At 71.3% G+C, this 55,641-nt stretch carries 49 protein-coding genes, 1 rRNA gene and 1 pseudogene (1 of these 51 only partly in view); 18 read left to right on the top strand and 33 right to left on the bottom strand.

Annotation, left to right across the window (positions count from 1 at the left end; all coding sequences use genetic code 11):
- On the bottom strand, positions 1-1,214 hold the 5' portion of the coding sequence (locus ACH01S_RS27600; protein WP_067897694.1) for an AAA family ATPase. The gene continues 1,387 nt to the left of window position 1, outside the view; only the first 1,214 of its 2,601 coding nucleotides appear in the window; the start codon lies at positions 1,212-1,214; its stop codon lies off the left edge, out of view.
- Between the two features lie 387 nt (positions 1,215-1,601).
- Here ACH01S_RS27600 and rnhB point away from each other — a divergent pair, with 387 nt between their 5' ends.
- Both rnhB and ACH01S_RS27590 read left to right on the top strand, forming a co-directional pair.
- Positions 1,602-2,273 (top strand): ribonuclease HII, encoded by a 672-nt coding sequence (gene rnhB / locus ACH01S_RS27595; protein ID WP_083981216.1) that lies wholly within the window; start codon positions 1,602-1,604, stop codon positions 2,271-2,273.
- Between the two features lie 73 nt (positions 2,274-2,346).
- Entirely contained in the window at positions 2,347-2,979 is a 633-nt protein-coding gene (locus tag ACH01S_RS27590) for an HhH-GDP family DNA glycosylase (protein WP_067897691.1), read from the top strand.
- A 34-nt stretch (positions 2,980-3,013) separates the two neighbouring features.
- Here the strand turns inward: ACH01S_RS27590 and ACH01S_RS27585 are convergent, their stop codons facing one another.
- The 3 genes from ACH01S_RS27585 to lplAB all read right to left on the bottom strand — a co-directional run bounded on the left by ACH01S_RS27585 (position 3,014) and on the right by lplAB (position 6,451).
- Positions 3,014-3,676: a nitroreductase family protein gene (locus ACH01S_RS27585; protein WP_067897689.1), complete on the bottom strand. Its 663-nt coding sequence runs from the start codon at positions 3,674-3,676 to the stop codon at positions 3,014-3,016.
- A 92-nt stretch (positions 3,677-3,768) separates the two neighbouring features.
- A complete protein-coding gene (locus ACH01S_RS27580) occupies positions 3,769-5,274 on the bottom strand; it encodes a TerD family protein (RefSeq protein WP_067897686.1) in 1,506 nt (501 codons plus the stop codon).
- 127 nt (positions 5,275-5,401) lie between these two features.
- Positions 5,402-6,451, bottom strand: a complete 1,050-nt coding sequence (lplAB, locus tag ACH01S_RS27575) for a lipoate-protein ligase LplAB (protein ID WP_067897683.1) — start codon at positions 6,449-6,451, stop codon at positions 5,402-5,404.
- Positions 6,452-6,515: 64 nt separating this feature from the next.
- Between lplAB and ACH01S_RS27570 the strand changes: the two genes are divergently transcribed.
- Entirely contained in the window at positions 6,516-7,481 is a 966-nt protein-coding gene (locus tag ACH01S_RS27570; RefSeq protein ID WP_067897681.1) for a pirin family protein, read from the top strand.
- A gap of 12 nt (positions 7,482-7,493) precedes the next feature.
- Here ACH01S_RS27570 and ACH01S_RS27565 read toward each other — a convergent pair whose 3' ends face one another.
- The 3 genes from ACH01S_RS27565 to ACH01S_RS27555 all read right to left on the bottom strand — a co-directional run bounded on the left by ACH01S_RS27565 (position 7,494) and on the right by ACH01S_RS27555 (position 10,174).
- The gene (locus ACH01S_RS27565; RefSeq protein ID WP_067897858.1) at positions 7,494-8,648 is read right to left on the bottom strand and encodes an alpha/beta hydrolase; all 1,155 of its coding nucleotides are present in this window, start codon (positions 8,646-8,648) and stop codon (positions 7,494-7,496) included.
- 109 nt (positions 8,649-8,757) lie between these two features.
- A complete protein-coding gene (locus ACH01S_RS27560; protein WP_067897678.1) occupies positions 8,758-9,651 on the bottom strand; it encodes a LysR family transcriptional regulator in 894 nt (297 codons plus the stop codon).
- Between the two features lie 64 nt (positions 9,652-9,715).
- A complete protein-coding gene (locus ACH01S_RS27555; protein WP_067897676.1) occupies positions 9,716-10,174 on the bottom strand; it encodes an OsmC family protein in 459 nt (152 codons plus the stop codon).
- A 146-nt stretch (positions 10,175-10,320) separates the two neighbouring features.
- Between ACH01S_RS27555 and ACH01S_RS27550 the strand changes: the two genes are divergently transcribed.
- On the top strand, positions 10,321-10,977 hold the full coding sequence (locus tag ACH01S_RS27550) for a DoxX family protein (RefSeq protein WP_067897674.1): 657 nt from the start codon (positions 10,321-10,323) through the stop codon (positions 10,975-10,977).
- 68 nt (positions 10,978-11,045) lie between these two features.
- Here the strand turns inward: ACH01S_RS27550 and ACH01S_RS27545 are convergent, their stop codons facing one another.
- The 3 genes from ACH01S_RS27545 to ACH01S_RS44615 all read right to left on the bottom strand — a co-directional run bounded on the left by ACH01S_RS27545 (position 11,046) and on the right by ACH01S_RS44615 (position 15,072).
- A complete protein-coding gene (locus ACH01S_RS27545; protein WP_067897854.1) occupies positions 11,046-13,853 on the bottom strand; it encodes a vitamin B12-dependent ribonucleotide reductase in 2,808 nt (935 codons plus the stop codon).
- A gap of 120 nt (positions 13,854-13,973) precedes the next feature.
- Positions 13,974-14,447 (bottom strand): transcriptional regulator NrdR, encoded by a 474-nt coding sequence (gene nrdR / locus ACH01S_RS27540; protein WP_067897671.1) that lies wholly within the window; start codon positions 14,445-14,447, stop codon positions 13,974-13,976.
- A gap of 265 nt (positions 14,448-14,712) precedes the next feature.
- Positions 14,713-15,072: a LysM peptidoglycan-binding domain-containing protein gene (locus tag ACH01S_RS44615; protein WP_067897669.1), complete on the bottom strand. Its 360-nt coding sequence runs from the start codon at positions 15,070-15,072 to the stop codon at positions 14,713-14,715.
- Between the two features lie 175 nt (positions 15,073-15,247).
- On the opposite strand from ACH01S_RS44615, the gene lexA reads away from it, so the two are divergent.
- On the top strand, positions 15,248-15,949 hold the full coding sequence (gene lexA, locus ACH01S_RS27530; protein WP_067897665.1) for a transcriptional repressor LexA: 702 nt from the start codon (positions 15,248-15,250) through the stop codon (positions 15,947-15,949).
- A 105-nt stretch (positions 15,950-16,054) separates the two neighbouring features.
- Here lexA and leuS read toward each other — a convergent pair whose 3' ends face one another.
- Both leuS and ACH01S_RS27520 read right to left on the bottom strand, forming a co-directional pair.
- Positions 16,055-18,523, bottom strand: coding sequence for a leucine--tRNA ligase (gene leuS, locus ACH01S_RS27525; RefSeq protein ID WP_067897662.1), 2,469 nt, complete (start codon positions 18,521-18,523; stop codon positions 16,055-16,057).
- A 210-nt stretch (positions 18,524-18,733) separates the two neighbouring features.
- Complete coding sequence (locus ACH01S_RS27520; protein ID WP_083981203.1) at positions 18,734-19,348, bottom strand: zinc ribbon domain-containing protein; 615 nt, start codon at positions 19,346-19,348, stop codon at positions 18,734-18,736.
- A 296-nt stretch (positions 19,349-19,644) separates the two neighbouring features.
- Between ACH01S_RS27520 and ACH01S_RS27515 the strand changes: the two genes are divergently transcribed.
- Complete coding sequence (locus ACH01S_RS27515; RefSeq protein ID WP_067897660.1) at positions 19,645-20,265, top strand: lytic polysaccharide monooxygenase auxiliary activity family 9 protein; 621 nt, start codon at positions 19,645-19,647, stop codon at positions 20,263-20,265.
- Between the two features lie 271 nt (positions 20,266-20,536).
- Positions 20,537-22,081 carry a long-chain-fatty-acid--CoA ligase gene (locus ACH01S_RS27510; protein ID WP_067897657.1) on the top strand — a complete coding sequence of 515 codons (1,545 nt, stop codon included), beginning with the start codon at positions 20,537-20,539 and terminating at the stop codon, positions 22,079-22,081.
- A 35-nt stretch (positions 22,082-22,116) separates the two neighbouring features.
- On the opposite strand, the gene ACH01S_RS27505 is transcribed toward ACH01S_RS27510, so the two are convergent.
- Entirely contained in the window at positions 22,117-22,959 is an 843-nt protein-coding gene (locus ACH01S_RS27505) for a helix-turn-helix transcriptional regulator (protein WP_067897653.1), read from the bottom strand.
- Positions 22,960-22,968: 9 nt separating this feature from the next.
- The gene (locus ACH01S_RS27500; protein WP_067897651.1) at positions 22,969-23,838 is read right to left on the bottom strand and encodes a helix-turn-helix transcriptional regulator; all 870 of its coding nucleotides are present in this window, start codon (positions 23,836-23,838) and stop codon (positions 22,969-22,971) included.
- Between the two features lie 113 nt (positions 23,839-23,951).
- Here ACH01S_RS27500 and ACH01S_RS27495 point away from each other — a divergent pair, with 113 nt between their 5' ends.
- Entirely contained in the window at positions 23,952-24,695 is a 744-nt protein-coding gene (locus tag ACH01S_RS27495; RefSeq protein ID WP_067897648.1) for an SDR family NAD(P)-dependent oxidoreductase, read from the top strand.
- 16 nt (positions 24,696-24,711) lie between these two features.
- Here ACH01S_RS27495 and ACH01S_RS27490 read toward each other — a convergent pair whose 3' ends face one another.
- Both ACH01S_RS27490 and ACH01S_RS27485 read right to left on the bottom strand, forming a co-directional pair.
- On the bottom strand, positions 24,712-25,959 hold the full coding sequence (locus ACH01S_RS27490) for a cytochrome P450 (protein ID WP_083981202.1): 1,248 nt from the start codon (positions 25,957-25,959) through the stop codon (positions 24,712-24,714).
- A gap of 125 nt (positions 25,960-26,084) precedes the next feature.
- Complete coding sequence (locus ACH01S_RS27485; protein WP_067897642.1) at positions 26,085-27,476, bottom strand: aspartate aminotransferase family protein; 1,392 nt, start codon at positions 27,474-27,476, stop codon at positions 26,085-26,087.
- Between the two features lie 165 nt (positions 27,477-27,641).
- On the opposite strand from ACH01S_RS27485, the gene ACH01S_RS27480 reads away from it, so the two are divergent.
- Positions 27,642-28,595 (top strand): alpha/beta fold hydrolase, encoded by a 954-nt coding sequence (locus tag ACH01S_RS27480; RefSeq protein ID WP_246237228.1) that lies wholly within the window; start codon positions 27,642-27,644, stop codon positions 28,593-28,595.
- Here the strand turns inward: ACH01S_RS27480 and ACH01S_RS27475 are convergent.
- From ACH01S_RS27475 to ACH01S_RS46190, 3 genes are all read right to left on the bottom strand, one after another.
- Positions 28,592-30,172, bottom strand: a complete 1,581-nt coding sequence (locus tag ACH01S_RS27475) for a GMC family oxidoreductase (protein WP_067897639.1) — start codon at positions 30,170-30,172, stop codon at positions 28,592-28,594. The genes ACH01S_RS27480 and ACH01S_RS27475 overlap by 4 nt on opposite strands.
- Before the next feature lie 80 nt (positions 30,173-30,252).
- Positions 30,253-31,254 (bottom strand): ATP-dependent DNA ligase, encoded by a 1,002-nt coding sequence (locus tag ACH01S_RS27470; RefSeq protein ID WP_246237227.1) that lies wholly within the window; start codon positions 31,252-31,254, stop codon positions 30,253-30,255.
- A gap of 102 nt (positions 31,255-31,356) precedes the next feature.
- Positions 31,357-32,169: a TetR/AcrR family transcriptional regulator gene (locus tag ACH01S_RS46190; protein WP_246237226.1), complete on the bottom strand. Its 813-nt coding sequence runs from the start codon at positions 32,167-32,169 to the stop codon at positions 31,357-31,359.
- A gap of 88 nt (positions 32,170-32,257) precedes the next feature.
- On the opposite strand from ACH01S_RS46190, the gene ACH01S_RS27460 reads away from it, so the two are divergent.
- Positions 32,258-32,629, top strand: a complete 372-nt coding sequence (locus tag ACH01S_RS27460) for a DUF4267 domain-containing protein (protein ID WP_067897636.1) — start codon at positions 32,258-32,260, stop codon at positions 32,627-32,629.
- Between the two features lie 737 nt (positions 32,630-33,366).
- Complete coding sequence (locus ACH01S_RS27455; RefSeq protein WP_067897633.1) at positions 33,367-33,861, top strand: cupin domain-containing protein; 495 nt, start codon at positions 33,367-33,369, stop codon at positions 33,859-33,861.
- A gap of 79 nt (positions 33,862-33,940) precedes the next feature.
- Here the strand turns inward: ACH01S_RS27455 and ACH01S_RS27450 are convergent, their stop codons facing one another.
- The 4 genes from ACH01S_RS27450 to ACH01S_RS27435 form a co-directional block, all read right to left on the bottom strand.
- Positions 33,941-35,206 (bottom strand): class I SAM-dependent methyltransferase, encoded by a 1,266-nt coding sequence (locus ACH01S_RS27450; RefSeq protein WP_067897630.1) that lies wholly within the window; start codon positions 35,204-35,206, stop codon positions 33,941-33,943.
- A gap of 76 nt (positions 35,207-35,282) precedes the next feature.
- The gene (locus ACH01S_RS27445) at positions 35,283-36,650 is read right to left on the bottom strand and encodes an FAD-binding oxidoreductase (protein ID WP_067897627.1); all 1,368 of its coding nucleotides are present in this window, start codon (positions 36,648-36,650) and stop codon (positions 35,283-35,285) included.
- A 480-nt stretch (positions 36,651-37,130) separates the two neighbouring features.
- Positions 37,131-37,649, bottom strand: a complete 519-nt coding sequence (locus ACH01S_RS27440) for a DUF1707 and DUF4870 domain-containing protein (RefSeq protein ID WP_067897624.1) — start codon at positions 37,647-37,649, stop codon at positions 37,131-37,133.
- A gap of 35 nt (positions 37,650-37,684) precedes the next feature.
- Positions 37,685-38,497 (bottom strand): polysaccharide deacetylase family protein, encoded by an 813-nt coding sequence (locus ACH01S_RS27435; protein WP_067897621.1) that lies wholly within the window; start codon positions 38,495-38,497, stop codon positions 37,685-37,687.
- Positions 38,498-38,669: 172 nt separating this feature from the next.
- Here ACH01S_RS27435 and ACH01S_RS27430 point away from each other — a divergent pair, with 172 nt between their 5' ends.
- Positions 38,670-39,041, top strand: coding sequence for a hypothetical protein (locus tag ACH01S_RS27430; protein ID WP_067897618.1), 372 nt, complete (start codon positions 38,670-38,672; stop codon positions 39,039-39,041).
- Between the two features lie 71 nt (positions 39,042-39,112).
- Here ACH01S_RS27430 and ACH01S_RS27425 read toward each other — a convergent pair whose 3' ends face one another.
- From ACH01S_RS27425 to ACH01S_RS27415, 3 genes are all read right to left on the bottom strand, one after another.
- Complete coding sequence (locus tag ACH01S_RS27425) at positions 39,113-39,787, bottom strand: O-methyltransferase (protein ID WP_067897615.1); 675 nt, start codon at positions 39,785-39,787, stop codon at positions 39,113-39,115.
- A 1,363-nt stretch (positions 39,788-41,150) separates the two neighbouring features.
- Positions 41,151-41,522, bottom strand: a complete 372-nt coding sequence (locus ACH01S_RS27420) for a VOC family protein (protein ID WP_067897841.1) — start codon at positions 41,520-41,522, stop codon at positions 41,151-41,153.
- Positions 41,523-41,737: 215 nt separating this feature from the next.
- Positions 41,738-42,673 carry a DUF4192 domain-containing protein gene (locus ACH01S_RS27415; protein WP_067897612.1) on the bottom strand — a complete coding sequence of 312 codons (936 nt, stop codon included), beginning with the start codon at positions 42,671-42,673 and terminating at the stop codon, positions 41,738-41,740.
- Between the two features lie 165 nt (positions 42,674-42,838).
- On the opposite strand from ACH01S_RS27415, the gene ACH01S_RS27410 reads away from it, so the two are divergent.
- Positions 42,839-44,899 (top strand): ATP-dependent DNA helicase, encoded by a 2,061-nt coding sequence (locus ACH01S_RS27410; protein ID WP_174564917.1) that lies wholly within the window; start codon positions 42,839-42,841, stop codon positions 44,897-44,899.
- A gap of 11 nt (positions 44,900-44,910) precedes the next feature.
- Here ACH01S_RS27410 and ACH01S_RS27405 read toward each other — a convergent pair whose 3' ends face one another.
- The 3 genes from ACH01S_RS27405 to ACH01S_RS27395 all read right to left on the bottom strand — a co-directional run bounded on the left by ACH01S_RS27405 (position 44,911) and on the right by ACH01S_RS27395 (position 49,492).
- Positions 44,911-46,122 carry a pyridoxal phosphate-dependent aminotransferase gene (locus ACH01S_RS27405; protein WP_067897608.1) on the bottom strand — a complete coding sequence of 404 codons (1,212 nt, stop codon included), beginning with the start codon at positions 46,120-46,122 and terminating at the stop codon, positions 44,911-44,913.
- A 74-nt stretch (positions 46,123-46,196) separates the two neighbouring features.
- Positions 46,197-48,707, bottom strand: a complete 2,511-nt coding sequence (locus ACH01S_RS27400) for an ABC transporter permease (RefSeq protein WP_067897605.1) — start codon at positions 48,705-48,707, stop codon at positions 46,197-46,199.
- Entirely contained in the window at positions 48,704-49,492 is a 789-nt protein-coding gene (locus tag ACH01S_RS27395) for an ABC transporter ATP-binding protein (RefSeq protein WP_083981200.1), read from the bottom strand. Before ACH01S_RS27395 ends, ACH01S_RS27400 begins: the two co-directional genes overlap by 4 nt.
- 214 nt (positions 49,493-49,706) lie before the next feature.
- Here ACH01S_RS27395 and ACH01S_RS27390 point away from each other — a divergent pair, with 214 nt between their 5' ends.
- From ACH01S_RS27390 to ACH01S_RS27380, 3 genes are read left to right on the top strand one after another with little or no spacing between them, the layout of a single operon-like run.
- The gene (locus ACH01S_RS27390) at positions 49,707-50,381 is read left to right on the top strand and encodes a TetR/AcrR family transcriptional regulator (RefSeq protein ID WP_246237225.1); all 675 of its coding nucleotides are present in this window, start codon (positions 49,707-49,709) and stop codon (positions 50,379-50,381) included.
- A gap of 44 nt (positions 50,382-50,425) precedes the next feature.
- Positions 50,426-51,436: an AurF N-oxygenase family protein gene (locus ACH01S_RS27385; RefSeq protein ID WP_067897598.1), complete on the top strand. Its 1,011-nt coding sequence runs from the start codon at positions 50,426-50,428 to the stop codon at positions 51,434-51,436.
- A complete protein-coding gene (locus ACH01S_RS27380; RefSeq protein WP_067897594.1) occupies positions 51,433-52,245 on the top strand; it encodes an SDR family NAD(P)-dependent oxidoreductase in 813 nt (270 codons plus the stop codon). The genes ACH01S_RS27385 and ACH01S_RS27380 overlap by 4 nt, the downstream gene beginning before the upstream one ends.
- On the opposite strand, the pseudogene ACH01S_RS46185 reads toward ACH01S_RS27380, so the two are convergent.
- A pseudogene (locus ACH01S_RS46185) lies at positions 52,225-52,477 on the bottom strand (aa3-type cytochrome oxidase subunit I); the annotation flags it as partial. The gene ACH01S_RS27380 and the pseudogene ACH01S_RS46185 overlap by 21 nt on opposite strands.
- A 162-nt stretch (positions 52,478-52,639) precedes the next feature.
- Between ACH01S_RS46185 and ACH01S_RS27375 the strand changes: the two are divergent.
- Positions 52,640-53,134 carry a 2-thiouracil desulfurase family protein gene (locus tag ACH01S_RS27375; RefSeq protein WP_067897590.1) on the top strand — a complete coding sequence of 165 codons (495 nt, stop codon included), beginning with the start codon at positions 52,640-52,642 and terminating at the stop codon, positions 53,132-53,134.
- Positions 53,135-53,152: 18 nt separating this feature from the next.
- Here the strand turns inward: ACH01S_RS27375 and ACH01S_RS27370 are convergent, their stop codons facing one another.
- Complete coding sequence (locus ACH01S_RS27370; RefSeq protein WP_067897587.1) at positions 53,153-53,791, bottom strand: TetR/AcrR family transcriptional regulator; 639 nt, start codon at positions 53,789-53,791, stop codon at positions 53,153-53,155.
- Between the two features lie 87 nt (positions 53,792-53,878).
- Here ACH01S_RS27370 and ACH01S_RS27365 point away from each other — a divergent pair, with 87 nt between their 5' ends.
- Positions 53,879-54,598 carry an SDR family NAD(P)-dependent oxidoreductase gene (locus ACH01S_RS27365; protein WP_067897584.1) on the top strand — a complete coding sequence of 240 codons (720 nt, stop codon included), beginning with the start codon at positions 53,879-53,881 and terminating at the stop codon, positions 54,596-54,598.
- Between the two features lie 29 nt (positions 54,599-54,627).
- On the opposite strand, the gene ACH01S_RS42655 is transcribed toward ACH01S_RS27365, so the two are convergent.
- A complete protein-coding gene (locus ACH01S_RS42655; protein ID WP_148344823.1) occupies positions 54,628-55,335 on the bottom strand; it encodes a hypothetical protein in 708 nt (235 codons plus the stop codon).
- Between the two features lie 89 nt (positions 55,336-55,424).
- Positions 55,425-55,541, bottom strand: a 5S ribosomal RNA gene (rrf, locus tag ACH01S_RS27360).
- Positions 55,542-55,641: the final 100 nt, after the last annotated feature.

The following is a 55,641-nucleotide window of genomic DNA, read 5'->3' as shown; positions in this document are numbered from 1 at the left end:
ATGAACAGCACCCCGCCCAGTGCGGAGTCGACGAGCCGGTTGGTCTTCAGGGCGGTGGCCCCAAGGAACTCACCGACGAGATCCGCGCGGTGGGCTTCGACCAACGTCGGCTCAGGCAGCAGCCCGAAGGCATAGAAGATTTTGGCGAGCACGCGTGCCACGGTGGTCTTGCCCGTACCGGGCGGACCCACGAACACGAAGTGCCGCATCGGTTTCTCTGTGGGCACCCCGGCGGCGGCCCGCATATGCGCCGCCTCGATGGACGCGGCGATAGAGCGGACCTGGCGCTTGACCGGTTCGAGCCCGATCATCGCCTCCAGTTCGGCGAGCGCCTCCGCCACGGAGATCTCCGGAGTGTTCTCCTTCCGGGTCTCCCCCGGGACGGTGCGCTCCGGAGCGGCGGCGGCCTCGGCCGCCTGCGCGGCGGCGCGCTGCCCATGGCCCGCGGGCACGGCCGCGGCGACGCCCGCGTCGTCCTCGTCGGAGTTCCGCCCGTCGGAGTTCCGCCGGTCGGGCCTGCCGGACCGCCCCGGCCGGTCGGCCTTCTCAGGCCGATCCCGCTTGTCGTTGCCCGACTGATGCTTGCGCGGCCCCACGCCTGCGTCCCCCTTGGGTCCGGCCTGTTCCTGCACCCATCCGGTCTCGTACGCCTCCGCGGGCACCGTGCGGCGCGCCCGGTCCCACCGGTAGACGAGGACCGCGAGGGCCGCCGCCCAGGCCGGTGCCGCGCTCGCCTGCGGCAGCGGATGCGCCAGCGCGGCCGCGGCCGCACCGGCTCCGCCCAGCGCGATGAGTGCGGTTCGCCATGGCGTGTACCCGCGCAACCGGAACGCGATGAACGCCACCGGTAGGGCGAGCAAGGCCAAGAGGAGGTCGGGACGCAGGTACGGCGGTCGGTCCTCGTCCGGGTAGAGCCCGCCCAGCGGGATCGACAGCGTGAGCCAGGCGACCACCACGGTGACGAGTGCCATTCCCGTGGGCGAGCGCAGGGTCAGGTGGACGACGACGAGCAGGACCACCGCGAACGCCGCCGTGGCGAGGATCGGGCCGCCGAGCACGATCGCGCCCGACAGCGCGAGCGCGACGAACAGCACCCCGGCCAGGAAACGGACGCCCGGGGTGATCTGGAAATAGCGCCAACGAAGGCGCTCGAAAAGATCCCGTGCCGCGGCGTCCTTCGCCGGGCGGGAGCGGGACCTGCCGAACAAAGCCATCAGAAGCGAGTAAAGCGCAGGACCGCCCGGAACGGGACTCCCCGCGCCCGGTTCGTTGGTGTCACGCCCGCCGAACTGCTGCGGGACAGGGAAACGCCGGTCCCGAGACCAGGACATTTGGACTGTCCAGAAGTGCCCGTTCAGGACTCGCAGCCGACTCCGGCCGAATTCGTCGCGCCGCCGCCACGCCTTCGGCGCGGACGGCGGCGGGGACCCTACGATTTGGAGGCGCGCCGCGTCCCCGAGGCGCATCCCTTGGACGGCCCCTGAGGAGATCCCTTGACCGACTCCACCCGTGCCCTGCCCGGACTGGCCTCCGGCCCCGCCGATACGGCCAGGACGGTGTCGCGCGTAGCGGGCTACGAGATCGAGGACGAACTCCAGGCCATGTCACAAGCGGGTCGCAAGATCCGCATAGCCGGAGTGGACGAGGTGGGACGCGGCGCCTGGGCTGGCCCCGTCGTGGTGTGCGCGGCGGTCACCGACCTGACTCCCCCGCCCGTCCTCCAGGGGCGCGGCAAGAAGACCATCGGCCTGACCGACTCGAAACTGCTCACCGAAACCCATCGCGAGGCGTTCGCCGAAGTCCTCTCTGGGTGGCTTTCCGGTTACGCCATCGGCGCTTCCGGTCCAGAGGAGATCGACGCCGTGGGAATGACGGAGGCGCTGCGCCGCGCGGCCGTTCGGGCACTGGAGGCGCTGCCCGTCACCCCGGACGTGGTCATCCTGGACGGAAAGCACGATTTCCTGAGCCGCCCCTGGCGGGTGCGCTGCGAGGTGAAGGCCGACCAGCGCTCGGTCAGTGTCGCCGCCGCCTCCGTCTTGGCGAAAGTCCACCGCGACGGTCTCATGGCGGCGCTCGACGGCGAATTCCCCGGATACGGGTTCGCGGACAGTGCGGGATATCCGTCGCCCGTCCACCAGAAGGCCCTTGAGGAGTCCGGGCCGACCCCGCATCACCGGATGTCGTGGTCCTACCTGGACGACCTCCCGCGCTGGAAGCACCTGAAGAAGCACCGCGACCCGCTCGCAGGCGAAGGTCAGCTCAGCCTCCTGTGACCGGGTTCGGCGTCCGCACATGAGTCATCTCCGCCGACCCGGGTAGGGGCGGCCCCAACGGGAGGTGCACGCCATGGACGCCGTTGTGAAGAAACTGCTGAACAAGTCGGGCGAGACGTTCGCCGCGGAGGCGGGCATCACGCTGAAGGACCAGCCGGCCGCGTTGTTCAAGCTGCTCGTCCTGGCCAACCTGCTCAGTGCGCGCATCTCGTCGGACATCGCCATGGCGGCGGCGCGCGAACTGTTCGACGCCGGGGGCGGCACCCCGCGCGGCATGAGCAAGCTGACCTGGCAGGAACGGGTCGACGCCCTCGGACGCGGCCACTACGTCCGGTACGACGAGAGCACCGCGTCCCGGCTGGGCGACGTCGCCGACCTCGTCCAGGACAAGTACAAGGGCGACCTCCGGCGACTCGCCGTCGAGGCCGGGCGCGACCCCGAGAAGGCGGCCGAACTGCTCCAGGAGTTCCCCGGCATCGGCCCCACCGGAGTGGACATCTTCTGCCGCGAGGCGCAGGCCATCTGGCCCTGGCTCCGCCCTTACGTGGACGGCCAGGTGAAGAAGGGCGCCGAGCGGATCGGCCTCCCGACCGAGGCCGACCGGCTCGCGTCCCAGGTGCCCGACAAGGACCTCGCGCGGCTGAGCGCCGCCCTGGTGCGGGTCGCGCGCGACAAGAAGCTGGCCGACGCCGTGAAGGCCGCCTGACGGCGGCCCCGCCGGAATCGGGGCCCTGCCGGGGTCAGAGGCGGACGATGACCTCGTCCACCGGCTTGCGGGTGATGTCGGGGACCATCGCGTCATCGGCGGGGTAGCCGACCGGGATCACGACGTAGGCGCGTTCCTCCTGCGGACGCTCGCACACCTCGTTCAGGAACCTCATGGGGCTCGGGGTGTGCGTGAGGGTCGCCAGACCGGCCTGGTGCAGTCCTGCCAACAGGAACCCGACGGCGATGCCCACCGACTCCTTCACGTAGTAAGGGCGGGGTGTCTCCGGCCCCTTGTGCACCTCGAAGACGATGATGACCGCGGGGGCGTCCTCCAGGAACGGCTTGCGCCAATCGGTGCCCAGCGGGGCCAACGCCTCAAGCCACTCCTCCGACGCGCGCCGCTCGTAGAACTCGCGCTCCTCCCGCTCCGCGGCCTCCCTGAGCAACCGCTTGCGCTCGGGGTCGGTGACGACCACGAAACGCCACGGCTGGAGGTTGGCCCCACTCGGAGCGGTCGCGGCGGCGCGGATCGCATGGTCGATGACGTCCGGCGGCACCGGGTGGGGCGAGAAGTCGCGCACGGTGCGGCGCAGCGTCATCGTGTCGGCGAACGCCCGCGCGCGCTCCGCGGCCTCCCTGGCCGGAACGTCGAAACGGGGTGCGGGGACGACGGGATACTGCCGCTGAGTAGTCATGCGACGTTCCTACCGTCGGCGCCGGGCCCGGGACAATCGGCAGGAACAGCCAATGTTCCGGGCCCGGCCTAGCACGTGCGCGAACCCGACGGTCAGTCCTTACCGCGGGACGCGACCCACTCCAGGTTCCAGTTGTAGGCCTGGTCGACGGTCATCTTCCCCCAGCGCGGACGTCCGGGCGGCGGGAGGATGAACCGGCCCTCCCGGCGGACGACCAGTTCGCCGTTGACGTTCTCGATGAGCGCGAGGACGGCGTCGCGGGAGGCGTCGACGCAGTCGTCCATGCGCATGTCGATGGGCGGCGCGCCCACCGGGAACAGCGTGGCGACCGCGCCGAGGCCGCGGAAGTCGTCGGCGCCCTCGTAGATCTCGGCGAACACCAGGATCCGCTTGAAGTCGCGGGTGTGGTCGAGGTTGATGTGGAGGTTCTCCCCCGCCTCGATCGCTCCCGTGCGGTCGTCCTTGTCGAGCTTGATGTAGGGCGGGCGGTCGAGCGCGCCCATGTCACCGAGCGCGTGGATGATGCCCTTGCGTCCGTCCTGCAGCTCCCACAGGCAGCAGAGGTCGAGGTCGAGGTCGACCCCGCGGCGGCGCTTGCCGAGCAGTCCCTTGGCGACGCCCTCACGCGCGGTCCAGTTCAGGTTGACCCGCATGTGGCCGGACGTCGCGCCGTGCTTGGTGAGCGACACCGACGGCGCGTTCTTCGTCAGCGACACCGCACCGCCCTGCTGCTGCTGCGGCGGCTGCGGCGGCGGTACGGCCCCGGGCTGCGGAGGCGGGGGCGCGTACTGCCCGGGCGGCGGAGGCGGCGTGTACTGCCCACCGGGAGGCGGCGGGGCGTACTGCCCCGGCGGCGGAGGCGGGGGCGGGGCGTACTGGCCCGGCGGAGGCGGGGGCGGCGTGTACTGCCCGGGCGGGGGCGGCGGCGCGTAGCCGCCGCCCGGCGGGGGCGGCGGAGGCGCGTACTGGCCGCCCGGCGGAGGCGGGGGCGGGGCGAACTGCCCGCCGGGCGGCGGGGGCGGCGTCTGAGGCTGCTGAGGGGCGGGCGGGGGCGGCGGAGGGGCCGCCTGGCCCGGGTCGTCGACCGAGATCCCGAAATCGGTGGCCAGGCCGCCGAGGCCCGAGTCGTAGCCCTGGCCGACCGCGCGGAACTTCCACGCGCCCTGCCGCCGGTACAGCTCGCCCAGCACGAACGCGGTCTCGGTGGTGGCGCCCTGGCTGTCGAACCGGGCGACCTCCGTCCCGGCGGCCGCGTCGACGACCCGCACGTACAGCCCCTGGAACTGGCCGAACGTGCCGCCGTCCGAGGACGCCGCGATCACGATCTTGTCGATGCCGGGCTCGACCCGGTCCAGGTCGACGGCGAGGACGTCAAGGACGGTCGGCCCCTGCTGCTTGCCCTCGTGCCGGACCGCGCCCGACTTGTGGGCGGGCTGGTTGTAGAAGACGAAGTCGTCGTCCGAACGCACCCGGCCCGTGTCCGCCAGCAGGAGTGCCGACGCGTCCGCGTCGGGCACGCCCGGGCCGCTCTGCCAGCCGAGCTCGACCCGGACGGAGGGAACCGGCACCGCGGTGTTGGCGCCCTTCTGCATCGACATGAACGCTCCTCATCATCGGCCGATCTGCCCAACCTACGGGGTGGCCGCTCGGCCCCGCGACCTGCATGAGGGGAGGACGCACGGAAACGACCGTGAGTTCCGTCCGGCTATGGCGCTCGGTTCGTCGTCAGGGGACGCGCGCGGTCCACTCGGGGGTGTCGAACTTGTCGCCGACGTATTTGTGGGCGAGGCGGAGTTCGTCTTCGGTCACGTGCCCTTCGGCCAGGCCGTACCGGGCGCGGAAGTGCTTGATCATGCGGTCGATGATGTCCTCGCGGGCGAGCCCGGTCTGGCGGCGGAGCGGGTCGACCCGTTTGACGGCGCTCGCGATGCCCTTGTCGGAGATCTTCTCCCTGCCGATCCGGAGCACCTGCAGCATCTTCTCGGCGTCGATGTCGTAGGCCATGGTCACGTGGTGCAGGACCGCTCCGGCGGCGAGCCGTTTCTGGGCCGCCCCGGCAATCTTGCCTTGGTCGGACGTGATGTCGTTCAACGGCTGGTACCAAGCCCTGATGCCGAGTTCGCCCAGCGCGCCCAGGACCCAGTCGTCAAGGAAGGCGTAGCTCTCCGCGAACGACATCCCGGCCACAAGCGTCTCGGGCGCGTACAGCGAGTACGTGATGGTGTTGCCGGGCTCGATGAACATCGCGCCACCGCCGCTGATGCGACGCACCACGTTCACTCCGTGGCGTTCGGCCGCCTCTGCGTCCACCTCGTTCCGCAGGGATTGGAAGCTCCCGATGACGACGGCGGGGGAAGCCCACTCCCACACCCGCAGCGTCGGCGGTCGGCGTCCCGCGCCCACCTCCTCGGCGAGGACCTGATCGAGCGCCATGTGGAGGGCGGGCTCCTGCGGCGGTTCGTGGATCAGCCGCCAGTCGTGGTCCCGCCAGTCCGAGGCGCGCGTGACCGCCCGGCGGACGGCGATCCCCACGGCCTCGGCGGTGATTCCCAGCATGACCGTGTGGCGCGGCAGGCCCGCCTCCACGCGGGCGCCGATCGCCTTCGCGTCCAGCCCCGCGGGGAGGCCGTCCAGGATGTGGTTCATCCGCTCTAGGGCCTCATCCGGTTCGAGAAAGAAGTCGCCGCTGATCCTGGGATCGCGCAGGAGGCCGTCCACGACATCGACGTCCGCGACGACGAGCTTGCCCCCGGGAACCTTGTATTCACCGTGCATCACGTAGATTCAAACCCCACCGTCCTGGCCCTGATTCCGGGGCCGCTTGGGGGAGGCGACGCTGGTGAGCAATCTTGATGTGCGGCCGAAGCCGGTCCAGTGCGGCGGACGGGACGACGTGCCGGGCGGCCCGGTCCACGAGCTCCTGCCGCCGCGCCGGGTGCCGCTGGGCGAGAGCACGGTCGTCCGCAGGCTCCTGCCCAGCCTGGGGCGGCGCATGGTGGGCGCCTGGTGTTTCGTCGACCACTACGGGCCGGACGACATCGCCGACGAGCCGGGCATGCAGGTACCGCCGCACCCGCACATCGGGCTGCAGACGGTGAGCTGGCTGCACGACGGCGAGGTTCTGCACCGCGACAGCCTCGGCAGCCTGCAGACCGTCCGCCCGAAGGAGCTCGGGCTCATGACGGCCGGGCGTGCCATCGCGCATTCGGAGGAATCGCCCCGCGACCATCCGTCGATCCTGCACGGGGCGCAGTTGTGGGTGGCGTTGCCCGACGGGCACCGCCACACCGATCCCGCGTTCGAGCATCATGGTGACCTGCCCGTCGTGGACGGTCCCGGCTTCAGCGCGACGGTCATTCTCGGTGACCTCGACGGCGCCTCCTCACCCGGCACGGCGTTCACGCCGATCGTGGGGGCCGACCTCGCCCTGGCCGACGGAGCCGACGTGCGCCTCCCGGTCGAGCCGGACTTCGAGTACGCCGCGCTCACCATGTCGGGCGTGACCGAGATCGACGGGATGCGCGTGGAGCCCGGCTCCATGCTGTACCTCGGGTGCGGACGACGCGAACTCCCCTTGCGCGCCGACGGCGACAGCGGCCTGGTCCTGCTGGGCGGGGAACCGTTCGAGGAGAAGCTCGTCATGTGGTGGAACTTCGTCGCCCGGACGGGTGAGGAGATCGCGCGGGCGCGCGAGGACTGGACCACCGGCGACCGCTTCGGCGAGGTGCACGGCTACGACGGCCCGCCCCTCCCCGCGCCCGCGATGCCCGCCACTCCCCTGAAAGCGCGAGGGCGCACGCGCTAGACCGCGCGCGTCCTAGCGGTCGGCGGGGAGGAACTCGTCCAGGGCCTCTGCGACCAGGTCGGGTTGTTCGAGCGTCTGCATGTGCGGCGTCCCGGGAAGCTCCCGGTAGGTCGAGCCGGGAATGCGCTCGGCTATGCCCGACATGATCTCCGGTGTGGTCGAGGCGTCGTGCTCGCCCGCGAGGACCAGGACGGGGAAGTCGGCCCCAGCGAGCCGTCCCTGAACGTGAACGTTCTTGAAGGCGCGCCAAGCGGCGGCCCAGTCGGACGGGTCGAAACGCCGGATGTGCTCACGCGCGTACCGCACACCCCAAGGATTCGTGGCGAGCGCGGCAGGCGTGAACCAGCGCGTCAGCGTCGGGACGATCTGCGCCTCCATCCCGTCCACCTCGCCAGAGCGCGCGCGGCCCTCGAACGCATCAAACGGGTGGTCGGTCGTGGCGAGCAGGGACAACGACGCCACCCGCTCTGGCGCGCTGACGGCGACGGTCTGCGCGATGCCTCCGCCCATGGACAGACCGACAACGTGCGCACGGTCGAGGCTGAAGGCGTCCATTACGCCGAGCATGTCGGCCGCGAGGTCGTCCATGGTGAACGGGCGGGCCATGCCCCTTGCGGCGCCATGGCCCCGGAAGTCGTACGCGAAGACGCGGCGGCCGTGGGCCAGGCGATCCATGACCGGCTCCCACATGCGCCAGTCCACGCCCAGGGAATGCGACAGAATTACCGCCGGTCCGTGGTCTCCACGCTGGGCCACCACCGTCTCGTGGTCGGCGAGCGCGACTCGATGCAGGCGCGGAGGGTCCGGAATCTCCTGCTGCACAAACACGTCGTTCACCACGGCGAGTGTGTCAAGCGCGCGCGGGAAACCCGCGTACACCGAGAGGTGCTCGGAGAGCGCCAGCAACTCGGACGGGGCGACCCCCTGCCGCAACGCTCCCCGCACATGGCTGGCCAGACGGCGGTCGGCTCCGCCCCCGGCGGCGATGACGGCGACCGTCACCAGCTCGCGCTCGCGGCGGCTCAGTTCCGGCCGCGACAGGGGGCCGCCGAACGCCCCGTCCACGACCGTCTCGAACATCTGCGGGGAGGTCCGCAGCACTTCGGCGAGCGCCCCCTCGGGATCGTCGCCCATCAGACCCTGGAATTCGTGCCTACCGCGCTTCATGCCGTGCCCCTTTTTCAGGAATTGCCCGCACCCCGCGGACACGCCAATCTTCGACCGCCGCCGGGCCAGATGTCCAAGGCATGATCGATCTATTGGTGATATTCGATGCTTATGAGGCCAGGTCGGGGTGCCGCGCCATGAAGTCGATGAACGCGGCCAGCGCCGGACCGGGACGGCGTCCGGCGGGCCAGGCCAGCGACGGCGCCCAGGTCGGCTCCGGATCGAGCCGGACGACGCCGACCGGCTGCCCCGGCTCCTCCGCCACCGAGCGCGGCATGACGGCCGCCGCGAGCCCTACCGACACCATGGCCCTGGCCGTGCTGTACTCGCGCGTCTCGAAACGGATGTGCGGCGTAGCGCCCGCGTCCGCCAGCGCCGACAGGACGATCTCCCGTATGACCGACCCCTGCGGGTAGCACACCAGGTCGATCCCGTCCAAGGACGCGACAGGCACCCGGTACTTTCCGCCGAGCGGCCCAGAGGGAGCCGTGACGAGGACCAGTGGTTCTTCACCGAGCGGCAGGAAGGAAAGGCGTCGTCCCTCTTCCTGCGGAGGTAGACGTACGACGGTCGCGGCGTCGAGCCGTCCGCCGTACAGGCCCGCGACCATCTCCTCGGTGTTCATCTCCAGCAGTTCCACGACGATCGCCGGGTACTGGCGGGAGAACTCGGCGAGCAGCCGCGCCAACCGCGCCGTCAGCCCGCGCGCGCCCCCGAGGCGTATCCGCCCGCGGGTGCCCTCCGCCCATCCGCGCATCTCGTCTTCGACCGCGGCCATGTCGGCCAGGATGCGTTCGGCGTGCTCCAGCAGCGCCGCCCCGGCCGGGGTCAGCTCCACCCGGTGGTTGTTCCGCTCGAACAGCGCGACGCCGAGCTGCCGCTCCAGCTTGCGGATCTGCTGGGACAGCGCGGGCTGCGCGATCCGCAGCGCCTCCGCCGCCCGCGTGAAGTGCAGCTCACGCGCGACGGCCCGGAAGTATTCGAGCTGACGAGACCCCATCATGCGTCCAGCATCTCACCAACCCACCAGCTCATCACAATGACTTCTCACCTTACGAAGAACCAGATCAGAACTCCGGCTCGTGCCGGACGGGGAAATTCATCGAGTTGGCGATGAAGCACAGTTCGTGCGCCCGGTCGTGCAGTTCGGCGGCCCGTCCGGCCTGCCCGGCGTCGGCCAGGGTCGCCCGGGGACGCAGGACGACCTCCTCGAACCGCCCGCCCCCGTCCGGAGTCTCGACCATGGTGCCGCGCGGGCTGTCCTCGTACGCGGTCACGACGACCTTCTCCACCGCGCACAAATGCAGGAACCACAGCATGTGGCACTGCGACAGGGACGCGACGAGCAGTTCCTCCGGATTCCAGCGCGCGGCGTCACCGCGGAACGAGGGATCGGAACTGCCCGCGATCGGCGGCTTCCCGTCCGCCCGGATCTCGTGGGCCCGCTCGTAAGCGCGGTAGGAACTCGTCCCCGAACCGGTGTTGCCCGTCCAGGTGACCGACACCTCGTACTGGTGCTTCTTCATACGGCTCGCTCTCGTCCGATCTCGGCGCGGGCAGCGCCACCCCGGCACCACGCTAACGCCCTCTCAACTGCGCGACTCGCGGGATACCGGCCAGGACGTCATACTCTCGGTCGAATCGGCCATCTCCGGCTAAAGGAGCCGACGTTATGCGCACTCGGCCGCTCTACGACGTCGTGGCCGCCCTGGCCCGGCTCGGCGTCGGGATCATCTTCATGGCGCACGGCTGGCAGAAGATCGAAGCGGGCATCACCGCGACGGGCCGCTCGTTCGACTCCCTCGGCGTGCCGCTGCCGACCGCCGCCGCCATCTACTCCGCGTTCGTCGAGGTGCTCGGCGGCGCCGCGCTCATCGCCGGACTGGGCCTGCCGGTCACCGGCGTCCTGCTGTTCATGGACATGGCGGGCGCGTTCCTCTTCGTCCACGCGGAGAACGGCGTCTTCCTGGTGGACGACGGAAGGATCCGGAACGGCTACGAACTCGTCCTCGCCCTCGGCCTCGCGAGCCTGCTCTTCGCCGCGGGCGGCGGCGGCCGCCTCACCGCCGACCGCTGGCTCGTCGCCCGCCGCCTGCAAAATCCGGAAACTGAGGAAGAGGACGACGCGGCAAGCTTCGTCGACTCACTCCGCGGAACCGAAACCCAGCCCGCAGAGCAACCGCCGAAGAAACGGCGCCGCGCGGCGAAGACGCCCCCGGAACCCGCCGAAACCCCCGACCCCGACGGCTCCGAAGAGGACGTCATGGTGGCCGGAGCCCGCAAAGCCGCCCGCAAACAGCGCACCCCCGGCCTCGCCAAGGAGCTCTGACCGAACCCAGCACCAGAACGCGACGAAGGGGGACCGGCCCACGGCCGGTCCCCCTTCGCACACTTCGCTCAGCTGCAGCCGCTGGTGGAGCCGCAGCCTTCGCAGACGTAGCAGCTGCCCGCGGGGCGCATCTTGGTGCCGCAGGTGAGGCAGAGCGGGGCGTCCGCGGTGCGGCCCTGGCGGCTCTCGATGACCTCCATGGACGAGTGGGCCTCGGCCGCCGGGGCGGGCGACGCGGGCGCGGGCCGGGTGATCTCGGCGGTCTGGGCCAGGGACTCGTGGTCGACCTCGTCCTCGGCGTGCAGGGCGGCAGGGTCCTCGCCGTTGGCCTGCATGGCGCGCTCCTCCGCCGTCAGGATGCCGAGGCCCGCGCGCTCCTCGTAGGGCAGGTGGTCGAGCGCCAGGCGGCGGAAGATGTAGTCCATCACCGAGGTGGCCATGCGGATGTCGGGGTCGTCGGTCATCCCGGCGGGCTCGAACCGCATGTTGGTGAACTTCTCCACCCAGGTCTCCAGCGGGACGCCGTACTGGAGGCTGATGGAGATCGCCATGGAGAAGGCGTCCATCACGCCGGCGAGCGTGGAGCCCTGCTTGCCGAGCTTGAGGAAGACCTCGCCGACGCCGTCGTCCGGGTAGGACGAGGCGGTCATGTAGCCCTCGGCGCCCGCGACGGAGAAGCGGGTCACGGTCGCCGGGCGCTGCTTCGGCAGCCGCCGGCGCACCGGACGGGTCTCCACCGGAGCCTCCTTGACCTCCTCCTTCTTGCCCGCGGCCGACAGCGGCTGGCCGACCTTGCAGTTGTCGCGGTAGATCGCGAGGGCCTTCAGGCCGAGTCGCCAGCCCTCGAAGTACACCTTCTCGATGTCCTCGATGGTGGCCTTCTCCGGCATGTTGACCGTCTTGGAGATCGCACCGGACAGGAACGGCTGCACCGCCGCCATCATCCGGACGTGCCCCATCGGGCTGATCGCGCGCTCGCCCATCGCGCAGTCGAACACCTCGTAGTGCTCGGGACGCAGGCCCGGCGCGTCCACCACGTGGCCGTGCTCGGCGATGTACTCGACGATCGCCTCGATCTGCTCCTGCTGGTAGCCGAGCTTCTCCAGGGCGCGCGGCACCGTGTTGTTGACGATCTGCATGGACCCGCCGCCGACGAGCTTCTTGAACTTCATCAGCGCGAGGTCCGGCTCGATGCCGGTGGTGTCGCAGTCCATCATCAGGCCGATCGTCCCGGTCGGGGCGAGCAGGGACGCCTGCGCGTTGCGGTAGCCGTGCTTCTCCCCGGCCTTCAGGCACTCCTGCCACTGCTTCGCCGCGGCGGCGTGGATCGCCTTGTCCATCGAGTCGAGCGTGCGGATGCCCTCGTTCGCGGCGGCGTGCTTGCGCATGACCCGCTTGTGGCCCTCGGCGTTGCGGGCGTAGCCCGCGTACGGGCCGACGACGCCCGCGATCTCGGCGGACCGGCGGTAGGCGACGCCCGTCATCAGCGACGTGATCGCCGCCGCGAGGGAGCGCCCGCCCTCGGAGTCGTAGGCGTGCCCGGTCGCCATCAGCAGCGCGCCGAGGTTGGCGTAGCCGATGCCGAGCTGCCGGTAGTCGCGGGTCGTCTCGGCGATCTTCTCGGTCGGGAAGTCGGCGAAGGTGATCGAGACGTCCATCGCCGTGATGATCAGCTCGGTGAGCTTGACGAACCGCGTGACGTCGAACGTACCGGCGTCGGTGAGGAACTTCAGCAGGTTGATGCTGGCCAGGTTGCAGGACGAGTTGTCGAGGCTCATGTACTCCGAGCACGGGTTGGACGCGGTGATCCGCCCGGTCTCGGGGTTGGTGTGCCAGTCGTTGATCGTGTCGTCGTACTGGATGCCCGGGTCGGCGCACTCCCACGCGGCCTTCGCCATCAGCCGGAACAGGTCCTTGGCCTTGACGGTCTCGACGACCTCGCCGGTCATCCGGGCGCGCAGCGCGAAGTCGCCGTCCGCCTCGACGGCCCGCATGAACTCGTCCGACACGCGGACGGAGTTGTTGGCGTTCTGGTACTGGACGCTGCCGATGTCCTTGCCGCCGAGGTCCATGTCGAACCCGGCGTCGCGGAGCGCGCGGATCTTGTCCTCCTCGCGCGCCTTGGTCTCGATGAACTCCCCGATGTCGGGGTGGTCGACGTCCAGCACGACCATCTTCGCGGCCCGCCGGGTCGCGCCGCCGGACTTGATCGTCCCGGCGGAGGCGTCGGCGCCGCGCATGAACGACACCGGGCCGCTGGCCGTCCCGCCGGACGACAGCAGCTCCTTGCTGGAGCGGATGCGGGAGAGGTTCAGGCCGGCGCCGGAGCCGCCCTTGAAGATGACGCCCTCTTCCTTGTACCAGTCGAGGATCGACTCCATCGTGTCGTCCACCGACAGGATGAAACACGCCGAGACCTGCTGGGGGGACTTGGTGCCGACGTTGAACCAGACCGGCGAGTTGAAGCTGAACATCTGGTGGACCAGCGCGTACTTCAGCTCGTGGTCGAAGATCTCGGCGTCCTGCTCGGACGCGAAATAGCCCTCGGCGAGCGCCGTCTCCACATATCCGCGGACGACGCGGTCGACGAGCTGCTTCAGGCTCCATTCGCGCTGCGGCGTGCCGACCGCCCCGCGGAAGTACTTGGACGTGACGATGTTGACGGCGTTCAGCGACCAGAAGTCGGGGAACTCGACGCCGCGCTGCTCGAAGTTCACCGAGCCGTCGCGCCAGTTGGTCATGACGACGTCACGACGTTCCCAGCGCAGCTCGTCGTACGGATGCACGCCGGGGGTGGTGAAGATCCGCTCGATCTTGAGCCCCTTCCGGCTCCCCTTGCCGCGCCGTGCCGCCGAGCCGCTCACCGTCTCCGTCATGACCATCTCCCCCTCTCGGACCCACCCGCCGGGCCCTGTCCAGGAACAACCCCGCCGCCGCACGGGCCATGCCCGCGCGGAAGCGCTCTCACTTGTGCTGCTGTGTTTTCGGAACCGCCCCTACCGGGACGGGCCGGGCTCCCCCGAGGCACCGGCCTTACGCAATGCTTCGATCTCCTTGGCGAAGTCGTCCAGCGACTCGAAGCTCCGGTAGACCGAGGCGAATCGCAGATAGGCGACCTCGTCGAGTTCGCGTAGCGGACCCAGGATCGCGAGACCCACCTCATGCGAGGGGATCTCCGCGGATCCGGCGGATCTGATCTCCTCTTCGACCCGCTGCCCGAGTTTCGCGAGCGCATCCTCACCGACCGGACGGCCCTGGCAGGCCCTGCGCACCCCGGCGATGATCTTTTCCCGGGAGAACGGCTCGGTGACCCCGCTGCGCTTGGCCACCATCACGAGCACGTTCTCCTGCGTGGTGAAGCGACGCCCGCATTCGGCGCACGAGCGGCGGCGGCGAATGGCGCCCCCGTCGTCGGTCGAACGGCTGTCGATCACTTTGGTGTCAGGGTTGCGGCAGAACGGGCAATGCACGCTCGATCCCTCCCCTGACGATAACGCTTCACACCGCCGAGCACTTCCATATATAGGTGAAGTACAGCGGTGTGACTACTAGATGTTGTGGTCAACGGTACGGCGCGGCGCAGGCGTACGCAACCTGATCGGATGCCTCACGCGTCACATCCGGCGCGTCCGCGCAGGTCATCTCGGTCGTCCCGAATTTCCCTCCGGGCGTGTCGTCACACCGGGTCGCCGGCGAGCACGGAGCGTGCGGTCGGCGCGGCCGCGCCGCGAGGCGTCACCCGGCCGGGAGGCGGAGCTCCTGACCTGGCCGGACGGTCGGATCGCCGCCGAGCCCGTTGAGGTCGATGATGCGCTGGACGACGCGGCGCGGATCGGCGCCGGGGTCGGCGGCGGAGGCGATGCCCCACAGCGTGTCGCCCGGCCCGACGACGACCGTCCGCGCGGGACGGGACGAGCCGGACCCGCCGTCGCCCGCGAACGCGCCCTGCCCGACGTTGCCCCAGAGGGCCACGAGCGTGACCGTGGCCGCGAATCCGATCAGGGCGGCGCGCCCCCGCCGGGTCAGCCGGACCGGGACCCGGTCGCCGCGGCGACGACCCCCATGGCGGCGGTCACCGTGGGGTGAATCCGACATCTCTCCCCTCCTCGCCGTCGAATGCATTTTCGATCGAACGTCTGTACGATGTTCTACCGGAGCCGCCGATAAAAAGCGAGCACATCTTCGAACAATTGTTTGATCATTGGCCCCTGACGCGATAGCGTTCGTTGACAAGGAGTGACGGATCGAGGCGCCCGGGAGGCGACGAGCGATGAGCAAGGTCCGGGAGCTGCCCGACGGCCCCATGGACGAGACGGGGCTGACCCAGCGGCAGCGCATGGTGCTGGAGGTGATCCGCGACTCGGTGCAGCGTCGCGGGTACCCGCCGTCCATGCGCGAGATCGGCGAGGCCGTGGGGCTGACCAGCACCTCCAGCGTGTCGCACCAGCTCCGGGCGCTGCAGCGCAAGGGCTTCCTGCGCCGCGACCCGAACCGGCCGCGCGCGGTCGAGGTGCGGGTGCCCGGCGCGACGCCGGTGCGCACCGACGAGGAGCCCTACGAGGCGGCGGGCGGCCAGCCGGGCTCGGCGCAGCCGGCGCCCGCGTACGTGCCGCTGGTCGGCCGGATCGCCGCCGGTGGCCCGATCCTCGCCGAGGAGGCCGTGGAGGACGTGTTCACCCTGCCCAAGCAGCTCGTCGGCGAGGGCACGCACTTCCTGCTGAAGGTCACCGGCGACTCGATGATCGACGCGGCGATCGCCGACGGCGACTGGGTCGTCGTCCGGCAGCAGCCGGTCGCCGAGCAGGGCGACATCGTGGCCGCCATGATCGACGGCGAGGCGACGGTGAAGACGTTCAAGCGCCGCGACGACGGCCACATCTTCCTGATGCCGCAGAACTCCGCCTACGAGCCGATCCCCGGCGACGAGGCGACGGTGCTCGGCCGGGTCGTGGCGGTGCTGCGCAAGATGTGACCACCCGCCCCGGCACGGGGGCGAGGACGATAGACGACGGGAACGGCCGCCGGAGGACTCTCCGGCGGCCGTTCCGGCGTCCGCGCGCGGCGGCTCAGCGTCCGCTCAGCGCTTCGGCACGATGTTGACGATCTTCGGTGCCCGGACGACGACCTTGGCGATCTCCGCGCCGCCCAGCGCGTCCTGGACCCGGGCGGAGGCCAGCGCCAGCCGCTCCAGCTCGTCGGCGGCGATGCCGGGCGGGACGTCCAGCCGGTCGCGGACCTTGCCCGCCACCTGGACGACGCACGTCACCGACTCCTCCACCAGCAGCGCCGGGTCGGCGGACGGCCAGCCCGCGCGGATCACCGGGGCGGTGCGTCCGAGCAGCTCCCAGATCTCCTCGGCGGTGTAGGGCGCGAACAGCGACAGCATGACCGCGATCGCCTCGGCCGCCTCGCGGACGGCCGGGTCGGCGGCGCCGGGCCCGGAGTCGATCGCCTTGCGGGTGGTGCCGACCAGCTCCATGATCCGCGCGATCGCGACGTTGAACCGCTCGTTCTCGACCTGCGCGGTGGCCTCGTCGACGGTGCGGGCCACGGCGCGGCGCAGCGCGACGTCGCCGGACGCGACGTCGACGCCGGGCGCGGACGCGACCTCGGACGCGATCCGGTGCACCCGGGACAGGAACTTCGACATGCCGTGCGGGGACACGTCCGCCCAGTCGATGTCGTCCTCCGGCGGGCCGGAGAACAGGATCGCCAGCCGGACGACGTCCACGCCGAACTCGGCGATCTGCTCGCCCAGGTCGACGCCGTTGCCCAGCGACTTCGACATCGCCTTGCCCTGGTTGATCACCTGGCCCTGGTTCAGCAGCCGCCGGAACGGCTCGGTGAACTCGACCATGCCCATGTCGTACAGGACCTTGGTGAAGAACCGGCTGTACAGCAGGTGCAGGATCGCGTGCTCGACGCCGCCGGTGTACTGGTCGACCGGCATCCACCGGCGGACCTGGTCGACGTCGAACGGCCCGCCCTCGTAGCCCGGCGAGCAGTACCGGAAGAAGTACCAGGACGAGTCGACGAAGGTGTCCATGGTGTCGGTGTCGCGCTTGGCCGGGCCGCCGCACTTCGGGCACTCGACGTTCACCCAGTCGGACGCGGCGGCCAGCGGCGACGTGCCCTTCGGCGCCAGGTCGGCGCCGCGCAGCCCCTCCGGCAGCGTGACCGGCAGCTGGTCGTCCGGGACGGGGACCTCGCCGCACGCCTCGCAGTGGACGATCGGGATCGGGCAGCCCCAGAACCGCTGCCGCGACACCAGCCAGTCGCGCAGCCGGAAGTTCACCGCGGCGCGGCCGGTGCCCCGCTCGGCCAGGATCTCGATGATCCGGGCGATGGCGTCGGCCTTGGTCAGCCCGTCGATCGGCCCGGAGTTCACGATCGCGCCGTCGCCGGGCGTCGCGACGCCGGTCTCGGCGGGGTCGGCCTGCCCCGTCTCGACGACGACGCGGACCGGCAGCCCGAACTTCAGCGCGAAGTCCAGGTCGCGCTGGTCGTGCGCCGGGACGGCCATGATCGCGCCGTGCCCGTACTCGGCCAGCACGTAGTCCGACGCCCAGATCGGCAGCCGCTCCCCGTTCACCGGGTTGATCGCGTACCGGCCCAGGAACACGCCGGTCTTCTCCCGCTCGGTGGACAGCCGCTCGATCTCGCTCTCGCGCGACACCTCCTCGCGGTACGCCTCGAACGCGGCGCGCTGGTCGGGGGCGCAGACCTCCTCGGCCAGCGCGGCGTCGGCGGCGACGACCATGAACGTCGCGCCGTACAGGGTGTCGGGGCGCGTCGTGTAGACGGTGACGGGCTCGTCCCGGCCCTCGATGACGAAGTCGACGTCGGCGCCGGTGGAGCGGCCGATCCAGTTGCGCTGCATCAGCAGGACGCGGTCGGGCCACTTGCCCTCCAGCTGCGCCATGTCGTCCAGCAGCCGGTCCGCGTACTCGGTGATCTTGAAGTACCACTGGGTCAGCACGCGCTTCTCGACCAGCGCGCCGCAGCGCTCGCAGTGCCCGCCGACGACCTGCTCGTTGGCCAGGACGGTCTGGTCCTTCGGGCACCAGTTGACGTGGCCGCCCTTGCGGTAGGCCAGGCCCCGCTCGTAGAAGCGCAGGAACAGCCACTGCGTCCACTTGTAGTACTCGGGGTCGGACGTGTGCAGGCGCCGCGTCCAGTCGAAGGAGGGCGCGTACCGCTGGAACGACGCCGCCTGGGTGTCGATGTTGGCGTAGGTCCATTCGGCCGGGTGCGAGTCGCGCTTGATGGCGGCGTTCTCGGCGGGCAGGCCGAAGGAGTCCCAGCCGATGGGGTGCAGGACGTTGTAGCCGCGCTGGAACCAGTAGCGGGCGGGGACGTCGCCGATCGCGAACGCCTCCGCGTGGCCCATGTGCAGGTCACCGCTGGGGTAGGGGAACATGTCCAGCGCGTAGCGACGCTCGCGGGCGTCGTCCTTCTCGTCGGCCGCGAAGGGTTCGAGCGCAGCCCAGCGAGCCTGCCACTTGTCCTGAACCGCCCGTGGATCGTAGTGCTCGTCGCTGCTCACGCTTCCGACTCCGGTTTCTTGCTCGTTCGCTGGGTGCCGTCACAGGTCGCGGCCGTCCTCCGACATGAAAGGGCCCCTCGCGCAGGAGGGGCCACCACGTTGACGGTCAGTGCGTCAACGTGGTCGTTCGAGGAGCAGCCTTGCGGACATACAGCAAGAGTAGCGCAACCGCAAGCCCTCGCGCCGGTGCTCGGAATGCTCGATTCCGGCTCAGTGGCCGGACTCCTGGCGGGCCATGGAGACAACGCCGGTCACCTGGACGCGGGTCAACTGCAGGTCGGCGCCGACGGCGGACAGCGTCTCCTCCTCGGACACGCTGAGCCGCCCGTCGATCAGCGCGATCTCGGCGGCGGCGCGCAGGATGCTCTCGCGGGCCTCGGGGGCGAGCGCGGAGGCGGCGTGCCCCATCTCGACCCTGACCTCCTCGAACGGGCGCCCGAGGTCGGCGGTCAGCCCGGCGTCGTCGTAGCCGGCGTCGCCCGCCTGCCGGACGACCGCGACCGCGCGGGCGCGGGCCGCCGCGTCGGTGTAGTCGCCGGAGCGCAGCACCTGCGCGATGGCGAGGCGCAGGAGCATCGCGGGCATCTGGGCGAGCTGCGCCGTGGTCGGCACGCTGAGCACGCCGGGGTTCCAGCGGCCGCGGCAGGTGTCGCACTCGATGAACTCGCCGCCGGTCTTCGTCAGCGGGATGACCGGGATGAAGAACAGGGTGAAGAAGTTGCGGCCCTGCCGGCGCCGGTAGTCGCGGTCGCCGCCGCAGTCGGGACAGTGGAAGGTTCCCCTGGTCAGGGTGAAGAACACCACCCGCCAGCCGAAGATGATCAAAATAGCGCGCCCCTTTGTCGGTGGAGCGCCTCATCGTAACGGGGACCTGCGACACCGCGCGGGGCGCGGCCGGGGACGGGCGGGGACGGCCGGATACGGCCATGAAACCTGGGGGTTGACGGGGCGGGCGGCCATCGTCCATGCTCTACTAATAGGAAGGTTTCCTATAAGAAATCTTGCTCGCCGGCCAACTGAACATCCCGCTCGACCACCCGGTCGGCTCCCCGTCCATCCGTCCGCCCCGTGGCTACGACTCCGATCACGGTCGCTTCCACCCCCCGCCAGGAGGAGCGCGTATGCCCGCCAGAATCCGTCCGCCCCGAAAACGGACGCTGGCCCTCGCCGCCGCGGCGTCCACCGCCGCGTCCGCCGGGCTGGTCGTCGCGACCGCCGCGCCCGCCTTCGCACACGGATACACCACGTCCCCCGTCAGCCGCGCCCTGTTCTGCAAACAGGGAGTGGCGAAGAACTGCGGCGGCGTCCAGTACGAGCCGCAGAGCGTCGAGGGCCCGAAGGGGTTCCCGAAGGCCGGTCCGCCGGACGGACAGATCTGCGCCGCGGGCAGGGGCGGCTTCGCCCCGCTCGACGACCCGCGCGGCGGCCAGTGGCCGGTCAACCGCCTCACGGGCGGCCAGTCCTACACCTTCGCGTGGACGCTCACCGCGGCCCACGCGACCACCTCGTGGCGGTACTTCGTCACGCGGGACGGCTGGGACCCCGCCAAGCCGCTCACCCGCGCGGCGCTGGACCCCCAGCCCTTCCTCCAGATCAACGACGGCGGCAAGCGCCCGCCGTCCAGCGTGTCCCAGCGGGGCACGCTGCCGAACAAGCACGGCAGGCACCTGATCCTCGCCGTGTGGGACATCGCCGACACAGGCAACGCCTTCTACCAGTGCTCGGACGTCGAGTTCGGCTGACACAGACCACTCCTCCGCGGGCAGCGTCGCTCTCCGTCGCCCGCACCCCAGAGGGGACCGGGCGGGACCGCGCTCCCGCCCGGTCCCCGCTCCCATCTCCGGGCCCGTTCGCCCGGCAATCACTCTCCTAATCCACGCAAGGACGGAAACGGCACGTCAAAGCCGCGTCCGGGGATGGCGCACGCGTATCCCCATGCAGCAGGATGTGTGGAACGGTTCATACACTCGCCGGTAACAAGCCGGCCGGTCACCATTCCGCCCAAGGAGTGTCATGCTCAACCTGTCCGTGCTGCTGGAGGACGCCGCCCGGGAGACGCCCGACCGGGACGCGGTCGTGTTCGGCGACATCCGGCTCTCCTACTCGTTCGTCGACGGGGTGGCGAACCAGGTCGCGAACCTGCTGCGGTCGCGGGGCATCCGGCCGGGCGACAAGGTGGCCCTGTCCTGTCCGAACCTGCCCTACTTCCCGATGGTGTACTTCGGGGCGCTCAAGGCGGGCGCGGTGGTCGTCCCGCTGAACGTCCTGCTGAAGCCGCGCGAGATCGCCTACCACCTCGCCGACTCCGACGCCAGGGCGCTGTTCTGCTTCGAGGGGACGCCCGAGCTGCCGCTCGGCGAGATGGGCAAGGCCGGGTTCGACCAGGCCGAGGCGTGCGAGCACCTCTTCCTGCTCCCGGCGAGCCTGGCGGCGACCGAGTCCCCGATCGAGGGGGCCGAGCTGTTCTGGGCGGCGCTCGGCGGGCAGCCGGACACGTTCGACGCGGAGCTGACGGAGCCGAACGACACCGCCGTCATCATCTACACCAGCGGGACGACCGGCCAGCCCAAGGGCGCGGAGCTGACGCACCACAACCTGCTCACCAACGCCATGGTGGACGACACGCTCTTCTACCGGACGCTGCACGACACGTCCCTCGTGACCCTGCCCCTGTTCCACATCTTCGGGCAGACGTGCGTGATGAACGTCGGCATCTACCGCCGCGCCACGCTCGTCATGCAGGCGAGGTTCGACGCCAAGCAGGCCGTCGAGCTGATGGTGAAGGAGAAGGTGAACATCTTCGCGGGCGTCCCGACCATGTACTGGGGCCTGCTGACGGACGAGACGTCCGCCGAGGACGTCGCCGCCATCCGGGAGAACCTGCGGGTCGCGGTGTCGGGCGGCGCCGCGCTGCCGATGGAGGTCCTGAAGGGGATCAAGGAGAAGTTCGGCGTCGACGTCCTGGAGGGCTACGGGCTCTCGGAGACGTCGCCGGTGGCGTCGTTCAACCGGCCGGACCGCCCGACGCGGCCCGGCTCGATCGGCCTGCCCGTGTGGGGCGTGCGGATGAAGCTGATCGACGACGAGTGGAAGGAGATCGAGGGCGAGGGGCCCGGGGAGATCGCCATCCGCGGCCACAACATCATGAAGGGCTACTACGGCCGTCCCGAAGCGACCGAGGACGCGATCAGGGACGGCTGGTTCCGCACCGGCGACGTGGCCCGCCGCGACGAGGACGGCTACTACTACATCATCGACCGCTCCAAGGACATGATCATCCGCGGCGGCTACAACGTGTACCCGCGGGAGCTGGAGGAGGTCCTGCTCACCCACCCGGACGTCTCGCTCGCCGCGGTCGTCGGCGTCGCGCACCCGACGCACGGCGAGGAGATCAAGGCGTACGTGATCCGGAAGCCGGGCGCCGCGGTGACCGAGGACGAGCTGGTCGCGTGGAGCAAGGAGCAGTTCGCCGGCTACAAGTACCCGCGGATCGTCGAGTTCCGCGACGAGCTGCCGATGACCGCCACCGGCAAGATCCTCAAGCGCGAGCTGCGCTGACGCGGCGCGGCGAGGCGCGGCGACGGCCCGGGGCCTCAGCGCGGGCTGAGGTCCTGGGTCCCGATCACGCGCAGTAGCTGGAACGCCTCGTGCGACGGCGTCCCCGGCTCGACCGTATAAAGGACGACTTTCTGGTCCCTTTCCGGGACGTGCAGCACATCGCAGTGCACTTCGATGTCCCCGACCACGGGATGCCGCATCCATTTGCTGGACCCGCGCCGCACTTCCACATGATGCTGCTCCCACAGCCGCCGGAACCGCTCGCTGCCCGCGCTCAGCTCCGCCACCAGCGACGTCACGCCGGGGTCGTCCGGGTAACGGCCTAGCGCGGTTCGCAGATCGGCGACGCTCAGGCGCGCGAACGTCGCGTATTCGCCGTCCTCCTCGGTGAGGCGTGAATCGGGGTTGAGGAAAAGCCAGCGCAGCGGGTTGCGGTCGCGCGGTTCCAGCGCGGAGAAATCGATGATGAGCGCGGCGGCCATGTCGTTCCACGCCAGCACGTCGTATTTCGCGTCCAGGACGTAGGCGGGCGTGTCGTCCAGCCGTTCCAGCAGGTGCAGGATTCCGGCGGGCACTTCCTGCGGCGGCCCCGGCGATGGCGCGGGCCTTTCCCCGGCGAGGTTGAAGAGATGGGCGCGCTCGTCGTCGGTCAGCCGCAGCGCGCGGGCCAGCGCGGCGAGGATCTGCCGGGACGGACGCGGCCCCCGCCCCTGCTCCAGCCGGACGTAGTAGTCCACCGACATCCCCGCGAGCCGCGCCACCTCCTCCCGGCGGAGCCCCGGCGTGCGGCGCCGGACACCCGGCTCAATCCCCACGTCCCCGGGCTGGACGCGCGCCCGCCGCGCCCGCAGGAACCCCGCCATCTCCCGCCTGTCCATGGGCCCGCGTCACCAGCGGGGCCGGGCGGCGGACGTCTCCAGGCCACCGGTTCGCCCGGCGGCGATCTCGCGGAGCCGCTTCAGGCCCGCGTGGGACGGCGTCCCCGGCGCGACCGTGTACAGCACGACCCGCTGGTCGCGTTCCGGCACGTAGAGGACGTCGCAGTGCAGCTCCAGCTCCCCGACCAGCGGATGGTTCATCGACTTGCGGCTGCCGCGCCTGATCCCGACCTCGCCCTCGGCCCACAGCCGGGCGAACAGCGGGCTGCGCGCCGAGACGTCGGCGACCAGCGCGGCGATGCCGGGGTCGTTCGGGTAGCGGCCGGACGCGGCGCGCAGGTCGGCGACCGACTCGCGGGCGAGCTGCGCGATGTAGGCGTCGGTGTCGTAGCGCTCGATCGTCGGACCGGTGAACAGCCACCGGATGACGTTGCGGTCGCCGGGCTCCATCGCGGCGAAGTCGGTCATGAGCGCGGCGGCGAGGGGGTTCCAGGCGAGGATGTCGTGCCGGGGGTTCAGGACGTAGGCGGGCGTGTCGTCCAGCCGGTCGAGCAGGTGCAGGATGCCGGGCGGGACGTCGCGCGGCGGTCCGCCCGGCGGCTCCGGCGGCTCCCCGGCGAGGTGGTGCAGGTGGCCGCGCTCGTCGTCGGTCAGCCGCAGCGCGCGGGCCAGCGCGGCGAGGATCTGCCGGGACGGACGCGGCCCCCGCCCCTGCTCCAGCCGGATGTAGTAGTCGACCGACATGCCCGCGAGGTGCGCGATCTCCTCGCGGCGCAGGCCGGGGGTGCGGCGCCGCGTCCCGGTCCGGAGCCCGACGTCGGCCGGGCGGATGCGGGCCCGGCGCGAGCGCAGGAACGCGGCCAACTCCTGCCTGTCCATGGCTCCAGGATGTCCGACGCGGCGGCGCGGCCGCCACGCGGAGGGTGGTACCGCCGGTCCCAGCCTCGGCCGGTCTCTTCTCGGCCGGGCCGCCGCCGACGAGCCTGGGCGGCATGACAGCACAGATCGCGCTCATCACCGGAGCGAACAAGGGGATCGGATTCGAGACGGCGCGCGCGCTCGGCGGGCGGGGCATGACCGTCCTCGTCGGGGCCCGGTCCCCCGACCGCGGGGAGCGGGCCGCCGCCGCGCTCGCCGCCGAGGGGATCGACGCCCGGTTCGTCCAGGTGGACGTCACCGACGCCGCGTCCGTCGAGGCCGCCGCCAAGCGGATCGGCGACGCGCACGGACGGCTCGACGTCCTCGTCAACAACGCGGCGATCACGACGACGGACGCGACCGGTCGCGCGCCCTCGCCGCCGCCGAGCGGGGTCGCGCCGGAGCTCGTCCGGGCCGCGTTCGAGACCAACGTCTTCGGCGTCGTCGCGGTGACCAACGCCATGCTCCCGCTCCTGCGCCGCTCCCCCGCCGGGCGGATCGTCAACGTGTCCAGCGGCCTCGCCTCGCTGGGGTGGCTGACCGACCCGGCCGACCCGCTCGACGGTCCGAACCTGCTGCCGTACAACGCGTCCAAGACGGCGCTGAACGCGGTGACCGTCGCCTACGCCAGGGAGCTGGCGGACACGCCGATCAAGGTGAACGCGGTGGCCCCCGGCTACTGCGCCACCGACCTGAACGGGCACTCCGGGCACCGGACGGCGGCGCAGGGCGCGGCGGTGATCGCGGGCGTCGCGGCGCAGGGCCCGGACGGCCCGTCCGGCGCGTACCTGGCCGAGGAGGGCCCGCTGCCCTGGTGAGCCGGAGCCGGGCGGGTCAGAGCGCGTAGGGCAGGCGCTTGATCCCGTTGATGAAGTTGGACTCCAACCGCTCGGGCTCGCCGGACGCGCGGACGCCGGGCGTCCGGCGCAGCAGCTCCCGGAACATGACGGTGATCTCGCGCCTGGCGAGGTGCGCGCCGAGGCAGAAGTGCGGCCCGGGCCCGCCGAACCCGACGTGCGGGTTCGGGTCGCGCAGGATGTCGAACCTCTCCGGGTCGGTGAACACCGTCTCGTCGCGGTTGGCCGACCAGTAGTAGAGGACGAGCTTGTCGCCCTCCTTGACCTCGTACCCGTTGAGCGTGGTGTCGCGGGTGGCGGTGCGCCGCATCCAGATCACCGGCGACACGTACCGGACGATCTCCTCGACCGCGCCGGGCATCCGGGCGTCGAGGTCCTCGGCGAGCAGGGCCCGCTGGTCGGGGTTGCGGGTGAAGAGGTCGAGGCCGTGCGCGATGGCGTTGCGGGTCGTCTCGTTCCCGGCGACGACGAGCAGGATGAAGAACGAGCCGAGTTCCTGGTCGGTGAGCGACTCGCCGTCGATGTTGGCGTTGACCAGGGCGGACGTGAGGTCGTCGGTCGGGTCGTCGCGGCGCCTGCGGCCGAGCTCCTCGACCAGGCCCCTGAGGGTCTCGCCCGCGCCGAGCAGCGCCATCGCGAACTCCTCGGGGTCGTCGGACGGGACGAACTCCGCGTCGTTCCCCGCGAGGATCACGTTGGTGGCGTCGAGCACCGTACTGTAGTGCTCCTCGCCGATGCCCATCATGTCGCAGATGATCTTCAAGGGGAGCCGGGCGGCGACGTCCGCGACGAAGTCGCCGGTGCCGCCGCCCGCCGCGACGCCCTCGACGATCTGCCCGGCGACCGCCTCCACCCGGTCCTCGAACCGCTGGATCATGCGCGGCGAGAACGCCCGGGACACGATCCGGCGGATCTTGGCGTGCCGCGGGTCGTCCATGCTGATCATGGAGCCGAAGTACTCATGCATGTCGCCGGGCATGTCCGGGATGCTGATCGCGCCCTTGCCGGAGCAGAAGTCCTGCGGGCGCCGGGACGCCTCGACCACGTCCTCGTACCTGGTCAGCGCGTAGTAGCCGGGGCCCTGCGGCATGATGACGATGTCGGGTTCCTCGAACAGCACCAGCTCGGGGTGCCACCGGAGGGCCCTGAACGCGTCATGGCGGTAGTCGTGCGGCCGCCGCCAGAACTCCCAGTCCGTCAGGTTGATGTCCTCGACCTTGGGCACCCGCCACCACCTCGCCACTTCCGAACTCGATTCGGTTTACACGCACCCTCTCAAAGTAAAGCCGCAAGCGCACGCTTATCGCCACGGTGACGCGCGTCACAGCAGCCGGCAAGGGCCGATCGGGGTCAGAGGCGCGCCCACGCCTCCGTCAGGACCGAGCGGAGGATCCCCTCGATCTCGTCGAAGTGGCGCTGGTCGCAGACCAGCGGCGGCGCGAGCTGGACGACCGGGTCCCCGCGGTCGTCGGCGCGGCAGTACAGGCCCGCGTCGTACAGCGCCCGGTCGAGGAACCCGCGCAGCAGCCGCTCGGACTCGGCGTCGTCGAACGTCTCCCGCGTCTCCTTGTCCTTCACGAGCTCGACGCCGTAGAAGTAGCCGTCGCCGCGGACGTCCCCGACGATCGGCAGGTCGAGGAGCCGTTCGAGGGTGGCGCGGAAGGCGTCCTCGTTCCGCCGGACGTGCCCGGTCAGGTCCTCGCGCTCGAACAGGTCGAGGTTGGCGAGCGCCACGGCCGCCGACACCGGGTGGCCGCCGAAGGTGTAGCCGTGCGCGAACATCTCCGTCCCGCGGCCGAACGGCTCGAACAGGCGGTCGGCGACCAGCATCCCGCCGAGCGGCGCGTACCCGGACGTCACGCCCTTGGCGAAGGTGATGACGTCGGGCGTGTAGCCGTACCGCTGCGCGCCGAACATCGCGCCGAGGCGGCCGAACGCGCAGATCACCTCGTCCGACACCAGCAGGACGTCGTGCCGGTCGCAGATCTCCCGGACGCGCCGGAAGTAGCCCGGCGGGGGCGGGAAGCAGCCGCCCGCGTTCTGCACCGGCTCCAGGAACACGGCCGCGACGGTCTCGGGCCCCTCGAACTCGATGGCCTCCTCGATCCGGTCGGCGGCCCAGCGGCCGAACGCCTCGGGGTCGGCGCGGTGCTCGGCGGCGGCCCGGTAGGCGTTGGTGTTCGGCACCCGGAACCCGCTCGGCACGAGCGGCTCGTACGGCGCCTTCAGGCCGGGCAGGCCGGTGATCGACAGCGCGCCGTGCGGGGTGCCGTGGTAGGCGACCGCGCGGCTGATGACCTTGTGCTTGCCCGGCTTCCCGGTGAGCTTGAAGTAGTGCTTGGCGAGCTTCCACGCGCTCTCCACGGCCTCGCCGCCGCCGGTGGTGAAGAAGACGCGGCGAAGGCCGTCCGGGGCGAGGCCCGCGAGCCGCTCGGCCAGCTCGGCGGCCTTCGGGTGCGCGTACGACCAGATCGGGAAGAACGCCAGCTCGGCTGCCTGCTTGGCGGCGGCCTGCGCCAGCTCCTCGCGGCCGTGCCCGGCCTGGACGGCGAACAGCCCGGACAGCCCGTCCAGGTAGCGGCGGCCCGCCGCGTCGTACACGTAGGGCCCCTCGCCGCGGACGATCATCGGGATGGCGCCGCCGTCGTCCCGGGAGTGGCGGGCGAAGTGCATCCACAGGTGGTCGCGCGCCGCCCGCTGCAACGCGTCGTGCTGGTGGCTCGTCACGTCCGGCTCTGTCATCACGATCCCTTTGAGAGCGATTGATCCAGTTGCGATGATGCTAAATGAGTACGGAATCCGCTGTAAACACATGGTGTGACACTGGTATCCGAAGGAGATGATGATGAACACCTCCGTGGTGGGAGCGGGCCGGGTAGCGTGCGCCGCGAACCGGAGGAGGGCCCCATGGACGAGATGGACGACACGGACGAGATGGACGACACGGACGGCGCCGGCGACACCGGCGGCGTCGCCGACATCGAGGTTGGATCGGTCCGCGCGGGCGGGCTCGACTTCGCCCTCCTCACGGCGGGCCCCGAGGACGGGCCGCTCGCGCTGCTCCTGCACGGCTTCCCCGACTCGGCGCACACCTGGCGGCACCTCATGCCCGAGCTGGCCGCCGCCGGATACCGCGCGGTCGCCCCGTTCACGCGCGGCTACGCGCCGACGTCCGTCCCGGCGGACGGCGTCTACCAGGCCGGGGCCCTCGCCGCCGACGCCGTCGCCCTGCACGAGGCGCTCGGCGGCGGGCCGGACGCCGTGATCGTCGGGCACGACTGGGGCGCCTTCGCCGCCTACGGCGCCGCGAACACCGCCCCGGACCGCTGGCGGCGGACCGTCGCGCTGTCGGTCCCGCCGATCCCGGTGATGGCCGGGGTGTTCTTCGACTACGAGCAGCTCAAGCGCTCGTTCTACATCTTCGTCTTCCAGACGCGGTTCGCCGAGGCCGCCGTCGACCGGGGGTTCATCGAGAACCTGTGGCGCGACTGGTCACCGCCCGGCGCGGGCGAGCGCGCGGAGGACGTCGACCACGCCATGGCCTGCCTCGCCGCCCCGGACAACGTCTCCGCCGCGCTCGGCTACTACCGCGCGATGTTCGACCACTCGCGGCATTCCGAGCGGTACGCGGCCGAGCAGGAGGCCGTGTCGGCCAAGGGCGAGGTCCCCGTCCTCTACCTGCACGGCGCGGAGGACGGCTGCCTCAGCGCCGACGTCATCGCCCCCGGCGGGGACCTCGGGCCCGTCCTCGCGGCGCTGCCGGACGGGTCGCACGCGGAGCTCGTCCCCGGGGCGGGGCACTTCGTCCAGCTCGACCGGCCCGACCGGGTGAACGAGCGCGTCCTCGCCTGGCTGCGCTAGCGCCCAGCCTCGGCTCCGGCCCGCGCCTTCGCCTGCTTGATCAGATCGGCGGCCTTCTCGCCGATCATGATGGCGGGCGCGTTGGTGTGCCCGCGGGTGATCCGCGGCAGGACGGAGGCGTCCGCGACGCGCAGCCCCGCCACGCCGCGGACGCGGAGGTCGGGGTCGACGACGGCGTCGCCGTCGGTCCCCATCCGGCAGGTGCCGGTCGGGTGGTAGAGCGTCTCGCTGGTCCGCCGGATGTACCCGGCGAGGGACGCGTCGCCGTCCGCGCCGGTGTAGGGGTCCATCGGCGGGCCGATGTAGGGCTTCAGCGGCTCGGCCGCGAGCAGCTCCTCCGCCCGCCGGACGCCGCGCATCAGCACGCGGAGGTCGCGGTCGGAGGTCAGGTAGGCCGGGTCGATGGTCGGCGCGGCGGCCGGGGCGGCGGACGCGAGCGCGACCCGTCCGGACGACTCGGGCTGCAGCAGCACCACGCCGACCGTCACGCCGTGCTCGGTCGGCGGCGTCAGCCCGTGCCCGACGAACGGGGCGGGCGCGAACACCAGCTCCAGGTCGGGCGCTTGCAGCGCCGGATCGCTCTTGGTGAACACCACCGCCTCGCCCACGTTGGACGTGAACGGCCCGCGCCGCAGCAGCAGGTAGCGGGCGACGTTCGGGAGCGACTCCGCGCCCGCGAGGGTGACCGCCCGCGGGCAGCGCCGCACGACGCCGACCGCGAGATGGTCCTGGAGGTGCCGTCCGACCGCCGGCCGCTCCACGACCGGCTCGACGCCCACCTCGCGCAGGTTGTCGGGGTCGCCGACGCCGGACAGCATCAGCAGGTGCGGCGAGCCGATCGCCCCCGCCGACAGCACGACCTCGCGGCGGGCCGTGACGCGCTCCCCGCCGTACTCGACGCCGGTCGCCCGGCCGTCCTCGATCAGGACCCGCGCCACCTGCGCGCCCGTGACCACGGTCAGGTTCGGGCGCCTGCGGGCGGGGCGCAGGTAGGCGTCCGCCGCGCTGCACCGCCGGCCGCGCCGCTGGCTGACCGGCGTCAGCGCGTACCCCTCGTTGGACGGCCCGTTCAGCTCCGGCAGCCGCGCCAGCCCGGACGCCGCGCACGCGGCGAGGAACGCGCGGGTCGCCTCGTTCGGGCTGCGCTGCTCGGAGATCGTCACCGGGCCGGACGTCCCGTACACGCCGCCGTCGTTGCTGCCGACGCGTCCCTCGGCGCGGCGGAAGTACGGCTCGACGTCGTCGTAGGTCCAGCCGGGGACGTCCCAGCCGTCGTAGTCGGCGGCGTGGCCGCGCACCCACATCATCGCGTTCATCGACGACGAGCCGCCGAGCATCTTGCCGCGCGGCCAGTACAGCCCGCGCCCGTCCAGCTCGGCCTGCCGGACGGTGGTGAAGTCCCAGTCGTACTCGGTCTTGAACAGCCTCGGGAACGCGGCCGGGACGTGGATCTCGCTCTTGTCGTCCGGCCCGCCCGCCTCCAGCAGGGCGACCGTGACGGAGGCGTCCTCGGACAGCCGCGCGGCCAGGGCGCATCCCGCGGACCCGGCGCCGACGATGACGTAGTCGTGTTCCATGAGGGCTCCCGCGCTCCGCGGGCCGTGCCGGCGGCCCGTTCAGGACGGGCTTACCATCGGCGGGCCGCCGCGTCCATGTGTCATGCGCCGAAGAAAGGCGCCTCGCCGGGATCGAGGTCCGGCCGGACGCGCACGAACCTGACCCCGTGCCGCCACCGCCCGTGCTCGACGGCGGCGTCCGCGCTGAACTCGACGACGACCTCCGGCTCCGTCCGGACGTAGCGGATCGGCGGGTGCGCCCCGTACGGGCCGCCCGCGAACCCGGCGGGCAGCTCGGCGGGCCACGGATGGTCCTGGTCGGCGTGCCGCAGGACCTCCGCCAGCTCCACGCGGGCGGCGGGCGGGAGCGGCGTCGTCCGCGCGACGACGCGGAGCCTGCCGTCGGCGTCGTACCGGCCGAGGATCAGCGACTCGGGCGCCTGCCTCGTCCCGGTCACGCCGCCGACGATCGCCTCGGTGGTGATCCGCCGCTTCACCTTCCGCCAGGCGCGGCGCCCCTCCCGGTAGGCGCCGCCCGCGTCCTTGACGACGAGGCCCTCGACGCCCTGCCCGGCCAGCGCGTCGAACCAGACCCGGGCCTCCTCGACGTCGGCGGTCTGCGGCGTCGCGACGACCCGCGCGCCCGCCGGGGCGCCGCCGAGCAGCGCCTCCAGGACGGCGCGCCGCTCCCGCAGCGGGCGCGGGCGCAGGTCGGCGCCGTCCGATTCGAGGACGTCGAACACGACGTAGTGGCAGGGCTCGGTCCGGGCGAGGTCGCGGCGGCGGCGTCCCGCGACGTGGCGGCGCTGCAGGGCGGCGAAGTCGAGGCGGCCGTCCTCCCCCCAGCGGACGGTCTCGCCGTCGACGACCGTCCCCGGCCGGAGCTGCTCCGCGACCGCCGCGACGATCTCCGGGAACGCCTCGTCGAGCCTCGTGCGGCGGCGCGACCACAGGTTCACCGCGCCGGAGTCGGTCACGATCGCGACCGTCCGGAAGCCGTCGAACTTCGGCTCGTACACGCAGCCGCCGGGGCACGACTGCGGCGGCGGGATGCGGTCGACCGTCGTCGCCAGCATCGGCTTCACCGGGGACGTGATGTGCATGGCGTCCCCCCGGGGTCGGCGTCTCGTCCCCCGCCTACCCCCGTTGACCTGGGGAGATATCCGGCCGGGCGGAATGTTGACCCGGCGTTGGGCGGCCCGAGGTCAGCCCGAGAACCGGCGGACCAGCAGGGCGAGACGGGCGTCCCGGTGCTCGGGGGGCAGGCGTCCGGCGCGGGTGAGCGTGACGAGGCCGTGCAGGGCGCTCCAGAACGTCTCGGTCAGGAGGTCCAGGTCGTCGTCGCGGGCGAGCGGGCGCAACGCCTCGCGCAGCTCGCCGAACCCGGCGTGCAGCGCGGCGGGCGCCTCCGGACTCGCGAACGGCAGATCGACGGAGTGGGTGAACATGGCGTCATAGAGAGCGGGCCGCCGCTCAGCAAACCCGACATAGGCAGCACCCACCGCCGCAACCTCCCCCACCCACCCGGCCCTGTCCCGCGCCTCCCCGCCCCGCTGCCCGGCCCCGCCCCGCACCCGCCCAGCACCGTCCCGCCGCTGCCCGACGCCGTCCCGCACCTGCCCAGCACCGTCGCGCCCCTGCGCAGCATCGTCGCGCGCCTGCGCAGCATCGTCGCGCGCCTGGTCAGCACCGTCCCGCGCCTGTCCGACGCCGTCGCCCCCCTGCCCAGCGTCGTCGCGCCCCCGCCCGGCAGCGTCGTGCGTGTGCCGGGCGTTGTCGCGCGCTTGCCTCAGTTCTGCGGCGAGGTCGGCGAACCCCTCGACCGCGACCGCCGCCATGATCGCGTCCTTGCCCTTGAAGTGGCTGTACAGGACGGGCTGGCTGTACTCGATCTCGGCGGCGAGCCGCCGCGTGGTCACCGCGTCCCAGCCCTCGCTCTCGGCCAGCTCGCGGGCGGCGGTGACGATCAGCCGCTCCCGCTCGGCCCGCTCGCGCTCTCGGCGCTTCTGGATCGACATGACCGCGATTCTAGCACCGCTAGCGCTTCTGCCATCGCTATGCTAGCGTCGTTCTTGTTCCTAGCAGTGCTAGATATTGGAGATACCGATGCTGACCCCCTTCGCTTATGGACTGGCCGTCGCGCTGACGCTGTTCGTCGCCTTCATCGGCGCGCGGTTCCTCATCTCGCCCCGTCCGGCCGCGGCCGGATACGGCGTGCCCGCCAAGGCAGATGGCGACGCCGCCTACCTGGAGATCAAGGGACTGCGCGATCTCGTCTTCGGCGTCCTCGGCCTCGCGCTCGCCGCCTTCGCAAGCGCCCATGCCCTCGGGTGGTACATGCTGGTCGTCGCGCTCGTCCCGGCCGGGGACGCACTGATCGTCCGACGGCACGGCGGAACGTGGGCCGCCGCCCTCGGCATCCACGCCGCCACCGCCGTCGTCGTCCTCGCCAGCGCCGCCCTACTGTTCGCCGTCTAACCCCCACCCGCGCCATCCATGCCCGCTCCGTCCCCGCGCCCACCCGAGTTGCGCCCATCCGCCCCGCGCCCATCCCGCGTTCCATCCGGCGCACGCCCCTCCGTCCCACGCACGGACCGGTCCGCGCCGACCGGCTCGCGCCCGTCCCACGTCCGATCCGTCCCGCGCACCGCCCGGCCCTCGCCCGGCCCGCGACCATCCGTCCCGCGACCCGCCCGGGCCACGCCCCGTCCGACTCGCGTCCCATCCGTCCCGCGCATCGTTCGGCCCGCGCATCGTTCGGCCCGCACCGCACCGCACGCACCGCAGGGGCCGCGCGCAGGGCCCGCGTCCATCCGTCCCGCGACCCGCCTGGGCCGCATCCCAACCGGCCCGCGTCCCAACCGGCCCGCGCGCCGACCGGTCCGCGCCCGTCCCACGTTCCATCCGTCCCGCGCATCGTTCGGTTCGCACCGACCGGCTCGCGCCCGTCTCACGTCTCATTCGTCACGCGACCTGCCTGGGTCGCGCACCGTCTGGGCAGTGTTTCGCCCGGCCCGCTCAGCCCGGCCCATGCTTCATTCGGCGGGGCACCGCTCGGTCCGCGCTCGTCGTCATCCGGGAGGCCGTGCTTCATCTGGGGTGTGCGGTGTCCGGGCTGCATTCTGGCCGTCTCGGGCTTGAGTTGTACTGAAACCGACCCGCGTTGAACCGATCCGCGTCGCACGTTGTTCGTGCCGCATCGAGGAGTGACCCACATGTCATTGATCGCACCGGACTTCGACGAGTCCGTCATCGTCCGTTCCGCCGAGGCCGAGGTGATCGGCCGGTCGCCGACCACGATCCGGCTGCTGGCCGACAGCAGCGCGACCGGCGGGGCGCTGTCCACGCAGCGCGTCACCCTCGCGGGCGGTGCGGACGGCGCCAAACCGCACCGCCACGACGGCTCCGCCGAGCTGTTCTACATGCTGGACGGCGCGGCCCAACTGCTGTCCGGCGAGCAGGTCGTGACGGCGGAACGCGGCGACCTCGTCGTCGTCCCGCCCGGCCTGCCGCACGCCTTCGCCGCCGCGCCCGGCGAGGACGCCGACCTCCTCATCGTCATCACGCCGGGCGTCGAGCGGTTCGAGTACTTCCGGCACCTGGAGCGCATCGCCTACGGCAAGGTCCCGCCGGAGAGCCTGCTCGACGTCCAGGAGCTGTACGACACCTACTTCCTCAACAGCGCGGCGTGGGACGCCGCCAGATCCTGACCCGGACGCCGGACGGCGGGTCGCGCGGGGTCGTCCCCGGCGCGGCCCGCCGTCATCGGTGTCGGGAGCGGTTCAGCCGTCACGATCCCCAGTCGGGACGCAGCGGCATGTGGCTCACGCCGTCGTCGTCCAGCTTGACGCCGAGGGTCTGGTGCAACTGGATCCAGTTCTGGTTGAAGCCGAGCACGCAACCCGCCATGTAGACGCGCCACACGCGGGCCGTGCCCTCGCCGACCTCGGCGACGGCCTCGTCCCAGTGGGCGTCGAGGTTGTCGCACCAGCCGGTCAGCGTGCGGGCGTAGTGCTCGCGCAGGTTCTCCTGGTGCCGGATCTCGAAGCCCGCGTCGTTCATCTGCATCTGGACGTAGCCGGGGCCTTCGAGCTCACCGTCCGGGAACACGTACCGGTTGATGAACCCGTTCTCCTTGCGGGACGGCAGCGTGTTGTCGGGACGGGTGATGGTGTGGTTCAGCATCCGCCCGCCCTTCCTCAGCTTCCCGTACAGGAACGAGAAGTAGGCCGGAAGGTTCTTCTTGCCGATGTGCTCGGTCAGCCCGATGGAGCTGATGGCGTCGAAACCCGTCTCGGTGACGTCCCGGTAGTCGAGGTGCCGCACCTCGGCCAGGTCGGACAGGCCGCGGTCGGCGATGGCCTTCTGCGCCCACTCGGCCTGCTGCTTGGACAGCGTCACCCCGAGCGCCTTGACCCCGTACTCCTTCGCGGCGTGCATCACCATGCCGCCCCAGCCGCAGCCCACGTCCAGCAGCCGCATCCCCGGCTTCAGCGCGATCTTCCGCGCCACCAGGTCGTGCTTGTTGAACTGGGCCTCCTCCAGCGTCGCGTCCTCCCGGGGGTAGCACGCGCACGTGTAGGCCATGGACGGGCCGAGGACCCACTCGTAGAAGGTGTTCGAGACGTCGTAGTGGTGCGAGATCGCCCGCGCGTCCCGCTTCTTGGAGTGCCGCAGCCACGACGGGATGCGGCTGAACGGCGCCTCCTGGGGCGGCGGGTCCAGCCGGCGGGTCGCCGCGGCGCGCAGCAGGGGATCGCCCACCACCGCGCCGACGATCCGCGCCTTGTCCACCCGCGTCACGTCGCTCAGCACCTGCTGCATCGTCGTCAACGCCCTGATCATGTCGCCGTGGACGTCGAGCATCCCGGTGACATAGGCGCGGGCGAGCCCCAGCGCGCCGGGCGAGTGCAGCAGGTACGACACCGCGTACGGCGAACGGACGTCCAGCCGGATGTCGGCGCCGGGCACCCCCGCGCGCGACCCGTCGTACGCCGTGAACTCCACTGGCGCCTCAGCCCCGGCGAGCTGCTCGAAGACCCTCGCCAGCGTCATGTGATCCCTCCTGTCTCTCCGCCCCGGCGCCGATGGACGCGGCCGACCGGGACACTCCCCCGAAGCGGGCGCCTGGTCAGCGTCCGCGTACGCACTTGTCGTAGAGGCCCAGCAGTCGCCCGGCCGGATCGTAGCCGCCCTTGAGCCGCCGGTAGGTCTCCCCGTCGTAGTAACGCCAGAACTCGTCCCTGCCGTAAAAAGCGGTCGAGTAGAGGGACTTGTGGCCGTCAAGGGCCGCGACCTTGCGTTCGATCAGCCGGTTGTGGTGTTCGGGGATGCGGCCCGGGGGAAGCCTCACCGTTCCCCAGAAACCCACGTTCACGTAGGCGCGGCCTACTTCGAGCGGGTACAGGGGCCACCGCTCCTTCGCCTTCAGCGGGCACAGCCACACCGGGCTCATGCCGACCTCTTCGTGGAAGAACTCCAGGAACTCGGGGAGGCGCTCGACCGGGACCTCGATGTCCTGGATGACGTCCTCGCGCGGCCTCAGCCCCCGCCACCGCTCCACGTGCGCGACGACGTGGTACCGGCGGTCGTAGGCGACGAGCTTGCGGTACACGTCGGAGCGCTTGTACTTGTCGGGCCAGAGCCTCCGGACCGTCGGGTTCTGCACGCCGAACGCGCGCGAACACCAGAACCAGTCGGTGTCCCAGCGCCAGATGTAGTCGCGGACCGTCAGGAAGTCGACCGACCGCTCCCGGATCGACTTGTAGTAGATCCCCTGGCCCGTGTAGTCGGACGTGTACGGGGCCGAGTCGGCGAAGAAGCCCAGGGTGATGTACTGCTCGCCGGGACTGAAGTACGTCCCGTCCATGAAGTCGACGGTCTCGCCCTCGAACGTCCCCGCCTCGGTGATCTCGCCCATCGCCTTGGCCAGTTCGGCCGCGTCGCCGAACCGCAGATGGCGCAGCCGCACGTACGGGCGCACCGGCCGCAGCTCGATCTTCAGGCGGAGGGAGTAGCCGAGCGTCCCGTAGGAGTTGGGGAAGCCGTAGAACAGGTCGGCGTGCTCGTTGTCCCTCGTCGCGGTGACGACGCGTCCGTCTCCGGTGAGGACTTCGAGTTCCAGGACGCCTTCGTGGGGCAGGCCGTCGCGGAACGACGTCGACTCGATGCCGAGGCCGGTGACCGCGCCGCCCAGCGTGATCGTCTTGAGCTGCGGGACGACCGTCGGCATCAGCCCGTGCGGCAGCGTCGCGTCGACGAGGTCCTCGTAGGTCGTCATGCCCTGGACCTGGGCCGTCCGCTCCTCGGGGTCGACGCTCAGCACCCGGTCGAAGCCGGACACGTCCAGCCCGGGCGCATCCGAGGGGTCGCGCCACCGGAACAGGTTCGAGGTCCGCTTCGCGAGCCGTATCGGCGTCCCCTCGGGGATCGCCTCGTACGACCTCCTGAGCGCTTCCACCGCCCGCTGGTGATCGCCCCTGACCGCAAGTTCCGTCATCTACCCCTCCCGAACACAGTTAATCGATCATCCCATGCACGGTCCACACAACCCGGACGTTAGGGGAGTCACAGGCACGGAGGGGAATAAGCCCACACGCGCACACCATCGACGTCTTTTCATCTCCTGCAGGCCACACCACCGCCACAGCCCAGCCACGTCAACCTTTCCCCAAAGCCCCACCCTGACAAACCCCACGTCCCGTCCCGTGGACACGTGGCCGCGCAACTCCCCCACACGCGCCGTGAACGCCGCCACGACACACCGAACCACAGCCCTCCGACATTCCGCGCGCACGGCGGCGCGGCGCGGCGGGCGGGCGTCAGACCTGGCCGCCGGGCGATCCCCGGCGAGGCATGCGCGTACCCCGAGTGCGCGACGTCACCCGGGGATGGACAAGCAGGCGTAAACCGCGCTCGGTTCCTGGTCGCGTCTCTGGCCGGTGGACGCGTGAAGCGTGAGGCGCGCTCGGGGCCGCCCCTACTTGATCAGGCGGAGGATCCAGGGGTAGCGGAAGGTCTGTCCGCTCAGGGCGAAGATGGCCGCGATGATGGAGAGGATCCACGCGACGGCATAGAGCGCGCCGCCGATACCGAAGGTGACGATCGTGACGAGCAGCAGCGTCACGTGGAAGTTCACGGCCTCCGCCGCCTGCCGCCGGACGTACCCCGACCGCTTTCCGCTCACCAGCATCAGCACCAGCGGCCCCACGAACAGCGTCGGAATGGCGACGGCATGGGACACCGCGGCGAGCATGCGGTCCTCTCCCGTGGGCGCCTCGCCGTCCCAGTGGACGGGGGCCGAGGGGACGGGCACCAGGTCGCAGGTCACCGCGCCCAGGTCGTTGCGGGTCTTGGCGGTCATCGCCAGATGCATGCGCAGGTCGAATTCGTCGTGGTCGAGGCGGCCCTCGGCGTACGCTTCCTGAAGGCGCTCGATGACCGGTTCGCGTTCGGCGTCCGAGACCCTCAGATCCCCCACCGCGTAGCTGCTGTCCATGTCTTCATGGTCGGCGCGGAAAGCGCGTCGGGCCATCAGGGAAGTCCCTGACCCTCCCCTGAGTTCCGCCGGTCGTACTCCTCCCCCGGGATCAGCCTGCCGCCGAAGAGCTCCGGCACGGTGACGAACGTGTAGCCCTCGCCCGCCAGCCGGTCGATGATCTCCGGGACGGCCTTCACGGTGGTCGGGTGGATGTCGTGCATAAGGACGATGTCGCCCGGCTTCACCGCCTTCAGCACCCGGCGCTCGACATATCCGGTGTCGCGGTGCTCCCAGTCGACCGGGTCGACCGACCACAGCACCTGCGCGAGCCCCAGTTCGCGGGTGAGTTCCGCCAACCGTTTGGACGTCGACCCATAAGGCGGACGGAGCAGCACGGGCGTGTACCCGGACGCCTGCCGGATCGCGTCCTGCGTCCTCGTCAACTCCGAAAGCGTCTGCTTCTTGGACGCTCTCCCGAGGTCGGCGTGCGTGTAGCTATGGTCGGCGATCTCGTGCCCGGCGTCGTGCTCGCGCCGCACCAGATCGGGACGCTTCACGACGTTCTCCCCGATCAGAAAGAAGGTCGCCCTGACCTTGCGGGCGGCGAGGATGTCCAGCAATTCGGCGGTGCTCTCGCTCGGACCGTCGTCGAACGTCAGCGCCACACATTTCGCACGCGCGCAATCGGGAGGCGGCGGTTTGGGCGGTTCCGGCGGACGTTTCGGCGCCTTGTGGTCGGGCCCGCGGCCGTGCGCGGCGGTGAGCTCGACACGTTCCGCGCCGGGGGCGAATGTGCTCAGCCATCCGCAGATCGCGGCCGCCAGCACGGCAGCGGCCGCCCGCCGGACCAGGACCGGCCCGTCCATCAACACCCCCGCTGGTGGTCCCCCTAGGCTCGCCAGTCTAGGACGCGGTCCTCGTCCTGCCGGGTATGTCGGCGCTGTGTCGGGAACCTCCGGACGCCGAAAGCTCGTTATTGTCGTACATCGCAACCGGCTTCGGAATGGTTCCGGAGCCCTTCGGACAACGGGGCAGGCAATGAGGTTCCGGGATCGATTCGGGATCCGCAAGAACCGCGGATCGACGGTGACGAAGCTCGACCGCGAGGCGACGGACGCCGACATCGAGGCATTGATCGCATTCGCCCGCTCGCGCCGCGGCGTCGAATTCTTCGTCGAGCCGGAGACCTTCGCCACCGACACCACCGCCGTGGCCGTCGCCCACGACGGCGAATGGACGCGCCGCCGCGTCGGCTCCCCCAAGGTCATCGGCAAGGTCGCCCACGACCTCGGCCTCCCGGTCTACGACGTCCAGATCGTCGGCTACCCGCCCCGCATGCGCGCCTGGAACGCCCGCAACCCGGACCGCCGCATAGACCCCGGCACCCCCGGCCAAGCAGTAGCCCCCTAACCCCAACCACCGGCTACCCACCCGCCCATAGCACCACCCGCCGCACGCAGACCGAACGATCCTCAGGTGGGTCAACCGGTCCGGCGGATGAGTGTGAAGCCGTCCCACCCCTTGATGCCCACCGTCTGGAGCGTGGTGGCGTCCAGGCGCGGATCACTTGCGATGTCGGCCACGACTGCCCGCACCCCCTGAACCCTGGCGTCGGAGCTGCTCGGATCGGTGACCGCACCGTTGCGGACGACATTGTCGATCACGATCACGGCACCCGGACGGGTCAGCGCCAGCGACGCCCGCAGGTAGGCCGGGTTGCTCGGCTTGTCCGCATCGATGAACACGAAGTCATACGGCGCGACGCCATCGTCGATGAGACGTTGTGCGGATTCGGCCGCCGGGCCCACCAGAACCTCAACGCGATCGGCGACCCCCGCGCGTTCGAGATTTCGCTGGGCGACCTCTGCGTTCTGTTCCTCCAGTTCCAGGGTGGTCACATGTCCGCCCTCACCGACAGCGCGCGCCATCCATACCGTGCTGTACCCGGCAAGGGTGCCGAACTCCAGAACGCGACGCGCCCCGGCGACCTGGCAGAGCATCGCAAGGAGCTTCCCCTGGTTAGGCGACACCTCCGCCTGGGGCATCGTGGTGCGCGCACCAGACGCGCGGGCTTCACTGAGCGCACCGTCCTCGACAACAAGAGACTCGATGAAGTAGGCGTCAACCTCACGCCACACCTGTTCAGACGCATACATGGCCACTACCTCCCCTGCCGGAGTCAACCATGATCCACTTCCGAGGGCGACCAAAAAAGCAAGCCCGACCACGCCCGATCCCAACACCCCCACCACACACCACTAAGCAGGCACAAGCGACGAAGGCACCGCCCACGCGCCGCACTCCCCAGCGCGCGCAGGCACCCACGACAGGCCCGGCAGGCAAACCGGCCGACACACCAGCAGCCACAACGCCGCCGACACGGCCTGCACACACAGACCAGCACACAGCAAGCACCGTCCACGAACACGGCGGGAACACACAGCGCAACCGGCGTAGCGCGGCATGGCGCGGACGGCGCGAACAGCGCAGCATGGCGCAATTGGCGCGGGCGGCGCGGCATGGCGCAGACGGCACGGCATGGCGAGACGGCGCAGCATGCGTGAGGCACACGCGCGGCGCGGCATGGGCGACGCGGCAGGCGAAGACGTCCGGGCGGCGCGGCGCGGGCGGCGCAGCATAGGCGAGGCACACGCGGCGCGGCAGGTACAGCGCGACAGGCAAGGTTGAGGCGGCAGCCGAGGCCAACGGCACGGCAGGCGCGGCGAGCAGAACGGCCGACACACCAGCAGACACAACGCCGCAGGCACGGCATTGCGCGCCCAGACGACACAGCATCACCCAGCACACAGCAAGCACCGTCCACGAACACGGCGGGAACACGCAGCGCGAGCGGCGCAGCGCGGACGACGCGGTGTGGCGAAGACGTCCGGGCGGCGCAGCGCGGGCGGCACGGCATGCCGCAGACGGCACGGCATGCCGCAGACGGCACGGCATGGCGCAGACGGCGCAGCATGCGTGAGGCACACGCGCCGCGCGGCATGGGCGACGCGACAGGTACAGCGCGGCAGGCAAGGTTGAGGCGGCAGCCGAGGCCGACAGCACGGCAGGCGCGCCGAGCAGAACGGCCGACACACCAGCAGACGCAATGCCGCAGGTATGGCATGCGCGCCCAGACGACACACCATCACCCAGCGCACAGCAAGCACCGCGCGCAAACACAGCCTGAACACACAGCGCGAGTAGCGCGGCTCGCATGCGCACGGCCCGGCATGCGCACGGCGCATGCGCGGCGCGGTGTGGGCGGCGCGGCAGGTACAGCGCGGCAGGCAAGGTTAGGGCGGCAGCCCCGGCTAGACGGCCGCAGGCGCGGGCGGGGACGGCGGGTAGCGCGCGGCCTGGTGGGAGTGGCAGTGCAGCACGGCGCCGTGGGTAGGCGGTATGGCGCGGTGCTGTGCGGGTGGGGCCGTGCGGGCGGGACGTGGGTGTGGCTGGTCTGTTGTGGGCGGTCGTCTGGGGTGGTGCCCTGGCGGCAGGGGGTCTGCGCAGGGGGTGGGGTGGTCAGGTTAGGCGGGCTCGTAGGAGGCAGAATTCGTTGCCCTCTGGGTCGGTCAGGACATGCCAGGTCTCCTGGCCGGTCTGGCCTATGTCGGCTGGGCGGGCGCCGATGGCCAGGAGGCGCTGGAGTTCGGCGTCCTGGTCGCGGTCGGTGGGGTTGACGTCGATGTGCAGCGGCAGCTTGCCCGCTTTGGGGTCGGTGCTGGGGCTGAAGATCAGGGTCGGTTGCAGGCCGCCGAACCCTTCGGGCGGCCCGATCTCGATCGCGCCGTCCTCCGTGTCGAGGACGCTGAACCCCAGAACCTCGCACCAGAACGCGGCCAGCGTCTGCGGGTCCCGGCAATCGATCACCAGCTCGGAAATGCGACATGCCATGATCAGCACCCTAGGCGAGGCACCGGGCGCGAGAACACGGCCCCCTGCTCACAGCGGGAAGCGCCGGGGGCCGCATCCGGCCCGGCGGCCGCCGCGAAGGGTGTTCGCCACGCTCCGCGACGGCGCTATCGGCGGCTCCGCTCGTCCGTGGACTCCTCAAGTCAGACGTTTGGCCAGCAGTGCACCGCACCAGCTGGGGGGGCGGGTGTTGCGGGTCAGCTTGCTGCTTGGCGGTGGTCCTTTCGGCATTTGTGGAGTTTGGACGGGGGGATGCCCGCGTCGATGACCTCGTGGAGCAGGACGGCCATCGTGTAGGACGGGTCGGCGTTCAGGGCGCGTTCGAGGGCGACGTTGGCCAGGCCGCCGTCGCCCGCGCTGTAGGCGGCGTAGGCCAGCAGGGACGCCGGGGCCGGGACGTACCGCTCCTCGACGCGGCGCAGGACGTCCCGCCAGAAGACGATGTCGGCGGCGGGGGCGTCCTCGTCCAGCCGCAGCCAGGCCTCGTCGCGGACGCGCAGGTCGGTGAGGTGGACGCCGAGCCGGGCCACCTCGTCGTCGGTCGCGAGGACGCCTACGTGCGCGCGGGCCAGGACGCGGTCGAGAAGGGCCAGTGGGTCGGAGTCCGGCCCGGGCTCGACGCGTTCGGCGCGCTCGGTGGCGCGGCGCATGGCGGCCCTGCCGGGGCCGTCGAGCGGCTGGACGGAGCGGACGAGCGCGTCCCGGTCGGCGAGGACGACGCGTCCCGCGAAGGTCGCCTCGGCGGCGATGGCGCTGGCGGAGACGTCGTAGGGGACGCCCTCCGCCGGGCAGTCGGGAGTGAGCGGCCAGTAGCGGCCGTCGGCGACGCGGGCGGCCCCGGCGACGGTCACGCCCGCCGAGCCGAGGGCGGCGTGCATGGCGGCGGCGGACTCGCCGACCTCGGCCGCCGGGCCGTAGCCGAGCAGGAGGGCGCGGCGGAAGCCGTGACCTGCGAGGACGACGGCCGTCCGGTCGGCGGCCGCGCACGCCGGTAAGTCGAGCCGGGCCGCGCAGGCGCCGGGCAGGGAGCCGTCGAAGCCGATCACGACGAGGCTGCGGGACGGGTGGAACCCGAGCAGGTACGGCACGGCCGCGATGGCGTCGAGCAGGGTGCGGATCACCATTGATGTCATGCCGTCGACGCTCGCAGCCGGGCGGCACGCGGCGCCCCGGATCCGCCACCTGTGGATAACTTCGGGCGGTCGGGTAGCGGACGCGGGTGTCCGCCCCGGACGGTAGCGTTGGGCGACGTGCCCGCCCCTGATCTGCTGACCGGCAGCGATACCCGGATTCCCGACATGGCGACCCTGCTCGCCGCCGCCGTCGCGTCCATCGGGGGCGCCGAGAGACCGGGCCAGATGGAGATGGCCAGGGCGGTGGAGAAGGCGATCGAGTCCGGTGAGCACGTCGCCGCGCAGGCCGGAACGGGGACGGGAAAGTCGCTGGCCTATCTCGTCCCGGCGGTCCGGTACGCGGTGGAGAAGCAGACGACGGTGGTCGTGTCGACGGCGACGATCGCGTTGCAGCGCCAGCTCGTCGACCGCGACCTGCCGCGCCTGGCGGAGGCGCTCGGCCCGCTGCTCGGCACGGAGCTGAAGTTCGCGATCCTCAAGGGCCGCCGCAACTACCTCTGCCTGCACCGTGTGCAGACGGGCGTCCCGGAGGAGGACGAGGGCCCGAGCCTGTTCGACCCGCAGCAGCTGTCCACGCTCGGACGCCAGGTGAAGCGCCTCAACGAGTGGGCGGACGAGACCAAGACCGGCGACCGCGACGAACTGGTCCCCGGGGTGAGCGAACAGGCGTGGCGGCAGGTCGCCGTCACCGCGAAGGAGTGCCTGGGAGCGCAACGCTGCCCGCACGGCACGGAGTGCTTCGCCGAGCTGGCGCGGGCGGAGGCGGGCGACTCGCACATCGTCGTCACCAACCACGCCCTGCTCGCCATCGACGCGCTGGAGGAGTTCCAGGTCCTTCCTGAGCACGATGTCGTCATCGTGGACGAGGCGCACGAACTGGTCGACCGGGTCACGTCCGTCGCCACCGGCGATCTGAGCGCGGCCGGTGTCGAGACGGCGGCCCGCCGGTGCGGACGTCTCATCGACGAGACCACCGCCGACAGGCTGAAGGAGTCGGCGGAGGGCCTCGGCCTTCTCCTGGAGGAGATGCCCGCCGAGCGTATGGACGTCCTGTCCCAGGCGCTTGGGAACACCCTCGCCTCCATACGCGACGCCGCGCACGCGTGCGTCACCTCGCTCGGCCCGGAGAGGAAGGACGCCGACCCGGGCGACGCCGCCGCGCGCAAGGCGGCACGGTCCTCGCTGGAAGACCTCCACGACACGGCCGTGCGGATGCTGGACGCGTTCAAGCCGGAGATGGCGCAGCGCTTCGACGTGGTCTGGCTGGAGAAGCCGTTCGTCCAGGACGGGCGCCCGAAACGTCCGCCCACGCTGCACGTCGCGCCGATCGGGGTGGGCGGCCTGCTGCGGACGACCCTGTTCGAGCAGCGCACCGCGATCCTCACGTCCGCGACGCTGACGCTGGGCGGGTCGTTCGAGCCGCTGGCGCGCCAGTGGGGCCTGCCGCCGCTGAACGAGAACGGCCCGCGGGACGCGAAGACCGCCGCCGAGGGCCTCGCCCGGACCGCGACGGAGACCGAGAAGGCCGCCGAGGCCGAGGACATCGCCTGGTCAGGGCTCGACGTCGGCTCCCCGTTCGACCATCCGAAGGCGGGCATCCTGTACGTCGCGCGCCATCTCCCCCAACCCGGGCGGGACGGCCTCGCCGACGCCTACCTGACCGAGATCACCGAGCTGATCGAGGCGGCGGGCGGCCGCACGCTCGGCCTGTTCTCCTCGATGCGGGCGGCGCGCCGGGCGGCCGACGAGCTGAAGGACCACCTGTCGCATCCGCTCCTCTGCCAGGGCGACGACTCCACGTCCCTCCTGGTCAAGCAGTTCGCCGACGACGAGCGGACGTGCCTGTTCGGCACCCTGTCGCTCTGGCAGGGCGTGGACGTGCCCGGCCCGTCGCTGCAACTCGTCATCATGGACCGGATCCCGTTCCCGCGCCCGGACGACCCCGTGTCATCGGCGCGGTCGCGGGCGGTCGCGGCGCGCGGCGGCAACGGCTTCATGGCGGTCGCCGCGACGCACGCCGCGCTGCTCCTCGCCCAGGGCGCGGGACGCCTGCTCCGGTCGATGGACGACCGGGGCGTCGTCGCCGTCCTCGACCCGCGGCTCGCCACGGCGCGCTACGGGGGTTTCCTCAAGAACTCGCTGCCGCCGTTCTGGGCCACGACCGACCCGGACGTCGTCCGCGGAGCCCTGCGCCGCCTCGACGCCGCCGCGTCCAACCCGGCCTAGGACACCACCGGTCAGCGACGGTAGGTACTGAGGAATTCGCCTATGCGGCCGACGGCGTCCTCCAGGTCGTCGGCGTATTGCAGGGTGACGATGCGGAAATGGTCCGTGGACGGCCAGTTGAACCCCGTCCCCTGAACGATGAGCAGTTTCTGCTGTTCGAGAAGGTCGAGCGCGAACCGCATGTCGTCCTCGATGGGGTACATCTCGGGGTCGAGCCGGGGGAAGACGTAAAGCGCGCCCATGGGCCGTACGCAGCTCACCCCCGGCAGGTCGTTCAGGAGTTTCCACGCGCGGTCGCGCTGCTCGCCCAGCCGTCCGGTCGGCAGGACCAGGTCGTCGATGCTCTGGTAGCCGCCGAGCGCGGCCTGGATGGCGTGCTGCCCGGGGACGTTCGGGCACAGCCGCATGTTGGCCAGTATGTCCAGGCCCTCTATGTACGACTCGGCGTGCTCCTTCGGCCCGGACAGCGCGACCCAGCCCGCCCGGAACCCCGCCACGCGGTAGTTCTTCGACAGCCCGCCGAACGTGAGGCACAGCAGGTCGGGGGCGAGGGACGCGATCGGCACGTGCTCGGCGTCGTCGTACAGGATCCGGTCGTAGATCTCGTCCGCGAAGACGATCAGGTTGTGCCGCCGGGCCAGCTCGACGATCCCGGTCAGCACCGCGCGCGGGTACACCGCGCCGGTCGGGTTGTTCGGGTTGATCAGGACCAGCGCCCGCGTCCGGTCGGTGATCTTGGACTCGATGTCGTCCAGGCCGGGCGCCCAGTCGGCGGCCTCGTCGCACAGGTAGTGGACGGGCGTCCCGCCGCACAGCGACACCGCGGCCGTCCACAGCGGGTAGTCCGGGGCGGGGATCAGCACCTCGTCGCCGTCGTTGAGGAGCGCCTGCAGGGTCATCACGATCAGCTCGGAGACGCCGTTGCCGAGGTAGACGTCCTCGACGTCGACGCCGGTGACGCCGTCGTCCTCCAGCCGCTGCACGATGGCGCGGCGGGCGGGCAGGATGCCCTTGGAGTCGCTGTAGCCGTGCGCCTCCGGCAGGTTGCGGATCATGTCCTGGAGCAGCTCCGGCGGCGCCTCGAAGCCGAACGGGGCCGGGTTGCCGATGTGCAGCTTGAGGATGTTGTTGCCCTGCGCCTCCAGCTGCTTGGCCCGCTTGAGGACCGGCCCCCGGATGTCGTAACAGACGTTGGTCAGCTTGCCCGACTGGTTGACCTGCATGGACTCACCATAGCCAGGCGACGCTCCCCCACGCCCGTCCCCCCGGCCGTCGACACGGCCGGGGGGACGGCGGATCACGGCGCGGAGATCGCCGACAGGATCGCCAGCCGGGCCGCGCGCCGCGCCGGGCGCACCGCGGCGAGCGCCCCCGCCACCGCGCCGACCGCCCCGACCACGGCCAGCGTGACGACCGGCGGCGCGAACGGGTTGCCGAGGGCGGCGCCGAGCCCCCAGCCGAGGAAGAGCCCGAGCGCGATCCCGCCCGCCGTGCCGAACAGCGCGACGATCACCGATTCCCAGCGGACCATGGACCGGATCTGCGGGCGCGTCGCGCCGACCGCGCGCAGCAGGCCGAGTTCCCGCGTCCGCTCGTGGACGGCCAGCGACAGCGTGTTCGCGATGCCGAGCAGGGCGATCACGATCGCGAGGACCAGCATCCCGTACACGACGGTGATGAACCCCCGCTGCTCCTCGGTCAGGGACGACACGAAGTCGTCGCGCGTCTGCACGTCCGGGCCGCCGTAGGGCTTGGCGAGCGCGGTCAGCGCCCGCTCCGCCTCCGCGACGGACGCGCCGGGCTTCAGGTCGACGAACACGCGCGTGTCGAGCGGCTGCCCGGTGTGCGCGTCGAACACCGTCCGCGGGACGACGTAGTCGCCGGTCAGGTCGGTGTTCTCGTAGATCGCGCCCACGGTGAGCCGCTGCGACGCGCCGTCGGCGAACGTGACAGGCACCGTCGAGCCGACCCGCCAGCCCTTGTCGTCGGCGACGCCCTTCGCGACGGCGAAGGTGCCCGCGTCCGACAGCGCGCCCCGCTTGACGTCCAGGTCGAGGACGCGTCCCAGCGCGGCCGGGTCGGCGACGCTCACGGTGGAGGCGTCGCCGTCCACCCGCATGGCGCCGCCGCCGACGCCCGCGACCCGCTCGACCTGCGGCAGCCGCGCCGCGTCCCGGGCGAGCCCGGTGCCGAACCCGCCGGTCTCGTTGTTGCCGGAGTTGACGACCAGCGGGCCCTTGAACGACCCGGCGACGCTGTCCTCCAGGGACGCGCCGAGCGACCCGATGAACACCGTCAGCAGCGTCACGACGCCGACGCCGATCATCAGCGCGGTCGCGGCGCCCGCCGTGCGCTTCGGGCTGCGGGACGCGTTGTCCCTGGCCAGCGCCCCGGCGACACCGCGCGTGCGGGCCGCGGGCGCGCCGATGAGCGCGGCGGCCGGACGCGCGGCGACCGGGCCGAGCACGACCGTCGCGACCACGCACAGGATCGCGCCCGCGCCCGCCATCGCCAGCTGCTCGCGGACCGCGCCGAACACGACCGTCCCGGCGGCGACGGCGGCCAGCACGCCGCCGACGATGACGCGCGTGTCGGTCGGCCGGGCCGACTCCGCCGCCGTCTCGCGCAGCGCCGCGAGCGGCGCGACCCGGGACGCCCGGAGCGCGGGCCCGAGCGCCGCCACCAGCGTCACCACCAGGCCGACCGGCACGGCGATCAGGAGGGAGGTGGCGGACACGCTCAGCCCCTCCATCGCGATCCCGATCCGGAACGCGCCGAACAGCCAGCGCAGGAACAGCGCGAACCCGATCCCGCCGGCGAGCCCGGCGAGCGTCGCGGCGGCGCCGATGACGAGGGCCTCGAACCCGACGATCGTCATGACCTGGCGGCGTCCGGCGCCGAGCGCGCGCAGCAGCGCCGACTCGCGGGTGCGCTGCGCGATCGTGATCGCGAACGTGTTGTGGATGCTGAACGCGGCGACGAGCAGCGCCACCCCGCCGAACGCGCCGAGCACGGTCCGGAAGATCTGCAGGAAGCCGGACTCGACCTTGGACATGCCCTCGTCCACCTGCGCCTTGTTCGTGATCGCCTCGGTCCCGCCGGGCAGGACGGGGCGGACGCGCGAGGCCAGCTCGTCCTGGCTCACGCCGTCCGCGGCGCGGAGCGAGACCTCGCTGATCCGGTCGGGCGACTTCGCGACGTAGCGGCGGGCGTCGTCCAGGGTGAACGCGGTGAACGACGTCTCGCCGAAGGCGTCCTCGTCGCCGAACTTGCTGATCCCGACGACGGTCACCGGGACCTTCTCCGGGGTGAGCACCGCCGTCCGGTCGCCGACCTTGAGCTTGCCCTCGTCCGCGAACATCTTGTTGATGACGACCTCGTTCGGCGCGCGGGGCGCGCGTCCCTCGGCGAGCCGGTAGGGGTTGAGCTTGGGGTCGGTCATCCAGTTCCCAGCGGTGCGCGGGCCGCGCGAGGCGATGACGGTGCCGTCCTTGGCGAGGAGCTGCCCCGAGCCCCGGATGACGGGTTCGGCGTTGGCGACGCCGTCCACCCGGCGGACCTTGTCCAAGACGGACGCGTCGATCTGCCCACGCGACCCCCACGGCTCGTCGCTGACGCTCACCGCGTTGCGGACGGTCACGTCCGTCTTGCCGAACGCCTTGGAGTAGTACCCGTCGATGCTCCCCGCGAGGGTGTCGCCGAGCACGAGCGTTCCGGTCAGGAAGGCGACGCCGAGGAAGACCGCCACCAGCGAGCCGACCATGCGGCGCTTGCGTCCCCACAGTTCCTTGAAGACGAGCCCTGTCATCGGACGTCTCCCAGACCGCGCATCCTGTCCAGCACCCGGTCGGGTGTGGGCGCGTCCATGACGTCGACGATCCGGCCGTCCGCGAGGAACACGACCGCGTCGGCGTGCCCCGCCGCGACCGGGTCGTGGGTGACCATCGCGACGGTCTGGCCCAGGTCGTCCACCGCGTTGCGGAGCAGGTTCAGCACCTCGCCGCCGGTGCGGGAGTCGAGGTTGCCGGTCGGCTCGTCCGCGAACACGATCTGCGGACGGGTGACCAGCGCGCGCGCGAGCGCGACTCGTTGCTGCTGCCCGCCCGACATCTCCGACGGGCGATGCGACAGCCGCTCCCCCAGCCGCAGCACGCGCACCACCGTCGCCAGCCACTCCTTGTCGGGCGTCGTGCCCGCCAGCGTCATCGGCAGGAGGATGTTGTCGCGCGCGGTCAGCGTCGGGAGCAGGTTGAACGCCTGGAACACGAACCCGATCCGCTCGCGCCTGAGCTTCGTCAGCCCCCGGTCCGACAGCGCGCCGAGCTCCTGGTCGCCGACGTAGACCTTGCCGGACGTCGCGTCCTCCAGCCCCGCCACGCAGTGCATCAGCGTGGACTTCCCGGCCCCGGACGGCCCCATGATCGCGGTGAACCGGCCCGCCGGGAGCTCCACGCTGACGTCGACGAGCGCCCGCACCGCCATGTCGCCGGAGCCGTAGACCTTCGTGAGCCCTTCGGTCCGGGCGCCGCCGCCGCTGCGCGCCGCGCCCGTGTCGTCGTCGATCGATCGCCTTGCCTCTGCTGCGTTTCCCATGCCCGGGATCGTGGCGGCGCGGCATGCCGCCCGTCGTCGGGTCAGGAGATGCACCGCGCCTGCTCCCCCGGACGCAGGGCGGGCGCGCCGACTACGTCCCGCGCGGTACGCGGCGGGGGCGCCCGGCGATCAATAAGACTCGATGTCCAATTGTGACGCGGACAACATACATGCAGGCTTGCTTGCTTGTATGTCGGCTCGTACCGTCGGGGGCATGGCAGTGAGCAGCCGCCGACGGCGCGGGCACCGCCCGCCGCGGCGCCGTACGCAGGAGGAACGCCGGTCGCACACGCAGGCGCGCCTCCTGGAGGCGACCATGGAGTGCCTCGTCGACCTCGGCTGGTCCGGGACGTCCACCACGGAGGTCGCGCGGCGCGCCGGGGTGTCGCGCGGCGCGCAGCAGCACCACTACCCGACCAAGATGGTGCTGGTCGCGGCGGCGCTGGAGCACCTCCTCGAAGCGCAGCGGCTGGCGTACGAGACCGCGTTCGCGGTGCTGCCGCCCGAGCGGCGCGACGTCTCCGGCGCGCTCGACCTGCTCTGGGAGGTGTTCCGCGGACGTCCCGCGAAGGCCCTCATGGAGCTCGCGGTCGCGGCCCGCACCGACGACGAGCTGCGGCCGCTGTGCCGCGACCTGAACGAGCGGATCCTCCAGGTCATCCTGGAGACCTTCGAGCGGCTGTTCCCGGCGAACACGCTGCCCGCCGACCTCGTCCCGACGATGCTGCGCGGCGTGTTCGCGATGTTCGTCGGGCTGTCCATCCAGAACGCGCTGGACGACGACGCCGACGGCCACCAGGCCGCCGTGCTGCGCCAGGTCAAGGACGTGGCGCGGCTGATCGTCCCGGGCCCCGGAGTCCCCGCGGCCATCCCTGACACCACCCCCTGAACGTCCGTCGGCCCCGGCCGACCGCCCCTAGGGAGCGCCCCGAAATGCCCGAAGCCCCCACCGAACTCGCCGAAGAGGTCCGCGAGCAGATCAAGGACAGGAAGTCCTACCTCGGCGTCATCGACCGCCTGAACAAGGCGTCGGTCGACAAGCACTGGGAGGCGTACGCCGACATCCCGTGGGACGACCCCGAGTTCACCGTCGACAAGAACGACCCGCGCTGGGTGCTGCCGCCGTTCGACCGGCTCGGCGAGACCGAGTGGTACCGGTCGCAGCCGCCGGAGATCCAGGCGCAGATCGGGCTGTGGCGCGTCGCCACCGCCATGAAGATCGGGCTCCAGTTCGAGAACCTGCTGAAACGCGGGCTGCTCAACTACGCCTACCGGCTGCCGAACGGGCGCCCGGAATTCCGGTACGTCTACCACGAGACGACCGAGGAATGTCACCACGGGATGATGTTCCAGGAGTTCGTGAACCGCACGAAGATGCCGATCCGCGGGATGCCGCGCTCGCTCAGCTTCATCGCGCAGGCCGCGCCGTGGATCCCGCTGGTCAGCACCGAGATGTTCTTCGTGTTCGTGCTCGGCGGCGAGGACCCGATCGACTACGTCCAGCGCAAGTCCCTGAAGGGCGGGCACATCAAGCACCCGCTCGAAGAGACCATCATGCGGATCCACATCGCGGAGGAGGCCCGGCACATCTCGTTCGCCCGGCACTACCTCAAGCACCGCGTGCCGAAGATGAACCCGCTGCGCCGCCGCATCCTCGGCGTCGCGACGCCCGTCGTGCTCGGCGTGATGGCCCGGATCATGCTGTCGCCGCCCGGCCCGATGGTGCGGCACTTCGGCATCCCGAAGGACGTCGTCCGGCAGGCGTACCGGAGCGAGGCGTCGCAGGCCGAGATCGCCAACTCGGTCGGCAAGATCCGCGACCTGATGGCCGAGCTCGGCGTGGTCGGCCCGGTCGGCAAGCAGGTGTGGCGGGCGTTCGGCATCTGGGACGAACCGAAGCAGCGCCGCGCCGTCGCGGCCGCACCCGAGCGGAGCGCGCGATGAGCGTCGCGATCGTGACCGGAGGCGCGTCCGGCATCGGCCGCGCGATCGCCACGTCCCTGGTGGCGCGCGGCGACACCGTCGTGGTCACCGACGTCAACGCCGACGGCGCGGCTCAGGTCGCGGACCGGTTGAACGGCCTCGGCAAGGGCAAGGCGTCCGCGACCGCGCTCGACGTCACCGACGCCGACGCGGTCAGCGCCGTATACCAGTCCGTGAAGGACGACCACGGGCGGCTCGACCTGGTGTTCAACAACGCCGGGATCGCCATCGGCGGCCTCGCCGAGGAGCTCACGCTCGACCACTGGAACCGCGCGATCGACATCAACCTCAAGGGCGTCGTGCACGGCGTCCACGCCGCCTACCCGATCATGCTGGAGCAGGGACGCGGCCACATCGTCAACACCGCGTCGCTGGCGGGGCTCGTCCCGATGCCGATCGGGATCCCGTACACGGCGACCAAGCACGCCGTCGTCGGGCTGTCCCTCGGGCTGCGCGCCGAGGCGGCCGGACGCGGCGTGAAGGTCAGCGTCGTCTGCCCGAGCTTCGTCGACACCCCGCTGCTGCACAACGTCAACCCGGACCTGCCCGAGACACCGATGAGCGGCGACGCCACGGGCGACATCGCGAAGGCGTCCCCGCGCCTCTACACGGCGGAGAAGCTGGCCCGCGACATCATGCGCGGCGTCGCCCGCAACCAGGCGCTCATCGTCGCGCCCGCGCACGGGCGGCTGGCGTGGCGCGGCGTCCGGCTCAGCCCCGGCGCGGCCGTCCGCGTCGCCCAGCTCGCGGTGAACCGCATCCGCAGCTGACGTCGCCCATTCCAGGGAATTGCCGTGGGATCGTCGACGTCCACCGGCGTGGCATGCCTTGCCGTCCGGTGTAGAGGAAGAACAGCGTCGACACGCCGAGCAGGAAGGCGCCCGCGCTGGACACCCGGTTCAGCGCGGTGAACTCGTCCGCGTAGCGTCGCGGCATCCCTTCCGCACCCAGCCAGTACTGGACGAGAAACGTCGTGTGGAAACCGACGAACAGCGCCCAGAAACCGCGACCGTGCCGCGAGGACGGCGCGCACGGTTCGCCTCCAGAAGTGGACAGCCGAGAAGGGCCATGCCGGGCTCCCGGCGGACGGGGGTCGCCCTCCACTATTCGCCGGGGCCGTCGCGGGAGGTAAGACATTCGCTCGACCTGCATAGGCTGGGGTGCGTGGAACGCATTCTGGTCAGCTCCTGCCTCGTCGGACGGCCCGTCCGCTACGACGGCGCGGCGAAACCGGTCGGCGGGGAGCTCGTCGAACGGTGGCGGACCGAGGGGCGGCTCGTCCCGTTCTGCCCCGAGGTGTCGGGCGGCCTGTCCGTGCCGCGCCCACCGGCCGAGATCGTCGGCGGCGACGGGCACGCCGTCCTGGACGGGACGGCCCGCGTCCGCACCGACGGCGGCGCCGACGTGACCGCCGAGTTCCTGCGCGGCGCCCGCCAGGCGCTCGACGCGGCCCGGCGGACCGGCGCGCGCATCGCACTGCTCAAGGAGGGCAGCCCGTCCTGCGGCAGCAACCGCGTCTACGACGGCACCTTCACGGGCACGTCGATCCCGGGCGAGGGTGTGACGACGGCGCTGCTCGAACGCGAGGGGATCCGCGTCTTCAGCGAGAACGACCTGGCCGCCGTGGCGTCCCTGCTGGAAACACTGGAATCCGGCTGAGCGGCCGGGCCTCGGGGGTCATCGGGGCCCGTCGTGCCTGCGGTCGATCTGTTCCTCGGTCAGCGGCCGGACGTCGATCGGGTGCGCGGCGGTCGCGCGCAGGCCGTCGAGGTAGAAGGCGAGGCAGCGCCGCCAGGCGTCCGGCGCGACGTCGATCGACTCGCGGATGACCTGCGACATCGCCCACATCAGCGTCGCGACGTCGGACGCCTCGAAGTCGTCGCGGAGCTGCCCGGACGCCTTGGCTCGCGCCATGATCTCGACCAGGTTCGCGAAGCCGCGTTGGCATGCCGCGCTGACCTCGGCCGCGAGCGGGAAGCGCCGGACCAGCGCGTCGTTGAGCCCGCGGTCCTCGGCCTGCAGGGCGAAGAGGCCCTCGATGAAGACGACGAAGCCGTTCCATGGGTCGGGGTCGGACAGCGCGGCCTCCGCGATCCGGTCCAGCTTGGCGAGCCGCTCGGGGAAGATCGCGTCGAAGAAGTCCTCGCGGGCCGGGAAATGGTTGTAGAGCGTGCCGATGCTGACTCCGGCGCGGCGCGCGACCTCCTCCAGCGGAGCGTCGAGCCCGCGCTCGCCGAAGACGGCGGCGGCCGCGGCGAGAAGTCTCTCCCGGTTGCGCGCGGCGTCGGCCCTGCGGGGTCTCGTCGTCTCGGCCATACCCCCATCCTATGAATTTGAGGGCACCCTCAAGTTATGTGCTAACTTGAGGGCCTCCTCAAGTTGAGTGCATGGAGGTTTCGCGTCATGTCAGCAACGACCGTCGTCATCGGTGTCGGGCCCGGCCTCGGCATGTCGATCGCGCACCGCTTCGGCCGTGAAGGCCACCGGATCGCGCTCGTCTCGCGGAACGGCGCCCGGCATGCCGGTTACGTCTCCGCGCTGGCGGACGCGGGCATCGAGGCGACGTCCCATCCGGCCGACGTCCGCGACCGGGACGCCCTGCTCGCCGCACTGCACACGATCACCGAACGGCATGGTGGGATCGACGCCGTCTACTACGGCCCCGGCGCCGCGGACCCCGCCGCGCGCCCGGCACCCATCACGTCCACCGACGTCGCCGCCGCCAAGGAAGCGATGAGCTGGGTGTACCCGGCGATCGAGACCGTCGGCGCCGTCCTGCCCGGGATGGTGAAGCGCGGCGACGGCGGGCTGCTGTTCGCCGGTGGGCTGAGCTCGGTCGTCCCCATGCCCGCGATCGGGAACCTGGCGATCTCGTCCGCCGCATTGCGGAACTACGCGCTGACCCTCAACGCGGCCCTCGCGGACCAAGGCGTCTACGCCGGGACGCTCACCATCGGCGGCCTGATCGAGCGCGGTGACATCCACCAAATGGTCACCTCGCAGCCCGACCACTTGGACGGAATGGTCGTCGGCACACTCAACCCGGACACCCTCGCGGACGCCGCCTGGAGCCTCTACACGAAACGAGACGCCCCAGAGGCCGTCTTCAACGCGTTCGCGTAGACGGGCTGAGCTTCGGGAATTCGGGCGGGTCAGAGCACGTCATCTTCTGGAGGTCTCTGGTGGGTGCCGCCGACGCGCTCTGCTCGCAAGCGGGGGTCACTTTCGAGGAGTCCGGCAATGGCTTCGGCCGCCTGCTCTTGCGGGTCGGCCTCTGTCACGTCCAGCCGGAACAGATACTGACTCCACAAGGCGTCACGGGCGGACGGCCCCGCGGGCAGCCGAGGCGTGAAGAAGGAGACGCGCACCTCGCGGCGCTCCCACGGAAGGCATTCGACGAAGGCGAGTTCACTTGTCCAGCGGGCGAGAATATCGGGGCGTCCCCGCAGTTCCTCGCGAAGGAGGCGCGCGACCACGCGGCCGGGCCATTCCCAATCGCGTTCGCTCTCGGCACGTCGGAGTTCAGCCAGGTATGCGGCTGCGTCGAAGCGGAACGTGTCCAGGGCGAGGGCGGGCTTGTCGGGGTTTCGCCAGCCGTCCCAGACGACCGTGTTCCCGTCCCTCCGAACTCGTACATAGAGCGCGCCACAGCACTCTTCCGTGCATCGAGCCTCAGCCAAACGCACCGTGTTGACGCCACTGCCAGGACGCAGTGAGCCGAGTAGACGATCGGGGTCTTCTGCGGGGCCGGCGTCGAAGGCTTCTGCGATGATGTCCCGCCCGTCGATGAGCAGCTTCGTCGTGACGAGGTCGTCTGAGTGTTCGTCCGGTGCGACGACTTCGATCTCTAGGCGATTCACCGTCTGACCCAATCCAGCGTCCGCGAGCAACACAACCCTAGAAATGAGGAAGGCCCCGCCGATAACGGCGGGGCCTCCCCTTAATAAATGTCCGGCGGTGTCCTACTCTCCCACACAGTCTCCCATGCAGTACCATCGGCGCTGAAGGGCTTAACTTCCGGGTTCGGGATGGGACCGGGTGTTTCCCCTCCGCCAAAACCACCGAACGCCCAACGCACCACCCCACACGGGGCGGGCAAACCTAGCGTCCGAACAGCCAAGCTCGGAGCAATATTCACTTAACAAACTGGTTCCCGTTTGTTTTCC

Source organism: Actinomadura chibensis NBRC 106107 (assembly GCF_001552135.1).
Lineage (GTDB): Bacteria > Actinomycetota > Actinomycetes > Streptosporangiales > Streptosporangiaceae > Spirillospora > Spirillospora chibensis.
Note: the sequence above shows the minus strand (reverse complement) of the source record. Positions and strands in the feature narration are given on the sequence as shown.

What these genes read in the sequence shown, in the direction of transcription:
- rnhB (WP_083981216.1), top strand. Translation starts at nt 1,602, where the DNA reads ATGTCACAAGCGGGTCGCAAGATCCGCATAGCCGGAGTGGACGAGGTG.
- ACH01S_RS27590 (WP_067897691.1), top strand. Translation starts at nt 2,347, where the DNA reads ATGGACGCCGTTGTGAAGAAACTGCTGAACAAGTCGGGCGAGACGTTC.
- ACH01S_RS27585 (WP_067897689.1), bottom strand. Translation starts at nt 3,676, where the DNA reads ATGACTACTCAGCGGCAGTATCCCGTCGTCCCCGCACCCCGTTTCGAC.
- ACH01S_RS27580 (WP_067897686.1), bottom strand. Translation starts at nt 5,274, where the DNA reads ATGTCGATGCAGAAGGGCGCCAACACCGCGGTGCCGGTTCCCTCCGTC.
- lplAB (WP_067897683.1), bottom strand. Translation starts at nt 6,451, where the DNA reads ATGCACGGTGAATACAAGGTTCCCGGGGGCAAGCTCGTCGTCGCGGAC.
- ACH01S_RS27565 (WP_067897858.1), bottom strand. Translation starts at nt 8,648, where the DNA reads ATGAAGCGCGGTAGGCACGAATTCCAGGGTCTGATGGGCGACGATCCC.
- ACH01S_RS27560 (WP_067897678.1), bottom strand. Translation starts at nt 9,651, where the DNA reads ATGATGGGGTCTCGTCAGCTCGAATACTTCCGGGCCGTCGCGCGTGAG.
- ACH01S_RS27555 (WP_067897676.1), bottom strand. Translation starts at nt 10,174, where the DNA reads ATGAAGAAGCACCAGTACGAGGTGTCGGTCACCTGGACGGGCAACACC.
- ACH01S_RS27550 (WP_067897674.1), top strand. Translation starts at nt 10,321, where the DNA reads ATGCGCACTCGGCCGCTCTACGACGTCGTGGCCGCCCTGGCCCGGCTC.
- ACH01S_RS27545 (WP_067897854.1), bottom strand. Translation starts at nt 13,853, where the DNA reads ATGACGGAGACGGTGAGCGGCTCGGCGGCACGGCGCGGCAAGGGGAGC.
- ACH01S_RS44615 (WP_067897669.1), bottom strand. Translation starts at nt 15,072, where the DNA reads ATGTCGGATTCACCCCACGGTGACCGCCGCCATGGGGGTCGTCGCCGC.
- lexA (WP_067897665.1), top strand. Translation starts at nt 15,248, where the DNA reads ATGAGCAAGGTCCGGGAGCTGCCCGACGGCCCCATGGACGAGACGGGG.
- ACH01S_RS27515 (WP_067897660.1), top strand. Translation starts at nt 19,645, where the DNA reads ATGCCCGCCAGAATCCGTCCGCCCCGAAAACGGACGCTGGCCCTCGCC.
- ACH01S_RS27510 (WP_067897657.1), top strand. Translation starts at nt 20,537, where the DNA reads ATGCTCAACCTGTCCGTGCTGCTGGAGGACGCCGCCCGGGAGACGCCC.
- ACH01S_RS27505 (WP_067897653.1), bottom strand. Translation starts at nt 22,959, where the DNA reads ATGGACAGGCGGGAGATGGCGGGGTTCCTGCGGGCGCGGCGGGCGCGC.
- ACH01S_RS27500 (WP_067897651.1), bottom strand. Translation starts at nt 23,838, where the DNA reads ATGGACAGGCAGGAGTTGGCCGCGTTCCTGCGCTCGCGCCGGGCCCGC.
- ACH01S_RS27495 (WP_067897648.1), top strand. Translation starts at nt 23,952, where the DNA reads ATGACAGCACAGATCGCGCTCATCACCGGAGCGAACAAGGGGATCGGA.
- ACH01S_RS27485 (WP_067897642.1), bottom strand. Translation starts at nt 27,476, where the DNA reads ATGACAGAGCCGGACGTGACGAGCCACCAGCACGACGCGTTGCAGCGG.
- ACH01S_RS27480 (WP_246237228.1), top strand. Translation starts at nt 27,642, where the DNA reads ATGGACGAGATGGACGACACGGACGAGATGGACGACACGGACGGCGCC.
- ACH01S_RS27475 (WP_067897639.1), bottom strand. Translation starts at nt 30,172, where the DNA reads ATGGAACACGACTACGTCATCGTCGGCGCCGGGTCCGCGGGATGCGCC.
- ACH01S_RS27470 (WP_246237227.1), bottom strand. Translation starts at nt 31,254, where the DNA reads ATGCACATCACGTCCCCGGTGAAGCCGATGCTGGCGACGACGGTCGAC.
- ACH01S_RS46190 (WP_246237226.1), bottom strand. Translation starts at nt 32,169, where the DNA reads ATGTCGATCCAGAAGCGCCGAGAGCGCGAGCGGGCCGAGCGGGAGCGG.
- ACH01S_RS27460 (WP_067897636.1), top strand. Translation starts at nt 32,258, where the DNA reads ATGCTGACCCCCTTCGCTTATGGACTGGCCGTCGCGCTGACGCTGTTC.
- ACH01S_RS27455 (WP_067897633.1), top strand. Translation starts at nt 33,367, where the DNA reads ATGTCATTGATCGCACCGGACTTCGACGAGTCCGTCATCGTCCGTTCC.
- ACH01S_RS27450 (WP_067897630.1), bottom strand. Translation starts at nt 35,206, where the DNA reads ATGACGCTGGCGAGGGTCTTCGAGCAGCTCGCCGGGGCTGAGGCGCCA.
- ACH01S_RS27445 (WP_067897627.1), bottom strand. Translation starts at nt 36,650, where the DNA reads ATGACGGAACTTGCGGTCAGGGGCGATCACCAGCGGGCGGTGGAAGCG.
- ACH01S_RS27440 (WP_067897624.1), bottom strand. Translation starts at nt 37,649, where the DNA reads ATGGACAGCAGCTACGCGGTGGGGGATCTGAGGGTCTCGGACGCCGAA.
- ACH01S_RS27435 (WP_067897621.1), bottom strand. Translation starts at nt 38,497, where the DNA reads ATGGACGGGCCGGTCCTGGTCCGGCGGGCGGCCGCTGCCGTGCTGGCG.
- ACH01S_RS27430 (WP_067897618.1), top strand. Translation starts at nt 38,670, where the DNA reads ATGAGGTTCCGGGATCGATTCGGGATCCGCAAGAACCGCGGATCGACG.
- ACH01S_RS27425 (WP_067897615.1), bottom strand. Translation starts at nt 39,787, where the DNA reads ATGTATGCGTCTGAACAGGTGTGGCGTGAGGTTGACGCCTACTTCATC.
- ACH01S_RS27420 (WP_067897841.1), bottom strand. Translation starts at nt 41,522, where the DNA reads ATGGCATGTCGCATTTCCGAGCTGGTGATCGATTGCCGGGACCCGCAG.
- ACH01S_RS27415 (WP_067897612.1), bottom strand. Translation starts at nt 42,673, where the DNA reads ATGACATCAATGGTGATCCGCACCCTGCTCGACGCCATCGCGGCCGTG.
- ACH01S_RS27410 (WP_174564917.1), top strand. Translation starts at nt 42,839, where the DNA reads ATGGCGACCCTGCTCGCCGCCGCCGTCGCGTCCATCGGGGGCGCCGAG.
- ACH01S_RS27405 (WP_067897608.1), bottom strand. Translation starts at nt 46,122, where the DNA reads ATGCAGGTCAACCAGTCGGGCAAGCTGACCAACGTCTGTTACGACATC.
- ACH01S_RS27400 (WP_067897605.1), bottom strand. Translation starts at nt 48,707, where the DNA reads ATGACAGGGCTCGTCTTCAAGGAACTGTGGGGACGCAAGCGCCGCATG.
- ACH01S_RS27395 (WP_083981200.1), bottom strand. Translation starts at nt 49,492, where the DNA reads ATGGGAAACGCAGCAGAGGCAAGGCGATCGATCGACGACGACACGGGC.
- ACH01S_RS27390 (WP_246237225.1), top strand. Translation starts at nt 49,707, where the DNA reads ATGGCAGTGAGCAGCCGCCGACGGCGCGGGCACCGCCCGCCGCGGCGC.
- ACH01S_RS27385 (WP_067897598.1), top strand. Translation starts at nt 50,426, where the DNA reads ATGCCCGAAGCCCCCACCGAACTCGCCGAAGAGGTCCGCGAGCAGATC.
- ACH01S_RS27380 (WP_067897594.1), top strand. Translation starts at nt 51,433, where the DNA reads ATGAGCGTCGCGATCGTGACCGGAGGCGCGTCCGGCATCGGCCGCGCG.
- ACH01S_RS27370 (WP_067897587.1), bottom strand. Translation starts at nt 53,791, where the DNA reads ATGGCCGAGACGACGAGACCCCGCAGGGCCGACGCCGCGCGCAACCGG.
- ACH01S_RS27365 (WP_067897584.1), top strand. Translation starts at nt 53,879, where the DNA reads ATGTCAGCAACGACCGTCGTCATCGGTGTCGGGCCCGGCCTCGGCATG.